This is a genomic window from Terrabacter sp. GCM10028922 (genome assembly GCF_042666095.1).
GTDB lineage: Bacteria > Actinomycetota > Actinomycetes > Actinomycetales > Dermatophilaceae > Terrabacter.
Genome location: NZ_JBHTFG010000008.1, coordinates 1 through 54,317, shown reverse-complemented (window position 1 = coordinate 54,317; position 54,317 = coordinate 1). Strand labels below are relative to the sequence as shown.

The window sequence follows — 54,317 nt, the reverse complement described above, 5'->3', positions numbered from 1 at the left end:
GACGCGAGGTTGACCGGGGCGACGGTGGAGTTCTGGACGAGCTCGCCGAGCCAGTCGTGGGCGCCGACGATGACGTCCGGGCCCTTGCCGACCTTGGTCGCGTCCTTGAACTGGGTCCGGGTGTCCGTGGCGATCTGGACCTTCACCGACACGCCGTTCTCGGAGGCGAACTGGTCGGCGTACTTCTGGACGGCCTTGGAACGGTCGGCATCGGTCCAGATGACGAGGTCGACGTTGGCGTCACGGACGGGAGCAGCGGTGCCGGTCGGGGTCTCGGGCTCACCGGTCGTGGTGGCAGCGGAGCTCGAGGAGCCGGCGCCGGTGTTGGACGGGGTGGTGGGGCTGGACCCACCGCAGGCGCTGAGGGCCAGGGCGGCAACACCCGTGACGGCAGCAGCGCCGAGCGCACGCTTGTGCATGGATTCTCCTTTGAAGCCAGGTGGCACACGCCGCCACCGGTCCGCGAAATCTAGCAAGAAGTTGCAACCCCGATCCACCCTCTTGCTGCAACTTTTTGCAACGTTCTGGACACGACCCAGATCAGCGCCCTCCCGCGACCCCAATGGACCTGGGGTGGCCAAGCCGCTCGGCATGGGCCATGATGACGATGCCTGCTCACCTGGGCAGGCAGCACCTTTACAACGGATCGTCCGGCACGTTCCTGCCGGTGAAGGAAGGCAAAGAAGCCATGGCAACAGTGACGTTCGACAACGCGACGAGGCAGTATCCGGGAAACCCGATCCCCTCCGTCGACAAGCTCAACATCGAGATCGCGGACGGAGAGTTCCTCGTCCTCGTCGGTCCCTCCGGATGTGGCAAGTCCACCTCCCTGCGCATGCTCGCCGGCCTCGAGGAGGTCAACGGCGGACGCATCCTCATCGGTGACCGCGACGTGACGAACCTGTCCCCCAAGGACCGCGACGTCGCGATGGTGTTCCAGAACTACGCGCTCTACCCGCACATGTCCGTCGCCGACAACATGGGCTTCGCGCTCAAGATCGCCGGCGTCGACAAGAGCGAGATCCGCAAGCGCGTCGAGGAGGCGGCCAAGATCCTCGACCTCGAGCCGTACCTCGACCGCAAGCCGAAGGCCCTCTCCGGTGGCCAGCGTCAGCGCGTGGCCATGGGACGCGCGATCGTCCGCTCGCCCCAGGTCTTCCTCATGGACGAGCCGCTGTCCAACCTCGACGCCAAGCTGCGCGTGCAGACGCGCACGCAGATCGCCTCGCTGCAGCGCCGCCTCGGCGTCACGACGGTCTACGTCACGCACGACCAGATCGAGGCCATGACGATGGGCGACCGCGTCGCGGTCCTCAAGGACGGTCTGCTCCAGCAGTGCGACACCCCGCGTCGCATGTACGACCACCCGTCCAACGTCTTCGTCGCCGGCTTCATCGGGTCTCCCGCCATGAACCTGCTCGACGTCCCTCTGACCGAGTCGGGTGCTGACTTCGGTGGCCACGCGGTGCCGATCGACCGGGGCCTGCTCGGCGGCGTCGGCAAGCACATCACGATGGGCGTCCGCCCGGAGGACCTCGAGGTCGCCGCGGACGGCACCGGCCTGGCTGTCACGGTCGACGTCGTCGAGGAGCTCGGCGCCGACGCGTACATCTACGGCTCGACCAAGGCGCACCAGATCGACATCGACGGCGACGAGGAGACGGGCAAGCCGTTCATCGCCCGCGTCGACGGTCGCCGTCCCCCGGAGAAGGGCCAGGTCCTGCACCTCAAGCCCAAGCAGGGTCACGTCCACCTGTTCAACCCGGAGTCGGGCGAGCGCATCGGCGACTGAGCGCGACGCGCCGACAGCACACGCAGCCGGGCCGGCATCCCTCGACGGGGCGCCGGCCCGGTGTCGTGCCAGGGGGGCGGCGGCTGCCGGCACCGGCGGGATGGGCCATGGGTCCGACCTATGGCTGCCCGCAGGCCCTAGGCTCCGACTCGTGACGCAGCCGAGGGTCGCTCGTTCCTGGCACGTCGCCACGTTCGTCGTGGCGGTGTTCGCCCTCGTGCTCCAGCTCTACCTCGTCATCAGTGGCGAGAACATCCTCGACTCGAGCGCCGTCACGACCGCACGGCCCGAGCAGGTTCGGCGCTACTTCTCCTACTTCACGATCCAGTCGAACGTCCTCGTCGCCGTGTCGATGTTCCTGATCATCCGCGGGCGCACCCACACCCAGCTCTTCCGGGTCGTGCGGCTCGCCTCGCTCGTCGGCATCACCGTGACAGGGGTCGTCGCGTTCATGGCGCTGCCACCGTCGCCGAGCTACACGACAGCCAACTTGGTCTGCGACCGGCTCCTGCACGTCGTCGTCCCGCTGCTGACCTTCCTCGGATGGCTCACCTTCGGCCCGCGCGCCACGGTGACCCGCGACGACCTGCTGCCCTCGCTCGTGTGGCCGGTCGCCTGGCTCGCCGCGACCTTGGCGCTCGGCCCGGTCACGAGCTGGTACCCGTACCCCTTCCTCAACGTCGGTGAGATCGGGTACGGCGCGACGCTGCTCAACTGCGCCGGCATCGCGGGGCTCTTCCTCGCGCTCGGGGCGCTCGCGCTGTGGGCCGATCGACGTCTGACGCGCGAGCGTGCCACGATGAGCGCGTGACCCTCGAGATCACCACCGCGAGACCCGAGTCCGCCCTGCTCGACCTGCCCTGGTCGACGCCCCTCGAGGAATGGCCCGAGTCGTACCTCGCCGCCCTCCCGCGGGGCATCTCCCGTCACGTCGTGCGCTTCGTCAAGCTCGGCCCGCGCGTCCTGGCCGTCAAGGAGATCAAGGACGACATCGCCGACCGTGAGTACGCCATGCTGCGCAACCTGCGCCGCCTCGACGTGCCCAGCGTCGAGCCGTTCGGAGTCGTGCACGGCCGCACGACGGCCGACGGCGAGCCGCTCGACGCGTGCCTCATCACCCGGCACCTGCAGTTCTCGTTGCCGTACCGCGCGCTCTACAGCCAGAACCTGCGGCCCGACACCGCCGTACGCCTGATGGACGCGCTCGCGCTGCTCCTCGTGCGCCTGCATCTCGACGGCTTCTGGTGGGGCGACGTGTCGCTGTCCAACACGCTGTTCCGCCGCGACGCGGGCTCCTTCGCCGCCTACCTCGTCGACGCGGAGACCGGGGAGCTGCACCCCCGCCTGTCCAACGGGCAACGCGAGCACGATCTCGACATCGCCCGGGTCAACATCGCCGGCGAGCTGATGGACCTCTCGGCCGGCGGCTTCCTCGAGGAGCACGCAGACCCGTTCGAGGTGTCCGCGTCGATCATCGAGCGCTACCACGCCCTCTGGGACGCGCTCACCGGCACCGAGCGCTTCGAGCTCGGCGACCGGTGGCGGGTCGACGAGCGCATCCGCCGCCTCAACGAGCTCGGTTTCGACGTCGACGAGCTGTCGATCGCGACCGACATCGGCGGCACCGAGATCGTCATCACCCCGAAGGTCGTCGACGCCGGGCACCACTCGCGTCGACTGCTGCGCCTCACCGGTCTCGACGTCGGCGAGAACCAGGCGCGTCGCCTCCTCAACGACCTCGACGCGTACACCGCCGCCACCGACCGTCAGGGCGAGGACGAGGAGATCGTGGCCCACGACTGGCTGGCGAAGATCTACGAGCCGGTCACGCGGGCCGTGCCGCGCGAGCTGACCGGACGCCTCGAGCCGGCCGAGATCTTCCACGAGGTCCTCGAGCACCGGTGGTACATGAGCGAGCGGGCCGGGCGGGACACCCCGATCGACGAGGCGCTGCGTGACTACGTCGCGACGGTGCTGCCGGCCAAGCCCGAGGAGAAGTCGGTGCTCGGGGTCGACACCGAGGAGATGCCCGTCATCAGCCGTCTCGACTGACCGGCACCGCCACGTATGCCGTCACTCCCCCTCGGCGCCGGCGGTGGCCCCACCGGCCGGGCCCGACAGGATCTGGCCGAAGAGGACGATGATCCAGAGCAGGAACGTGAGGACGTGGACTGCCGTGCACCACAGGCAGATCGCGTGGATCCGGTAGAGCTCGGCCCACACGAGGTACAGCGCCATGCCGAGGCCGATCGTGACCCAGCCCAGGCGAGCCGGGTCGAGCCAGCGCTCACGCCTGCGCCACGTGCTCGGCCAGCAGAGGCCGAGCAGCACGATGAAGAACAGGAGCCCGAGCAGCGCCACGGGCACCCCCATGAAGGTGCTCCACGCCGACGTCGTGACCTTCGCGCAGTCGACGACGCCGCCGATGCTGCACGCGAGGGTGGCGTTGGCCGTGAAGTGCTCGAACGTCAGGTAGGCCGAGACGAGCAAGCCGGCCACGACCAGAGCCAGCGAGACGGCTGGGAGCCATCGCGGCCGCTCGCGACCAGCGGGCTGCGGGTCGACGTCGGCGGTCGCGGTGCTGTCGCGCGGTGAGCTCACCGGACGGTCACCGCTTGAGCAGGACGGACGCCGACATGACGCCCTGGCTCGCGCACACGTTGGAGGGCTGGCCCTTCGTCTCCTCGCAGATCTGAGCCGTGATCAGGTTGATCGCCGGTGTGACGGTCTTGCCGATGTCGGAGCTCGGGTCCTTGATCCCGGCGATGATCTGGTCGTACGTCTTGCCCTCGAAGGCGTTGGCATCGACCGTCGCACCGCTCGTCGCGTGCGTGCCGCCGTACGAGATCCACGGGATGCCGCCGCCCGGGTTGAACTTCTGGAAGAGCGCGAGGTTCTCGCCGTCGAGGGTCTGGAGAGGCTTGCCCTCGCGGTCCTGGGTCTCGATGGCCTGGAAGGCGACCACGTCGCTCGTGTAGGTCGCGTCCTTGAAAGAGAACGTCGGGGTGTCGGGGTGGACGTCGGTGCTCGAGCTCGTCGTCTCGGTGATGCCGCTGAAGGTGCCGAAGCGCGACAGCGCCCCGATCAGGGCCCACCGTTCCATGGCGCAGAACGGGCAGTACTCGGCGCCGACGTAGAGGACCTTGGGCTTGCCGTCCTGGGTCAGGGGCGCGCCACCCTCGACCTTGGCGGGGGCCTGGGCGGGCGCCGGCGCCGCCGCGGCGTCGTACACCGTGGCGGGCAGCTTCTCGAGCGTCGCCAGCGCTGCTGCTCCGCCGCTCGCCGCCGGAGCGTCCTTGGGGCGGTTCGAGATGACGACGCCGAGGACCACGGCGATGACGACCACGACGACCGCGACCGCGGCCGCGATGACCTGGGTTCGCTGACGGTCCTTGCGCGCAGCCTCGGCGCGCAGCTGGGCCGCTCGGGCCGCGGTCTCGGCTCGGTTGCTCTTCGCCACGTATCCGTCCTTTGTCGGTCCCGCTGCACCACTCGCAGCGACTCTCGGGTACTACAGGTCGTAGTTGATCCCGGCAGAACTCTACCGATCACGCCCTGACCAGCGTCGCGGACCCGGTGGGAGTTCCCTGTGAGCCGCGCCTCCACCGATCCGTGCACAGATCGTGACGCAGCGGGTCCCACGTATGCCGTCGCCCCGGGACCGCGCCACAGCGGGCGACGCGCGTGCCGCGCACCCGCCGGGCGGCATACGTCAGCCGCGTCGCTGGCGCGCGATCTCGTAGAGGGTGACGCCCGTCGCGAGCCCGGCGTTGAGCGACTCGACCGCCGAGCTCATCGGGATCGAGACGATCTGGTCGCAGGTCTCGCGCACGAGACGCGAGAGACCCTTGCCCTCCGAGCCGGTCACGATGACGAGCGGCTCCGACGCGAGCGCCAGGTCCGGCAGCTCGACGTCGCCGTCCATGTCGAGGCCGAGGATGAAGAAGCCGGCCTTCTTGAACTCCTCGAGCGCGCGGGTCAGGTTGCTCGCCCGCGCGACGGGGATGCGGGCCGCGGCCCCGGCCGACGTCTTCCACGCCGACGCGGTCATGCCGACCGAGCGGCGCTCGGGCACGACGACGCCGTGGCCGCCGAACGCCGCGACGGAGCGCACGATCGCGCCGAGGTTGCGCGGGTCGGTGATGCCGTCGAGCGCGACGACGAGCGGGATGCCGGGCATCTCGGGGTCGACGAGGTCGTTCGGATGGGCGTAGTCGTAGGGCGGCACCTGCAGGGCCATGCCCTGGTGCACGCCGCCGTCGGTGAGCCGGTCGAGCTCGCCGCGCGGCGTCTCGAGGATGGCGAGCCCGCGCTCGGTCGCGAGCTTGAGCGCCTCCCTGACGCGGTCGTCGGTGTCGATGCGCGTGGCGATGTACATCGTCGCCACCGGGACGTCGGCGCGCAGGGCCTCGACGACCGAGTTGCGGCCGTAGACCATCTCGCTCGAGGCCTTGGACCGTCGGGCCGGACCACGGCCGGCGGTGGCTCCCGATCCTCCGAGTCCACCGGAGCGCTTGGCCACGGCTCTGGCCCGCTTGTGCGCCGGGTGGTACTCGCGGTCGGCGGCCTTGGGCGTCGGGCCCTTGCCCTCGAGCCCGCGGCGGCGCTGGCCACCCGAGCCAACGGTGGCGCCCTTGCCGCTCTTGCGGACCGCGCCGCGACGCTGGGAGTTGCCTGGCATGTCAGCCCTGTGCCTTCTCGGCCCCGAGGGCCGCGTTCGTGGAGTCGGGGTCGGCCGTGCCGCGCGACGGGCGCGCGAGCGACCACTGGGCCCCGGACGGGGTGTCGGTGATCTCGATGCCGACCGAGCTGAGGGTGTCGCGGATCTCGTCGGCCCGGGCGAAGTCGCGCTCCTGACGGGCCGCCTGGCGGGCGTCGAGCTGGGCGCGCACGAGCGCCTCGAGCGCCGCCGCAGCGGCGGCGTCCTCGCCGTTGCCGCCGGCGCCCCAGTGCGGGGCGAGCGGGTTGACGCCGAGCACGTCGGTCATGGCGACGACGGCGCCGGCAGCGGCGAGCGCCGCCTCGTCGTCGTCCTCGTCGAGCGCACTGTTGCCGGCGCGGACCGTGTCGTGGACGACGGCCAGCGCACCGCTGACCCCGAGGTCGTCGTCCATAGACTCGACGAACGCGGCCGGCAGGTCGGCCACGGCCACGGCCGCGATCGTGCCCCGACGACCGGCCCTCTCGAGGAAGCCCTCGATGCGCTCGACCGCCGCGGCCGCCTCATCGAGCGAGCCGGGGTGGTACTCGATCATCGAGCGGTAGTGCGCGGCCGTGAGGTAGTAGCGCAGCACGATCGGCCGCGTACCCTCGAGCAGGTGGCGCACCTCGAGGGAGTTGCCGAGCGACTTGCCCATCTTCTGGCCCTTCACCGTCACCCAGGCGTTGTGCAGCCAGTAGCGGGCGAAGCCGAGACCGGCCGCGCGCGACTGCGCCTGCTCGTTCTCGTGGTGCGGGAAGCGCAGGTCGATGCCGCCGCCGTGGATGTCGAACTCGTCACCGAGCCAGCGACGCGCCATCGCCGAGCACTCGAGGTGCCAGCCCGGGCGGCCCACACCGAACGGCGTCGGCCAGGAGGCGCTCTCGGGCTCCTCGGCCTTGCGGCCCTTCCAGAGGGCGAAGTCGCGCGGGTCGCGCTTGCCGCGCGGGTCGGCGTCCTCGGCCGCGACCATGTCGTCGAGCGACTGGTTGGACAGTGAGCCGTACTCCGGCCAGGAACGCACGTCGAAGTACACGTCGCCGCTGCCGTCGGGGGCGGCATACGCGTGGCCCTTCTCGATGAGCGTCTCCATGAGGGTGACCATGTCGGGCACGTGCCCGGTGGCGCGCGGCTCGTAGGTGGCCGGCTCGACCCCGAGCGCGTCGAGCGCCTCCGTCGTCAGGCGCTCGTTGCGGTAGGTCAGGGCGAACCAGTCCTCACCCGCCTCGGCCGCCTTGCGCAGCACCTTGTCGTCGATGTCGGTGACGTTGCGCACGAGGGTCACCTCGTAGCCGTGCCCGGTCTCGAGCCAGCGGCGGAGAACGTCGAACGCGACGGCGAAGCGGATGTGCCCGATGTGCGGGGCCCCCTGCGTCGTGAGCCCACAGATGTACATGCCGACCTTGCCCGCCTCGCGCGGCGTGAAGTCGCGCAGCTCTCGGGTCGCGGTGTCGAACAGTCGTAGGCTCACCCGCCGAAGTCTATCGGCGCGCCACACCACGCCCGACCAGACGAGCAGCCGGGCCGTTACGCTCGGCGGCATGGCGGAACCGCGGCTGACGAGCTACGAGCGGCTCGACGGTTCCGAGGTGCGCGCCGTCATCTCCTACCTCGGCGAGCGCATCGACACGTACCTGCCGCGACACCCCGGCCTGCGTGCCGCGACCGACCAGCTCGGCACGATCGCCGACAGCCTGCTCGACCGGCGCCGGCGCGCACCGGGGCAGCGAGCGGCCCTGGTCTGGACGTCTCGCGCTCTCATCATCGTGGTGCTGGCCGTGTCGCTCGTCGCCGTCGTCATCGCCGTTCGCGACGCCGTCGACAAGGTGGAGTCGATGGCGGCCTTCCAGTGGCTGCCCGTCGTGGAGAGCCTCATCAACGACCTCGTCTTCGCAGGCATCGCGATCTGGTTCCTGCTCTCCCTCGCCGACCGAGTCGTACGCAACGACCTGATCCGCCGGCTGCACCGGCTGCGGTCGCTCGCGCACATCATCGACATGCACCAGATGAGCAAGGACCCGGCTGCCCTGCTGCCCGACATCGGGCTCGGCAAGATCGCCGCAGGCGACGTCGTGAGCCCGCGCACGATGTCGGTGCGCGACTACGCCCTCTACCTCGACTACTGCTCCGAGCTGTTGTCGCTCACCTCCAAGGCCGCCGCCCTCTGCGCCGAGGAGTCGACCGATGCGCTCGTGCTCGACACGGTGAGCGAGATCGAGAACCTCACGACCGGCATGAGCCGGAAGATCTGGCAGAAGATCAGCCTGCTGCGCGACGAGCAGCCTCCTACACCGCGCGCCTGAGACCTGTCCGTCTTCGGACGACACCGTCATCAAGGTCGTCGAGAACTCGAGGTCGTCGAGACCGGACCGGCAGTCGCGGCACGGTCAAGGGGGTGACGCCGACGCGCCGAGGCCCTCGGCGCCGACGCGTCGAGGGCCTCGGCGGGGCATCACGCGTCGCGGTCACCACGACGCAGCGAGTCGCGGTCGCCGTGGTCCACTTCGTCGCGCTCGAGCACGTCGCGCCTGTCGGAGTCTCGGCGGTCCTCGCGTGCGTCGCGGTCCATGGGCTCCCGGGTGGTGCCGCGGCCCGAGTCCCGGCCGGACGCTCGCTCCGGCGACCCGTCGAAGCGCCGGCCGTCCTCGTCGAGGCGGTTGCCGTGCTCATCGAGGCGGTTGCCGTGCTCATCGAGGCGGTTGCCGTGCTCATCGACTCGGTAGCCCTCCTTGTCGGTGCGCACGTCGGGGTCGTGCAGGTCGGCCTCGCGCAGCTGCTCGTCTCGCTCACGGCGAACCGACGCGGCGCTGCCGGACCGCTCCCGCGCCTCGGCCGCCAGGCGCTCGGCCTCGAGCTGACGCTTCTGCGCCTCTGCGCGTGCCAGCTCCGACCGTGCCCGCGCCTCAGTTGCGCTCGCCTCCCGCTCGCGCAGGTCGTGGTCGTGCTCGGAGGCCTTCTCCCTGATCTCGGCCGCCTTCTCACGCTCGGCCTCCACCCGCCGCCCCCGGCTGCGGGACATCAGCAACGCGATGATGGCGATCACGACGATCACGGCCACGACGATCCAGATGATGGTGCTCGTTTGCATGCCGTCCTCCTCGTAGAACCCACGGGCGACGTCAAGCCGCTCCACCTCCCGGCGTACCCGTCTCGCTGGCAGCCCAAGCGCCGGGAGCCGGTCAGGCAGCTGCACCACCGACGACGAGCGCGGTGGCGACCGCAGCGACGCCCTCGCCGCGGCCGGTGAGGCCGAGACCGTCGGTGGTCGTGCCGCTCACCGACACGGGTGCACCCGCAGCCCCGGAGAGCGCGGCCTCGGCCTCGGCGCGGCGCGTGCCGACCTTGGGACGGTTGCCGACGACCTGCACGGCGATGTTGCCGATCTCGAAGCCGGCCTCCCGTACGAGCCGCGCCGCCTCCGCGAGCAGCGTGAGGCCGGAGGCGCCGGCGAGCTCGGGTCGCGACGTGCCGAAGTGGGCCCCGAGATCGCCGATGCCCGCCGCGGAGAAGATCGCGTCGCAGGCCGCGTGGGCGGCGACGTCGGCGTCGGAGTGGCCCTCGAGGCCTCGCTCACCCGGCCAATGGAGTCCGCCCACCCACAGCTCACGGCCCGAGCCCTCGCGCGCGAAGGCGTGGACGTCGACGCCGACCCCGACGCGTGGGAGCCCGGCCATCACGCGTCCTTCCAGTCGATCGGGCCGCGGTGCACCTTGTGCGGCGCGGCCTGGGCAACCGGCTTGATGACCATGGTGTCGAGATTGACGTGCTGCGGCAGTCCGACCGCGAAGCCGACGCACTCCGCGACGTCGTCGGCCGTGAGCGGCCGGTCGACGCCCTCGTAGACCTTGTCGGCGGCCGCCCGGTCGCCGTGCAGGCGTGTCAGCGAGAACTCCTCGGTGCGCACCATGCCGGGCCGGATGTCGATGACGCGGATGTTCTCGCCGTTGAGCTCGAGGCGCAGCGTCTCGGACACGACCGAGGTGCCGTGCTTGGCCGCGACATAGCCGCCCCCGCCCTCGTAGACGCGCTCCCCCGCGATGGAGCTGACGTCGACGATCGTGGCCCGTGCCGAACGGCGCAGCAGCGGCAGCACGGCCTGGGTGACGCGAAGCGTGCCGACGACGTTCGTGGCGTACATCTGTTCCCACTCGGCCGGGTCGGCGTCCTCGACGCGGGTCACGCCGAGCGCGCCGCCCGCGTTGTTGACGATGACGTCGCAGCGGTCGAGCGAGCCGACTCCGGCGGTCACCGACTCGGGGTCCGTGACGTCCATGACGAGCGCCCGCGCGGACCCAGCCTCGCCCTCGATGCCGGCCACGACCTCGTCGAGCTTCTCGCGGCGGCGTCCCGCGACGACGACGTCGAAGCCGTCACGCGACAGGCGCCTGGCGATGGCGGCGCCGATGCCGGTGCCACCCCCGGTGATGAGGGCGGTGGGTCGGGCCTGGCCGGTGCTCGGGTGCTCGCTCGTCACCCCGCCGAGGATAGGGGCTCCCCGTTCGATGTATCAGCGCGGCCCAGGGGCCGCGCTGATACATCGAACCGGCGTCAGGGGGTGCCGAGGAGGCGGGCGGCGGCGTCGAGGTCGGCGGGCGTCGTCACCTTGAGCGCGCGGGGGTCGCCTTCGACGACGAGGACCCGCTCGCCGAGGCGCTCGACGAGGCCGGCGTCGTCGGTGGCGTCGCTCGACACGGCGTGCGCCCGTTCGAGCACGTCGCGTCGGAAGCCCTGGGGCGTCTGCACCGCCCGAAGAGCCGAACGCTCGGGCGTCCCCACCACGAACCCGTGCTCGTCGACCTGCTTGATCGTGTCGACGACCGCGGTCCCCGGCACGACCGCGACGGCTCCGGCGGCCACTGCCGCGACCACCCGGTCGAAGACCTCGACCGGTGTCAGGCAGCGCGCGGCGTCGTGGACGAGCACGATGTCGACCTGCGCGCCGAGGGCCCGCAGACCGGCTGCCACGGAGTCGCCGCGCGCCGCCCCGCCCACGACTGCGGTCACGCGGCTCGTCGACGCGGCCTCACGGCATACCTGCTCGGCGATGGACCGCGCGTCCGCGCGGTGGGACTCGGGGGCGACCACGACGACCTCGACGACGGCCGCACACGACAGGACCCCCCGCAGGGCGTGCTCGAGGAGGGGCACGCCGGCGAGGGGCACGAACGCCTTGGGGACTCCCGCCCCCAGACGTGAACCGGAGCCGGCCGCGACGACGATGACGCCGACGCGACCGGCTCCGGTCTCGCTGTTCAGAATGCTGCTCGACTCAGGACGCGAGGACCTCGTCGAGGATGGTCTCGGCCTTCTCCTCGTCGGTCTTCTCTGCGAGCGCGAGCTCGGAGACGAGGATCTGGCGGGCCTTGGCGAGCATCCGCTTCTCGCCGGCCGACAGACCGCGGTCCTGGTCACGGCGCCAGAGGTCACGAACGACCTCCGCGACCTTGATGACGTCGCCCGACGCCAGCTTCTCGAGGTTTGCCTTGTAGCGACGCGACCAGTTGGTCGGCTCCTCGGTGTGCGGGGTGCGCAGCACCTCGAACACCCGATCCAGACCCTCCTGGCCGACGACGTCGCGGACGCCCACGAGGTCGCAGTTCTCGGCGGGCACTTCGATCGTCAGGTCACCCTGAGCGACCTTGAGCTTCAGGTAGAGCTTGTCCTCTCCCTTGATCGTGCGTGTGTTGATCTCTTCGATCAGTGCAGCCCCGTGGTGGGGGTACACGACCGTCTCGCCGACCTTGAAAACCATGTGCTGTTTTCCCCTTTCGCGACCTCCAGATTATCACGAAGCTGTGCACATCGCGATCTCAGGATCTGGCATCGCCGCAGGTCAGAGCCACTGTGGGGGTCCATCAGGTGGTTCGTGACGTCTTGACAGACCGCCATTCGGCGTGCATCGGGCCGGCCGTCCACGTCCTCGGGGCCTGCTCCGGGAGGACTTCGCGGCCGCGCCACGGGCCGGTCTCCCGGGCCGTTCCGGCGGGACTCGCCGCCGTGCGGAGGCGCACGGCTCGCGGCAACGGCTCGCCGGTAGGCTGTCGCCCGTGAACCGTCGACTCCCCGCCCTGACCGCCGCGCGTCGCCCGTCCACCCGCCGGGTGTCGACGATCCTCGCCGGCGTGGCCCTCGCCGCCGTGACGACCGGATGCCAGGTCAGCAACCCCGTCCAGACCGACAACGCCTACGTCCCGGCCGACGGCGTGCCGGCCACCGTCGGCCAGCTCGCCGTGCGTGACCTCGCCCTGGTCGGCGACGGCACCGGCACGGTGGTCGTCTCGGGCTCGGCGATCAACCTCGGCAACGACACCATGACGGTGCAGATCGCGCCGCAGGCCGGTGCCGACGCCGCGGCGCCGCCGTCGGGCTCGGAGCTCGAGCTCGCCCCGCGTGAGCAGGTCAACCTCACGACGAAGGGGCTGCAGCTCAGCGACGTCAAGACCAAGCCGGGCGGCCTCGTCCCCGTCGTCGTCACGTCGAGCTCCGGCGGCACGACGGTCGTCAAGGTGCCGGTCCTGCCCGCGAAGGGCTACTACGCCACGGTCACCCCGGCGCCCACCGGCAGCTGACACCCACCGACCTCCCGACGTTTCCGACGACCGGCCCGCCTCGCGGTGGGCCGGTCGTGGAGTGTGGGGCCGTATGCCGGGTGGTGCGGCGACGCCGCGGTGACGGCGGGGCGGCGTGACGGCACCCCACGGCATACGGTGGCGGCTCAGCTGGCCTCGAACTTGTAGCCGAGCCCCCGCACGGTGACGATGTGCACCGGGTTGGCGGGGTCGGGCTCGATCTTGGCGCGCAGGCGCTTGACGTGGACGTCGAGCGTCTTCGTGTCGCCGACGTAGTCGCTGCCCCAGACACGGTCGATGAGCTGCATGCGGGTCAGGACGCGCCCGGAGTTGCGCAGCAGCATCTCGAGCAGCTCGAACTCCTTGAGCGGCAGGGCCGCCGACCGGCCCTGGACGCTCACGGTGTGGCGTTCGACGTCCATCCGCACCGGTCCGGCCTCGAGCGTCGAGGGCAGCAGGTCCTCGGGCTCCGCGAGGCGGCGCAGGACCGCCTTGACGCGCGCAAGCAGCTCGCGGCTCGAGTAGGGCTTCGTGACGTAGTCGTCGGCGCCGATCTCGAGGCCCACGACCTTGTCGATCTCGCTGTCCTTGGCCGTCAGCATGATGACCGGGACCGAGGAGCGCTGACGCAGCGCGCGGCACACGTCGACGCCGGACAGGCCGGGCAGCATGAGGTCGAGCAGGACGAGGTCGGCGCCGTTCTTGTCGAACTCGGCCAGGCCGTCGGGCCCGGTCTCGGCGACCGCGACGTCGTAGCCCTCCTTCTTCAGCAGGTAGGACAGCGGGTCGGAGAACGACACCTCGTCCTCGACGATGAGAATGCGACTCAAGGCGGGCCTCTCGGGGTCAGGCAGCGTAGGGCTGGTGGTTGCTCAGGCTGGTGATCAAGGTGGAGCGCTCAGGCGTTGACGGAGGGGGCGGCGCCCGACCCGCGCGCCGACTCCGGCGGTCGGGCCGTGGGCGGCGGGTCGGAGGACGGCGGGTCGGAGGACGGCGGGTCGGAGGACGGCCGGTCGGGCGCCGCGGAGGCGGGCTCGATCGCGGCGGACGCGTTGGCCGCGGGCAGCTCGATCGTGAAGGTCGAGCCACGGCCCGGCTCGGACCACACCGAGACGTTGCCGCCGTGGTTGTCTGCGACGTGCTTGACGATCGCCAGGCCGAGCCCGGTCCCGCCGGTCGTGCGTGAGCGGGCCGTGTCGACGCGGTAGAAGCGCTCGAAGATGCGCTGCTGCTCCTCGGCGGGGATGCCGAGTCCCTGATCGGTGACCGAGACGTCGATGACGCCGGCCCGCCCGCGGCGCACCATGACGCTGACGCGGGTGTTGTCCTCGGAGTAGGCGATCGCGTTGCCGATGAGGTTGCTGACGGCGGTCGTCACGAGCTCCGCGTCGCCCCAGATCTCGCAGCCTTCGTCGATGGCCGTCACGAGGTCGATCTGGTGCTCCTCGGCGAGCAGGCGACTGCGCTCGGTCGCATCCTGCGCGCACGCGCCGACGTCGATGATCGTCGGGTCCTTGACGGTGTCGGCACCCTGGAGCCGGGAGAGCTCCACGATCTCCTTGACGAGCCGGGTCAGGCGTTCGGACTCGACACTGATCCGCTTGGCGAAGCGCGCGACGGCTTCGGGGTCGTCGTGCGCGTGCAGCACGGCCTCGGCGAGGAGCGAGATGCCGCCGACGGGGGTCTTGAGCTCGTGGCTGACGTTGGCGAGGAAGTCGCGGCGGATCTCCTCGACGCGCGCCGCCTTCGACCGGTCCTCGACCAGGAGGAGCACGTGGTGGGCGCCGAGCGGGGCGACCCGGGCGGCGACGACGAGCCGCCCTTCGCCGATGCCCTTCTGGAGGGTCAGCTCGGCTTCGCGGATCAGGCCGTCACGGCGCACGGCGCGGGCCAGGTGCAGCAGTTCGGGGTGGACGAGCTCCTGGCCCCGGACGAGACCCTGGGCCACAGCCGCCGGCGAGTTGTTGACGACGCGGTCGGAGGAGTCGACGAGGATGCCGCTCGAGCGCAGGACGGCGATGACCTCACCGACGCCGGGAGGCAGCGGCGGGTCGGGCGGCGTCTGCGCCTCGGTCGCGGTCGACCGGTCCGACAGGCGCACGGCGACCATCGCCAGGCCGCCGAGGGCGAGGCCGGCGATTCCACCGAGCGTTGCCGCGGTCGTCGGATCCACGACACTCAGCGTACGCATCCAGCGGCGAGGCTCGGACCACCTGCGGCCCGCCCGTGCGCAGCGTGAACCCACTGTTCACCTGACGGTCCCCACGCATTCACGATGCCCTGCGAGCCTCTGCACCAGCGGGGGCCGTGTCACCCCCTCACGTATGTCGCCCGCGCACCTCGCGGTGGCACGCTGTTCCGACACGACCGCGCCGTCACGGCCCCACGACGGCGCCCGACGGCACGACCGGCAACTGACAGGAAGACCATGCGCGACCAGTTCCACGAGGACCTCGACACGATCTCGGACCAGCTCGTCGAGCTCACCCGTCTCGCCGGGTCCGCCATCTCCCGCGCCACGACCGCGCTCCTCGACGCGGACGTCCACCTCGCCGAGTCGGTCATCGAGGCAGACCGCAAGCTCGACGACATCCGCATCGATCTCGACGAGCTGTCGATCGACCTGCTCGCCCGCCAGCAGCCCGTCGCCACCGACCTGCGCATCGTCGTCACCGCGATGCACATGAGCTCGGACCTCGAGCGGATGGGCGACCTCGCACGCCACGTCGCCAAGGTGGCCCGACTGCGCACGCCCGACTCGGCCGTGCCCCCCGAGCTGCGCTCGCACATCCTGCAGATGGGTCAGGTAGCGGAGTCGATCGTGGCCAAGTGCGGCTCGATCATCGCGAGCAAGGACGTCGCCGCGGCCATCGCCCTCGAGAAGGACGACGACCAGATGGACGAGCTGCACCGGCAGCTCTTCGCCGCCCTGCTCGACGAGAACACGTCGTGGCCGCGCAGCGCCATCCTCGACCTGACCCTCGTCGGCCGCTACTACGAGCGCTTCGCCGACCATGCCGTGTCGGTGGCCCGGCGCGTCATCTACCTCGTCACGGGTGAGTACGACCAGACGGTCGACCACGAGGACGAGGAGGACGAGCAGACGGTGGCCGACCTCGAGCGCGGCACCACCGTCTGACCTCGACCAGACCCCGTGGAGGGTTGACGTTGCCCTGGCAGCGTCAGCCCTCCATTGCTGTCCGGACAGGGTCCGGGGCTGGGGACGGCGCGAGCACGGGATGACCGCGGACCGGCAGCATCAGTGGATGCGTCGAGACCTTCCATCGGTGGCCGCCGCGCAGCTCGGCCTCGTCACCCGCGCCCAGGCGCTCGGGGCCGGGCTCACCGAGGCGGCCGTCCGGTGGAGCGTCGAGTCGGGCCGGTGGGTCTGCGTCCAGCGAGGGGTCTACTCCACGTCGCCGGGCCACGACGACTGGCAGTCCCAGGCCCTCGCGGCGTTGCTGAGGATCGGGCTGCCGTCCGCGCTGTGCGGCCCGAGCGCCGGCTTCCTCTGGGGCCTCGTGCCACACCCGGGAGTCGACATCCACGTGGTCGTCCCGGTGGGCCGCCGACCCGAGACCACACCCGGCGTCGTCGTGAGCCGCAGCCGGTATGCGTTCGAGCGCACCGACGAGCGCGCGTGGCCGCACCGCATCGGCGTGGACCACACGGTGTTCGACCTCGCCCAGGGGCAGCCGCTCGACCGCGCAGTCGCCCTCGTCGCCAAGGCGGTCCAGACGCGGCGCACCACCGTGCGCAACCTGCGGTCGGCCCTGGGCCAGCGACCGAACCAGGCGCACCATGCCCTCCTGCTCGAGGTTCTCGACGACGTCGCAGCCGGCACGGAGAGCGCGGCAGAGCGGCGCTACACCCGCGACGTCGAGCGGGCGCACGGCCTCCCGTCAGCCGTCCGCCAGGCGGCCGGTGCCGGCGACACCCGGTGCGACAACGACTACGAGTCCGTGCGGGTCAAGGTCGAGGTCGACGGCAGGCTGGGACACGCGGGCTGGGCGAACCAGCAGCGGGACGGCCGTCGTGACCGCCGCAACGCCGGCGCCTCGTGGCTGACGGTCCGCGTCTACTGGAGCGATGTCGCGGTGACACCGTGCGACACCGCACTCGAGCTCGAGGCGGTGTTCCGGGGGCGCGGGTGGTCCGGACGGGCACGCCGGTGCAGGCGACGGGACTGCGCAGTCCGCAGGCGCGTGGAGGGTTGACGCTGCCTGGGCAGCGTCAACCCTCCACGAGCTCCCGCAGGGGTGGACCAGCCGGGTTAGCGGCCTTGGTTGGCGACGGCCGCGGCCGCCTCGGCTGCGGCCTCGGGGTCGAGGTAACGCCCACCCCGGGTCACGGGACGGAACTGCTCGTCGAGCTCGTAGACGAGCGGCATACCCGTGGGGATGTTGAGGCCGGCGATGTCGTCGTCGGAGATCTCGTCGAGCGTCTTGACGAGGGCCCGCAGCGAGTTGCCGTGGGCGGCGATCATGACGGTCAGGCCGTCGGCGAGGTCGGTCTGGATCTCCGTCTCCCAGTAGGGCGTCATGCGCTTGACGACGTCCTTGAGGCACTCGGTGCGGGGCATCGCCTCGCCGAGGCCGGCGTAGCGAGGGTCATCGGTCTGCGCGAACTCGTCGTCGAGGTCGATCGGCGGCGGCGGCACGTCGTAGGAGCGGCGCCAGAGCATGAACTGCTCCTCGCCGAACTCCTCGAGGGTCTGCTTCTTGTTCTTGCCCTGCAGCGCGCCGTAGTGGCGCTCGTTGAGGCGCCAGTCGCGCTTGACCGGGATCCAGTGACGGTCAGCCGCGTCGAGCGAGAGGTTGGCCGTGTTGATGGCCCGGCGCTGCACCGACGTGTGCACGATGTCGGGCAGGATGCCGGCCTCCTTGAGCTGCTGCCCGGCCTTGACGGCCTCGGCGCGGCCCTTGTCGGTGAGGTCGACGTCGACCCAGCCGGTGAAGAGGTTCTTGGCGTTCCAGTCGCTTTCGCCGTGGCGGACGAGGACGAGCGTGTAGGTCATGGCGGTCAGCCTAGCGACGCCCGTTCAGCCGCCCGAGCCGTCGTCCAGCAGGTGACGGAACGCCTCGAGGTTGCGGGTCGACTCGCCGCGCGACACCCGCCACGCCCACTCCTTCCTCATCGACCCCAGGAAGCCGAGCGCGAGCAGCTCGTTGAAGACGTCGTCGCTCGCGGCGAGCACCATCCCGAAGAGCTGGTCGAGGTGCTCGGCGTCGAGCGCCGACGTCGGCACCTCACCGCGCAGGTAGACGTCGCCGTCGGTGTCGATGGCGTACGCGAGGCCCTGCAGGCGAAGGTTCTTGCGAAGCAGGGTCCGGTAGAACACCTCGTGGTTCTCGTCCGGGTTGCGGATGACGAAGGCGCTGAGGCTCGTCGTCCGGTCGCGCACGAGCAGGGACAGCACGGTCTTGAGCTTCTTCTCGCCAGGCAGCGTGACGACGAGCTCCCCGGGGCGGCCACCGAGCTCCCACTCGAGGTCGACGGAGCCGAGGTATGCCGTGAGGCGGGCCTTGGCGTCCGCCGCCGGGGATCCCGCACGGTCGGGTGGGGTCACGGGATGACCGCAGTCGGGACGCCGACGAGGTTCTGGCCCTCGTCGATAGGCGACTCGTTGGAACCGTTGGCCCGCTCGCGGATGGCCTGTCGGTAGACGTCGAGGAGACGGTCGGTGGTGGCGGACCACCCGAACTGGGCGGCGTGCTCGACCGCGGCGGCGCCGAGGGCGAGTCGGCGGGCGTCGTCGCGGAGCAACCCGTCGACCGCGTCGGTCCAGTCGGCCGTGGCGTGGCCGTCGACGAGGACGCCGGCCTCACCGACGGCGGTCGGCAGGCCGCCGACGTGGGCGGCGACGACGGGCGTGCCGCAGGCCTGGGCCTCGATGGCGACGAGGCCGAACGACTCGGAGTAGCTCGGCACGACGACGACGTCGGCGGCGCGGTACCACTGCGCGAGCACCGGGCGCGGCGCGGGCTTGACGAAGCGCACGACGTCCTCGATGCCGAGGCTGCGGGCGAGCTCCTCGAGCTCGTGCGGCCGGGTGAGTCCGCTGCCGCTCGGCCCGCCGACGACGGCGACGGTGAGCTGTCCGCGGCGGGCCGGGTCGCGCGCCACCAGCTCACCGGCGACGCGCAGCAGGACGTCCGGCGCCTTGAGCGGCTGGATGCGGCCGACGAAGAGGAGCAGCTGCCCCTCGACCGGCAGGCCGAGCTCGCGGCGGGCGGCCACCCGGTCACCCGGCGTGAAGATCTGGAGGTCGACGCCCGGCGGCACGACGGAAACCTTGGCCGGCGGCGCGGCATACAGCTCGATGAGCTCACGCGCCTCGTCGTCGGTGTTGGCGATGAGCCGGTCGGCCGCCTCGACGACCTGGACCTCGCCGATCTCGCGGCCGCGCGGCTCGGGGCGGTCGCCGTCGGCCAGGTGGAGGTTCTTGACCCGCGCCATGGTGTGCATGGTGTGGACGAGCGCGACGCGCCAGCGGTCGGCAGCGAGCCACCCGACCTGGCCCGACAGCCAGTAGTGCGAGTGGACGAGGTCGTAGTGGTCCTCGGGGACCGAGAGACCCGCCTGCATGATGCCTGCGGAGAAGGCGCAGAGCTGTCCCGGCAGGTCCTCCTTGGCGAGGCCCTCGTAGGGGCCGGCGGTCACGTGGCGCACCCGCACCCCGGGCACGAGGTCGGCCTCGACGGGCGTGTCGCCGGTCGTGCGGCGGGTGAAGATGTCGACCTCGACGCCCCGCGCTGCGAGCTCCTTCGCGGTCTCGGCGACGTAGACGTTCAGGCCGCCCGCGTCACCCGTGCCGGGCTGCTCGAGCGGTGAGGTGTGGACGCTGATCATCGCCACGCGTCTGGGATCCGCCGTCATCGACGTCCTCTCTTCATCTCGCCATGCTCCTGCCTGGGCACTCCACCGACAACCCGTCTCGCGCTCTGTCGATTCCCGGGGCAGGGGCGGCGCGACGTCGCCACGCGGTCACACCGAACCGCGGCACCCCGGTGCCGCCCGTCCGGGCGTTCGGCTCACGCCCGCAGGCCGACGCGTAGGCTGCCCACGTGGCCGGCCGAGGACGCCCCGTCGGGACCATCACGCGGGGCACGACGAACCCGAACCGGCTGCGTCGGTGCGACCGCTGGATCGCCGGCCCCCAGGCGTGGCGGCTCCGTCGCAGCCCGACCCCGCCGGTCGTCGTCGACCTCGGCTACGGCGCGTCGCCCATCACCGCGGTCGAGCTGCACGACCGGCTCCGTCGCGTGCGCCCGGACGTGCAGGTCGTCGGCGTCGAGATCGACCCCGAGCGGGTCGCCGCCGGACGCCCGCTCGAGCGCGACGGGCTGACCTTCCGGCTCGGCGGCTTCGAGGTGCCGCTGGACGGTGGCGCCCGACCGACCGTCGTGCGCGCCTTCAACGTGCTGCGGCAGTACCCCGAGGACGAGGTGCCCGCCGCATGGGCGCTGGTGCAGCAACGCCTCGCACCGGGCGGCCTCCTCGTCGACGGCACCTGCGACGAGATCGGGCGCCGCGCCGCGTGGGTCGCCGTCGACGCCAGTGGCCCCGTGAGTCTGACGATCTCCCTGCGCATGGGTGGGCTCGATCGCCCGTCCGACGTCGCCGAGCGCCTGCCGAAGTCGCTGATCCACCGGAACGTGCCGGGCGAGCCCGTCCACGACTTCCTCATGGACCTCGACCGCGCCTGGGCGCGTAGCTCCCCCCAGTCCTCCTGGGGCGCCCGCCAGCGGTTCATCGCCATGGTGAGCGACGTCCGGGAACGGTGGCCGCTGCTCGACGGACCACCGCGCTGGCGACTCGGCGAGCTCACCGTGGACTGGTCTGCCGTCGCACCGCTCCTGCGCTGAGACTGCCCCTTGCGTCAGGGTTCGACCCGGTTCGGACGGGTTCTGGACGTGGTGCGGGTCGCTGTTTCACAGGTTGTGTCGCGGTCGTGGGCGATGGCGTCGGCGTACCATGAGGGCCATGTCGCACGGCGGCATGGCCGCGTCGGGGTCGGGTCATGCAGTGGGTTTCTACGCACTGGACAGTGAGGGTATCGACGCCGTCGCGCGTTTCGTCGCGTCCGGGTGGGACCTCGATGAGTGCGTCGTCCTCGTGTGCACGCGGGCGCACCGCACCGCTGTCGGCGACCTGCTCGTGAGCCGCGGATATGACCCGGTCGCTCGCGCCGGCGCGGGACGCTACCTGGTCCTCGACGCGCACGAGACCCTGCGTCAGCTGATCGTCGAGGGCCGCATCGACTCCGAGCACTTCATGAGGAGGGTCGGCGAGGTGCTGACCAAGGCGTCCGCAGCGGGCCGGCCCGTTCGCGCCTTCGGCGAGATGGTCGCGCTCCTCTGGGCGGACGATCAGGTCGACGCCGCCATCGACCTCGAGCTGCTGTGGAACGAGATCCTCAGCGAGCACGACTTCTCGCTCCTCTGTGCCTATCCCACGGGCGCACTGGACCACGCCGAGCTCGTCGACGTGCGTCGCGTCTGCGAGCTGCACACCGACCTGGCGTCCACGGGCTCCCCCGAGACGACCGGCAACGCCGCGTCAGCGGGTGGCCACGCCTGCTCGCGCGTCTACCTGCCGACGCCGGAGTCGGTCCCGGCGGCCCGGCACTTCGTCGTCGACGTGCTCCGGTCGTGGGGCCACGACGAGGTCTCTGCCGACGCGGCCCTCATCGTGTCCGAGCTCGCGACCAACGCCCTGCACCATGCCGCCTCGCCGTTCCGGGCCGTGGTGGACCGGCGCCGGGGTCGCCTGCGCATCGGTGTCGAGGACGCGACCCGCATACCCCTCGAGCGGCGCCAAGCCAGCGGCGACGACATCAGCGGACGCGGCGTCACGATCGTCGAGGCACTCTCCCGGCGCTGGGGCTACAGCCCGGTGCCCGGCGGCAAGGTCGTCTGGGCCGAGCTCTCGCTGGGGCCGAACCAGTCACGCGCCTGCTGAGGCGCGACGCCGGCGCCCCTCACCCCGGGCAGACACATGCCGCCGGGCGCGGGCCCGGCGGCACAGGTCGAGCACGACGCGCTGGCGTCAGCGGACGTAGTCGTCCTCGAGGCGCTGGATGTCGGACTCGTCGAAGTGACCGAAGCCGACCTCGAGAAGGCGACCGGGCTGGTCACCCGAGTTGCCCATGCGGTGGATGGCCCCGCGGGGCACCCACACGGTCTCACCGGGCTGCGCACTCCACGTGTCGTCGTTGACCGTGACGTCGATCGGCACGTCGAGGACCTGCCACATCTCCCCGCGGTGGTCGTGACGCTGGAGGGAGAGCCGGTGTCCGGGCTGCACCGTGATGATCTTGACGGTGACCTGCTCGTTGGAGACGAACTGCTGGAACTCACCCCACGGACGCTCCGCGACGAAGATGTCGTCGGTCGGGTTGCGGTCGCCCAGGTCGTAGTCGTCCGGCGTGTGGCTCGGGGTCGACTCGTGACGGTGGCCGTGGGCGTCGAGCTCGTGTTCGACGACGGCAGCAGCGGGCTGCTGGTCGGACATGGTTCTCCTATCGGTTGTGAATGCACCAGTGTGCCGTACGCGGCAGACCCGGTGCCCCCAGCGGTGGCGCTGGGGTCACCACCCGGTGTTGGAACGACCCCCGAGGCCACGCACCTGGCGCAGCGCGGGACGCACGTCGGCGAGGTACACCGCGGCGCCGACGAACGCGATCAGCCCGAAGAGGTTGAGCGGGTTGAAGAGCGTCACGAAGCCGATCGCCAGCGCGACGCCGAGCAGCACGAGCCAGAAGGTCCGCGTGCGCTTGCCGGCGGCGACGTAGGCGTTCTCGGGATGACGCAGGGAGTCCACGAACGCGAACACCTCGCAGCCCAGCGCGACAGCGCCGAGGAGGGTGAGGACGACGTTCTGGAACCCCAGGTACAGCTGCATGGGGGAAGCGTAACCCGGCCGTATGCCGTGGGGCCCCACTCTGCGCACCCCCGGCCGGGCAGTGGGTCACGGTTCAGGCGTCGACGACGAGCGTGACGGGCCCGTCGTTGACGAGCGAGACCTCCATCATCGCCCCGAACCGGCCCTGCTCGACCTCGAGCCCGCGGGCCCGCAGGGCGGCGACGAGGTCGGCGATGACGGGCTCGGCGACCGGGCCGGGTGCGGCTGCGCTCCACGACGGCCGGCGCCCCTTGCGGGTGTCGGCGTACAGCGTGAACTGGCTGACGACGAGGACGGGCGCCCCGGCATCGGCCAGGCTCTGCTCGTCGCGCAGGATGCGCAGCTCTGCGATCTTGCGGGCCATCCGGTCGACCTGCTCCGGGCCGTCGTCGTGCGTCACCCCGACGAGCGCGAGCAGGCCCGGCCGGTCGATCGCGCCGACGACCTCGCCGTCGACCTCGACCCGGGCGTTCGTGACCCGCTGGAGCACCGCCCGCACGGTGGCCTCAGACGCCCACGGCGACGACGGCGCCCACCGGCTGGCCGTGGCCGAGCACCGGCTGCCGCTCGAGCACCGCGAGCACCTCGTCGCCGCCGACGCCGATGCGGCGCAGGACGGCCGCGAGCAGGACGCTCCGCGCGCGTGACGAGCCGTCGGCGACCTTGACGGCGATGCCCCGGCCGTCGCGCAGGCCCACGGCGTAGACGGCTTCCGCGCCGTCCTTGGCGACGAGCCCGTCGATGCCACGGATCAGCGCGGTCACGTCGCGGTGGGTGCCTCCCAGGTACTCGGGGAAGTCGCGGATCGCGGTGGCCACCTTTACCTCGGGCCCTTCGGTCGCGGCGGCGAGGCGCCCGAACGAGTGGGCAAGGGCGCGCAGCGGCACGGCGTGGATCGGGGCCCCGCAGCCGTCGACGGCCACCGCACTCGGCTCGACCCCGGTGAGCTCGCGCACGGTCTCGGCCACTGCGAGCTGCAGTGGGTGCGCAGGGTCGCGGTACGTCGCGAGGTCCCAGCCGTTGGCGACGCAGGTGGCGAGCATCGACGCGTGCTTGCCCGAGCAGTTCTGCACGATGGACTGCTTCGGCCGGCCGTCTGCGATCCACGCGATGCGCGCGGCGTCGTCGTACGGGTAGTCGGGCGTGTTCTGCAGGTCGGCCTCGGTCAGACCGGCACCGGCGAGGATCTCTCGGGCCGCCTCGACGTGGAAGGGCTCACCCGAGTGGCTGGCGCACGCGAGCGAGAGCAGCCGGCCGTCGGTCTGCAGGCCGTGGCGCACCATGGCGAGCGCCTGGAGCGGCTTGCTCGAGCTGCGCGGGAAGACCGGCCCGCTCGCGTCGCCGACCTGCAGCTCGACCGATCCGTCGGGCGCCGTGACGACTGCCGTGCCGTGGTGGACCGACTCGACGAACCCGCCGCGAACGACGTGGGCGACGATCGGGGCAGCCGCGACGGCGGCGCTGGCGGGGTTGGTGGACACGGACGCGAGATCATCGGGCACGTCCCGCAGTATGCCGGAGCGGCCGCGACCTGCCCCGGCCGGCCGCACCGTGCCGGGTGACGGCGACACGACGAGGCCGCCACCCTCATGGGTGGCGGCCTCGTCCCTGCCGGTCGATCAGGCCTTCTTGGCGGCCTTCTTGGCGGGGGCCTTCTTCGCGACGGTCGTCGTCGCCTTCTTGGCCGGCGCCTTCTTCGCGGACGAGGTGCGGGCGGCGACCTTGCGGGTCGTCGTGGCCTCGGTCTCGTTGGCCTTGCGCGTCGCAGCGGCCTTCTTCGCAGACGACGAGCGGACCGCCTTCTCGTGCTCGGCGGTGCGCTGCGGCGCGACCGGCGCGGCGGCGGACTCGATGGCCTCGGCCGACGTCGAGACCTGCGCGCCGACCTTCGAGGCGTCCTTCACGACGACGTCGAGCAGGCTCTGCGCGACCTTCTCGCCCTCGTTGACAGCGGTCTCGGCCACGTGACGGCCACGGGTCACGGTCGCCGTGCCGCGCTCGGCGAGGTCGAACGCCGTGCGCTCGCCCTGGGCGCGGAGGTCGGTGACGACCTTCTCACCGCGGGCCGCGGCGGCGTCGTACTGGTCCTTGGCGTTGCTCGCGATGACGAGACCCTCGTTGAGGACGCGGGCCGGGAGGTCCTGGGCCTGCGTGACGAAGCGGTCGGCATACTTCGTCGCGAGCTTCTGGAGCTCGAGCGTGCGGCCCTGCAGGTCGACGATGCGCTTCTGGAGCTCCTTCTGCAGCTGGTCGGCCTCCTTCTTGGCGCCTCCCCGGACGTCGACGCCCTTGGCCTGCCGGCGGGCGGCCTCGAGCTGCTCGCCGGCGGCGCGGACGGTGTCGATGGCGATGTTCGCGGCGCCGACTACGGCGTAGAACGGCGTCGGGTCGACCGTGACCTCGGGCAGCTTGCCGTCGAGGTGGCCGAGCTGGTCACGCACGTCGGCGACAACCGCCTCGGCCTGCTTCTGGGCATCCTTGACGGCCTGGGTGATCTTCTTGTTGAGAGCCATGCTCAGTTCTCCTTCTCGTTGAGCTCGGGGGTCGCGTCAGCGGTGGCGCTGCGCGACGGGCGCCGGCGGTCTGCTGCGGCCGGCGCGGGTCTGGTCTTGGGCGTGCTTCGGGACGTCGTCTCGTCCTCGCCGACGAACGACAGGTAGATGTCGACGAGCACCCCGCGCTGCCGGTCGGTGAGGACCGGGTCGGCGGCGATGGCGGAGAGGACGTCAGGCACGGCCACAGGGTCGTGGTCGGCGACCCTCTCGTCGAGGATGCCGGCCCGGACGTAGAGCGACTCGGCGGAGACCTGGAGTCCCTTGGCGATCTGCTGCAGGATCTCGGCGCTGGGGCGCTTGAGCCCGCGCTCGATCTGCGACAGGTAGGGGTTGGAGACGCCCGCCATCTCGGCAAGCTGGCGCAGCGACAGCTGGGCACTCTCGCGCTGCTCGCGCAAGTAGGCCCCGAGGTCGGGTAGCGGAAGCTTGCTCATGCCCCCATTGTGCTAACTGCAGCAAGCAAAATGCAAACTGTGGACAGCGTGAGCCGTCCCACACCTGTCGCCGGCGCAGCAAAGTGCCCACTCGACCTGTCGCGTCGAGTGGGCACTTTCACCCGGGTCGGAGGCGCGTCAGCGGGTGCGCCGGTCCTTGATGGCCAAGGCCGCGCGAGCCTCGGTCGTCGACATCGGCGGACGCTGCATGATCGTCGCGATCTCCGCGGCCCGCGCCACGAGCTCGCGGTTGTGCTCGACGGGCCGGCCCTTGGCGTACATCAGGTTGTCTTCCATGCCGACGCGCAGGTGGCCGCCCGCCGCGAGGGCCGCGGCGAGGATCGGCAGGTGCGCACGGCCGATGCCGGTCGCCGACCAGCTCGTCACCCCGGGCGGCAGCATCGCGACGCCGGCGAGCAGCGCCTGCGGCGTGCCCGGCATGGAACCCGGCACGCCGGTCACGAAGTCGACGTGCACCTTGCCGCCGAAGGGCAGGCCGCACTCGTCGATGAGCCGGCGCAGGGCGTGGACGTGGCCGAGCTCGAAGAGCTCGAACTCCGGCACGACCTCCCGTTCCTGGGCCTGCGTGTAGAGGTCGACCATGAAGCCCCACGGGTTGAGGAAGACGCCGTCGCCGAAGTTCGTCGTGCCGCACGTCAGCGAGCACGAGTCGGGGTCGGCGTCGAGGACCGTCAGGCGCTTCTCGAGCGGGTCGGTGATCGAGCCGCCCGTCGAGAGCTGGACGACGAGGTCAGTCGCCTCGCGCACCCCGGCCACGGCCTCCTTGAGGAACGCCGGGTCGAGCGTGGGCTCGTGCTCGCGGTCACGGACGTGGATGTGGATGAGCGCAGCGCCCGCCTGCTCGCACGCGACGGCGGTCTCGACGAGCTCTTCCGGCGTCGTGGGCAGCGCAGGGACGTCTGCCTTCGCGGTCTCGGCGCCCGTCGGGGCGACGGTGATCAGGGTGCTCGCGGCGGTGCGTGCGGTGCTCATGGCGCACATCCTGCCAGCGCCGGGGGCACCGTCTGTCAGGGGGCGACGATCGTCGTCTGCGCCGCCGAGAGGTCGTCGACCAGCAGCTCCAGCGTCGGGTCGGTGTTGCGCTTGATGACGGCGAGCGCGATCGGCCCGTCGACGTGGTGGCGGCCCACCGACGTGACGTGGCCGACGACGCGGTCACCCGCGCGGACCTCGCTCCCCCGGTCCGGCAGGATGTGTCCCGAGCCGTCGAGGTGGAGGAAGACGAGACGCCGCGGCGGTCGCCCGAGGTTGTGCACGCGCGCGACGGTCTCCTGCCCCCGGTAGCAGCCCTTGTGCAGGTGCACGGCGGTGCGCAGCCAATCGACCTCGTGCACGATCGTGCGGTGGTCGGTCTCGAGTCCGAGCCGCGGACGCCAGGCCGCGATACGCAACGCCTCGGCGGCCCACAGACCTGCGAGGGGCCGATCGGCCACTGCGGCAACGAGATCCGCGCGGGGCACGATGACCTCGCGCCAGGCGCGCTCGGTGCCGGGGTGCTCGTCGACCGGGCCGTATGCCGTCGTGTCGCCGACGAGGTCGGGCCAGGGGTCGCGCCACGCCAGGGGCTCGCCGGCGGCCGACTCGCTCGCGTGGGGCTCGCCGAGAACGGCCCACGCGTCGGTGACGATCGCGACCTCGACCCGGAGCATGAACTTCATGCGGTCGAGCCACTCGGCGAGCGCCGGGCCGGCGCCGGGCTCGGTCGTGACCCACGTCGTCCCGCCGTCGTCGACGAGGTGCAGTGAGTGTTCGACGTGGCCCTTCGGCGTCAGGATCAGGGCCTCTCGTGACTGACGCGGCTCGAGCCCGAGCAGGTGCTGCGTGGTCAGCGAGTGGAGCCAGGTGAGCCGGTCGGGGCCGGTCACCGTGACGACGTCGCGGTGCGACAGGTCCACGACGGCGAGGCCCTCCTCGAGGAGGCGCTGCTCGCGCATCGGGTCGCCGTAGTGGAGGGCGACGGCCGACTCGAGACCCTCGCCGGCCACGGCTCCGGGCCGCGACAGCAGTGGGCTCCTCGAGGCCGTCGGGGTCGGCCGGGTGGGCAGCTCCACGTCGCTCATGTCGGGTGGAACGCTCACGGCGTCCGCCTCATTCCACGCGCTTGAGGGTGGCGGACACGTGGCTCTGCAGCTCCTTGCCGACGGCCGCCATGTCCATGACCCACATCAGCTGGGACTCGACGAGGCCGTACATCCGCGTCGCCGCGTTGTACTCCTTGGCGCCGGGCGAGCGCAGCACGCCGTCGGTGCGGAGCTGGATCTTGGCCGGCTCGATCTGGCCGTAGTAGAGCTCGAGGATGCCAGTCGGGTGGGCGAGGAGCAGCTCGACCTCGCCGTTCTCGAGCGGGCGCCAGAAGCCGGACTCGACGGCGGCCGGCCGCACCTTGGACCCGTTCTCGGAGTCGAGGATCCAGGCCTTGCTCTCCCACTTGAGGAAGCCGCGCCCGTCGTGCGTCACCTCGACCTCCTGGCCGAAGTGCGCCGACTCGATCGTCGGGTAGCCGACGACCCCGGCTCCCTCCCAGCGTCCGATGAGCCACGCGAGGGGGCGCAACGGCTCCGGGATGTCCTGGTCGAGGTTGAACATGCGCCCGATCGTAGCCTGATCCCATGGACACCCCCGCACGCTCACTCGTCGTCAAGGTCACCGCCGGAACCGAGGCGCCAGAGCGCCTCTCGCAGGCCTTCACGGTCGCCGCCACAGCCGTCGCGAGCGGGGTCGACGTGTCCCTCTGGCTGACCGGCGAGTCCACCTGGATGGCCGTCCCCGGCCGTGCCGAGCAGTTCGAGCTGCCGTATGCCGCCCCGCTCGTCGAGCTGCGCGACGCGGTGCTCGCGGGTGGTCGGCTCACCGTCTGCACGCAGTGCGCGGCGCGCCGCGAGCTCACCGAGGACCAGCTCGTCGAGGGCGCCGTCATCAAGGGCGCGGCCGTCTTCGTCGAGGAGGCCATGGCCCCGGGCGTCCAGGCCCTCGTCTACTGATCCGCCGGGCCGCGAATGTTGGCCCCTCGAGGGTGAGGAGGCCGCGAAAGCTGGCCTCTCGACGGTTGAGAGAGGGGGCTCAGGTGAGAATGGAGAAGACGTGCACGACGGCGCCGACCGCGAGCACCGAGCCGGCGCCGGCACCGATCTGGCCGCGCAGCGTCAGCATCGCCGGCTGGAGCGCGAGGACCCGGCGAAAGGACCACGAGACGGTGCCGACGGCGGCGCCGATGCCGACCGCCTCGAGCGCACCGACCTCGGCGACCCGCGTGGTCGCGACGACGGCGGCGAGCACGGCCGCGACGAGCGCGACGATCCCGAGCAGCGGCGCTGCGGCCCGCACCCCGGCGAGCAGGTCGGTGACGACGGCGGCGCCGACGGCGGCCATAGCGACGACCGCCACCGCCTGGCCGCGGTCGCTGTTGGCGGCGACGACGGCGGTGGTGCCCGACGCGATGACGACGAGCCCGGCGAACGCCGAGAGGAGGGTCAGCACGAGACCCTCGCGCCCGGTGCGGCGCACGAGCTGCCCGAAGAAGGCGAGGACGACGCCGAACGCGGCGGCGGCCGGAACCCACAACAGGTCCTCGCGGAGCGCGCTCAGCACCATCGCGACGGCGGCGACGGCGAGCACGACGGTCGTCGCCATCGGCGTGAACGACCCCGTGAGGACGGGCCAGCCCCAGGCGACCGCGAGGGCCAGCACGAGCGTCACGGCCAACGTGGCGGCATACCCGGTGCCCTGGGCGAGCAGGAGTGCGACCGCGGCGACGAGCGTCGAGGCGACGCTGGCCCAGCGGACGCGGTCGGCGCCGACCGGCGTGAGCGGCAGCCGGAGCGACCCGCCGACGACGCCGCCCGGGACGTCGCGCGAGGCCCCGTCGTCGTCGGGGCCGGGCTCGCGGAGGGCCGCACTGTCCTCAGGCACGGGGGTCATTGTGCATCACCCGCCGGCGAACGGCGGCAGGACCTCGACCGTCGCGCCGTCGCCGACCGACGCCTCGCGCGTCACCTTGCGGCCGTCGAGCAGGAAGCTCGCGACCCGTGCCACGCGTGCCAGCTCCGGGTGCGCTGCCACGGCAGCGTCGACGACCGCACCCACGGTGTCGCCCGCGAGGACTTCGCCGTCGGTGCCCGCAGCAGCGCGGGCCGCGGCCCAGTAGCGCACCGTCACCGTCGTGGTCGCGGGCATCTCACTCCGTCTCATGGTTCACCAGGTCCCGTCCCTGCGTGACCAGTCTCGCCTATCCTGCAGGAGATGGCCCGACTGCTGCTGCTGACCAACGCGCTCGCCCCGAGCGCCGAGGTGCTGCCTGCCCTCGGCCTGCTGAGCCACACGGTCCGCATCCTGCCCGCCGAGGCCACCGCGCTCGTCGACTCGCCCGACTGCGACGTCGTCATCATCGATGCGCGCCGGGAGCTGGCGAGTGCACGCTCGCTCTGTCGGGTCCTGCGCACGACGGGGATCGGCACTCCCCTGCTGGCCGTCCTCACCGAGGGCGGCCTCGCTGGTCTCACGGCCGAGTGGGGCCTCGACGACGTGCTGCTCGACTCCGCAGGCCCGGCGGAGGTGGACGCCCGACTGCGCCTGGCCATGACGAAGGGTCAGGACGACGAGGCCGACCTGGACATGCCGATCACCTCGGGCGAGCTCGTCATCGACGAGGCCAGCTACTCCGCGAGGTTCCGGGGCCACCCGCTCGACCTGACCTACAAGGAGTTCGAGCTCATCAAGTACCTCGCGCAGCACCCCGGCCGTGTCTTCACGCGAGCCCAGCTGCTGCAGGAGGTCTGGGGCTACGACTACTACGGCGGCACGCGCACCGTCGACGTCCACGTGCGGCGCCTGCGCGCCAAGCTCGGCCCGGACCACGAGGCCCTCATCGGCACGGTCCGCAACGTCGGCTACCGCCTCGTGCCCGACCGCGCCGGTCAGGCCGTCCCCGTGACCAGCCCCCAGCAGGCGACCCACCCCGTCGAGTGAGCGGGCGGCCCGGCCCCCTGGTGGGGACCGGGCCGTCGCGCTCGGTGGGGTGTGCCGCTGGGCCGGCCCGGCGGCATACCCCTGCGGTCAGTGACCCCCGAGGCTCACGGGACGAACGTGACCCGGTCGAGCGGGCCGGGAACGTACGGCGAGTGCGCCTCGAGGTAGTCCGCGAACGCGTCGATGTCGAGTCCGCCGAAGTAGACGTGGGCGCCGCCCCGGAAGGCCGGGAAGCCGTCGCCGCCGTCGGCGAGGAAGTTGTTCGTCACGATCCGGTAGGTCGCGGCCGGGTCGAGCGCGACGCCGTTCAGCTTCACGTCCGAGACGGTCACCCGGTTGTGGGTGTACGTCAGGCCCGCGCTCGTGGCGAGCACGTAGGGACGCGCGGGCGCCCCGGCCGAGTTGATGAACTGCTGGTTGAGCACCTTGATGATCTGTTCACCAGTGAGGTCCATCGAGACGAGAAAGTTGTTGAACGGCTGCACCGTGAACGCGGCCTCGTAGGTCACGTCGCCAGCAGCGTTCTCCACGAGGTCTGCCCGGATCCCGCCCGGGTTCATGAACGACACGACCGGAGCAACGCCACCCGGCGCGATCGTCGACGTGTCCGCGAGCTGGGCGTCGGCGATGAGGTCCCCGAGCGGCGACTCGCCGGCCGCGTTGGCCGTGCGGCTGAGCACGGAGCCCTCGATCTGGCCGATGACCCGGTTCGCGATGGCCGAGACGAGCGTCTTGTACTTCGCGATGAGGGCCGTCTGCGCCGGGTCCTTGGCGACGGTGCGCTCGACGATGTGGTTGTCCGAGTCGGCCATCGTCGGGCGGACGATGTCAGAGGTGCGACGGTCGTACGTCACCGTCGTGTCGGTGTACAGACGACCGAACGACGAGGCGGAGGTGACGAGACGCGGCTTGCCGACCGGGTCGGGCAGCGTGCACACGTAGGGCTGGTGCGTGTGGCCCGACACGACCATGTCGATGGCCGGGTCGAGGTGGGCGTTGATGTCGACGAGCGCGCCGGAGATCGACCCGCCGGCCTGGCAGGCCCAGTCGTAGGACTTGCCGCTCTGCGTCGGTGCCGCGCCCTCGTGCAGCAGCACGACGATCGCGTTGACCCCCTGCTCCTTGAGCAGCGGCACCAGTGCGTTGGCGGTCTCGGCCTCGTCCTTGAACGTGAGGCCGGCGACCCCGGATGCCGTGACGATGCTCGGCGTGCCCTCGAGGGTCATGCCGATGAAGCCGATCTTGGCGCCGTTGAACGTCTTCACCGTGTACGCCGGCAGGATCGTCTTACCGGTCGAGGTCTCGACGACGTTTGCCGCGAGCATGTCGAAGTCCGCGCCACCGAACACACCGTCCGGGCAGGAGTTCTGGTTGTTCGCGCCGTCGCCATCGTCGATGCAACCGCCGGACGCAAGGCGCTGAAGCTCCTTGTAGCCCTCGTCGAACTCGTGGTTGCCCACCGACGTGACGTCGAGGCCGAGCTTGTTCATCGCCTCGACCGTCGGCTCGTCGTGGAACGCGGCGGACAGGAGCGGGGAAGCGCCGACGATGTCACCGGCGGCGACGGTCAGCGAGTACGGGTGGCCCTTGCGCGCCTGGGCGAGCTCGGTCGCGAGGTACTCGACGCCGCCGGCGTTGACGAAGTTGATCTGCTCCGTGCGGTTGCCGTCATTGTCGATGTCGTCGACGTCCGTATAGAAGTGGTCGATCGTGATGCGACCACTGGAGCCGCTCGGCGCCTCCAGGTTCCCGTGGAAGTCGTTGAACGACAGGATCTGAAGGTCCATCAGCGGGCCTTGGGAGTTGCCCTTGGAGTCCGCGGTGGCGGCGAGGGCAGGTGCCGCGAGGGCCGCCGCGCAGATTCCTGCGATGGCGACCCCGGCGATGCGGCGGGCGGAACGGGACATGTCTTCCCCTTGTTCATCGATGGTGAACGTGCCGTGGGCACGGGGGGAGGCTAACCCTCGCCGTGGCCGAAATGGGGCTTCGGCACGTGGCAGTCTGGTGAGGACAGGCCGGCGAGGGCCTGTGGTGGAATGCCGTATGCCGCGCCCGACGGTCGCCCTGCGCGACGCGACGACCCCGCTCACGCCGATCGAGGCCGAGGCGGTGCTCGCGCTGGCCCGCGACGCGGCGACTGCCGACGGGTCGCAACCGCTGTCCGAGCAGTTCCGGCTGTCCGTGCGGGCCCGTGACGTCGACGGCGTGGTGCACGTACTCGCCCTCTCCCCCGACGGCGCCCTCGTCGGCTACGCACAGTGCCGCACCGGTGACGGCCCGGCGTCCGCCGAGCTCGTCGTCGCGCCGTCGGCCCGCCGGGAGGGCGTGGGCACGGCCCTGCTCGCGGCGCTGCCGGACGGCATGCGCCTCTGGAGCCACGCGACGGGCAGCGCCGCGTCCGGGGCATCGTCCTTCGCAGCGGCGCGCGGCCTCGTGCCGGTGCGGTCGCTCCATGTCATGGGCCGCTCGCTGCGCAGTGGACCCGCGTGGCCGTCTCCGTCGCTCGACCCGAGGTATGCCGTGCGCTCCTTCGAGCCCGGGCGTGACGAGGACGCGTGGCTGGCGCTCAACGCCGCAGCGTTCGCGCACCACCCGGAGCAGGGGTCGCTGCGCCGCGCTGACCTCGAGCAGCGGATGGCCGAGCCGTGGTGGGACCCGGCCGGGCTCATCCTCGTCGTCGAGGCGGACGACCCGGACGTCCTCGCGGCGTCGCACTGGACGAAGGTCGACCCGCCAGGAGGTGAGGTCGGGGAGGTCTACGTGGTGGCCGTCTCGCCGGACCGTCAGGGCCAGGGTCTCGGCCGGGCCGTCACGGTGCTCGGCCTCGACCACCTACGTGGCCTCGGCCTCGACCGGGTCGTTCTCTACGTCGACGAGGACAACGTCGCGGCGGTGCGCACCTACGCGACCCTCGGCTTCGAGGACCTCGAGGTGCACCGCCAGTTCGCCCGGCCGGCGGCAGACGTCGCCGGGGCCGAGCCCACCGACCCCACCGAGCCCACCGACCACTGAGATGTGTTCACCCTCCCGTCGCCTTTCGGTGCCACGATGAACACATGAGCACCGGCAGCCTCACCACGACCGACCTCGACGAGCACGGCGCGTCGCCCGTCGACGAGCGCGACAGGTTCGCGGACGACGCGACGTCCGAGTCGGGACCAGAGACGGGCTCCGAGTCGGGCTCCGAGGCGGCCGAGGTCAGCTCGTTCACGAGCACCGTCCCGAACCGTCGCGTCACGGCCCGCGCACCCAACGGCCGCTTCGTCGGCCCGGGCGCCGCCACCGACCACGAGGGCGACCTGCCGGCCGACCGGTACCTCGAGCGGGAGCTGTCCTGGCTGCAGTTCAACGAACGGGTGCTCCAGCTCGCGATGGACCCGGCCGTGCCGCTCCTCGAGCGCACCCGCTTCCTCGCCATCTTCGCCGACAACCTCGACGAGTACTTCATGGTCCGGGTCGCGGGCCTCAAGCGACGCATCGCGACGGGCCTCGCGGTGCGCACCGCGGCCGGCCTCGAGCCACGCGAGCTCATCGAGCGGATCGCCCGGCTCGCGCACGAGCTGATGCATCAGCACGCCGGCGTCTTCCAGCACGACGTGCGCCCCGCGCTGGAGGACGAGGGCATCACCGTCGTGCGCTGGGACGACCTCGACGACGACGACCGGGAGCCACTGCACTACTTCTTCGCCGACCGCGTCTTCCCGGTGCTGACGCCGCTCGCCGTCGACCCCGCGCACCCGTTCCCCTACATCTCGGGGCTCTCGCTCAACCTCGCGGTGCTGCTGCAGAACCCGAAGACAGGCAGCGAGCACTTCGCCCGCGTCAAGGTGCCGCCGAGCCTGCCCCGCTTCATCCTCGTCGAGGAGGACGTCGACTCCGAGGTGGACCGCAAGCGCTTCGTGCCGCTCGAGGACGTCATTGCGAGCCACCTCGACCAGCTCTTCCCCGGGATGCTCGTGCAGGAGCACTTCTCGTTCCGCGTCACCCGCAACGAGGACCTCGAGGTCGAGGAGGACGACGCCGAGAACCTCCTCACCGCCCTCGAGAAGGAGCTGACCCGGCGTCGCTTCGGGCCCCCGATCCGTCTGGAGGTCGAGGAGGAGATCGACCCCAAGGTCCTCGACATGCTCGCGCGCGAGCTGCAGATCAGCGAGCGCGAGATCTACCGTCTTCCCACCCCGCTCGACCTGCGGGGCCTGTTCACCGTCGCCGACGTCGACCGCTCCGACCTCGAGTTCCCGAAGTTCTTCCCCCGCACCCACCCCGACTTCGCGCCGACCGAGAGCGCGAAGGCCATCGACCTGCTCACGGCGGTGCGCCACAAGGACGTCCTGGTCCAGCACCCCTACAACTCCTTCTCGACGTCGGTGCAGGCGTTCATCGAGCAGGCCGCGAACGACCCGAAGGTCCTCGCGATCAAGCAGACGCTCTACCGCACGTCGGGTGACTCGCCGATCATCGACGCCCTCATCGACGCCGCCGAGGCCGGCAAGCAGGTTCTCGCCGTCGTCGAGATCAAGGCCCGCTTCGACGAGGTCAACAACATCTCGTGGGCCCGCAAGCTGGAGGAGGCGGGTGTCCACGTCGTCTACGGCGTCGTCGGTCTCAAGACCCACGCGAAGCTGTGCCTCGTCGTGCGGCAGGAGTCCGACGGCCTCGTGCGCTACTGCCACATCGGCACGGGCAACTACAACCCGAAGACGGCGCGCGTCTACGAGGACTTCGGCCTCTTCACGACCGACCCGCAGGTCGGCGAGGACCTCTCGCGCCTGTTCAACCTGCTGTCGGGCTTCGCGCCGCGCAGCAAGTTCAAGCGCCTGCTCGTCGCGCCCCGGTCGGTGCGCTCGGGCCTCGTCGACCTCATCGAGGACGAGATCGGGATCCACCTGGCACGCGCCAAGGGCGCCCAGCCGGGACGCATCGTGCTCAAGGCGAACTCGATCGTCGACGAGGCGCTCATCGACGCCCTCTACCGAGCGAGCATGGCCGGGGTCCGCGTCGACATCTGGGTGCGGGGCATCTGCGCGTTGCGTCCGGGCGTCGAGGGCCTGTCCGAGAACGTTCGGGTGCGCTCGATCCTCGGCCGCTTCCTCGAACACTCGCGGGTCTTCTGGTTCGAGCACGGCGGAGACCCGCAGGTCTACATCGGCAGCGCCGACATGATGCACCGCAACCTCGACCGCCGCGTCGAGGCCCTCGTGCGCATCGCCGACCCGGGGCACATCGTCGAGCTCGCCGACCTCGTGGACCTCGCCTTCGCCGAGACGACCTCGCGCTGGGACCTCGGCTCTGACGGCCGGTGGGTGCGCCACCACCTCGCCGAGTCGGGCGAGCTCCTCGACGACCTCCAGGAGAAGCTCATCGAGCGCCACGACAAGCGCCGTCGCAAGGCCCGGCGCCGCTGACGGCGCCCCCACTGGGGTGCGGGTCGTGTCGCCCACGGTGAGGACGCGGCCACCTTCCCGCGGTGCGATGGACCCTGTGCATTGAGTCAACAAGTGACTCAACAGAGGCACGACGGCGCCCGAAGGCTCGCGGGGCGCCGCGTGAGTCACCCAGCGACCCAGTGCACAGCGTGCGCGACCACAGCGCTCGCCGTCCGAGGCGCGCAGCGAGCGCCGGCCCGGATCCGGCACGCCGGCCCATGGGCCGCCTTTCGGTCGCCGCGTCGGGCAGACTGGCGCGCGTGGCCTCAGTGATCCCAGCCGCCGGCACGCTGCCGTGGCGCCGTCGTGACGGACAGCTGCAGGTCGCGATCGTCCACCGGCCGAAGTACGACGACTGGTCGTGGGCCAAGGGCAAGCTCGACCCGGGCGAGCACCCGAGTGTGGCTGCCGCGCGCGAGACCCTCGAGGAGACCGGTCTCGTCGTCCGTCTCGGTCTGCCGCTGCCGTCGGCCGAGTACCCAGTGCTCGACGCGACCGGCGGGCCGGCCACGAAGCAGGTGCACTACTGGGCGGCCAAGGTCGTGGGGGGCGACGGCGTGCTCGAGCACGAGATCGACGAGGTGGCCTGGGTCGACGTGCGCACGGCGCACGACCGCCTCGACTACGCGCGCGACCGCGAGCAGCTCCTCGCGCTCGTCCGCGCCGACCGCGCGGACGAGCTGCGCACCTGGCCGATCGCGCTCGTGCGGCACGCCAAGGCGAGGCCGCGCGGCAAGTGGGACGGCGACGACCGCCGACGCCCCCTCGACGCCGTCGGCCACGAGCAGGCCCGCACCGTGGCCGCCGTCCTCGGGGCCTACGGCGTGACGCGCGTCGTGTCGTCCTCCTCGGAGCGTTGCGTCTCCACCGTCGAGCCGTATGCCGTGGGGCGCGGGCTGCGCCTGCGGACGCGGGACGCGCTCTCGGAGGAGCACTTCGCCGAGAGCCCCGTGGGGGCCCTCGCCCAGGTCGCACGGCTCCTCGAGAAGGGCGACCCGTCGGCCCTGTGCACCCACGGGCCCGTCCTGCCGAGCATCATCGAGAAGCTGCAGGCTCGTGTCGCCCACTCCCTCGAACGCGGCCCCGTCGTGGCGGAGCAGCTGCGAGCCGCCGCGGACGACTCGCTGCACAAGGGCGAGGTGCTCGTCTGCCACGTCGTCGGCAAGGGCGAGGACGCCCGCGTCGTCGACGTCGAGCACATCCACACCTGACCGCGAAACCTTCATGGTCTGCCTGTTCGCAGGGCCCCGCATCCCGAGCCGGCGCCGGACGCCAAGCCGTCGACCGCCGTTCACCCGCCGTTAACCGCACGTGGGCGGCTGGTCATCCGGCGGACCTATCTTCGCGATGGATCAACTGTCCAGCAGCGTCGCTCGGCACGTCCCGAACGACCACCCAGAACATCCCATCGAGAGGGAACACACTCGTGTCTGTTTCGCGTATCAGCGCTCTCGGCGCCATCGCCCTGTCCGGCGCTCTTGCGCTCTCGGCCTGCGCGTCCGAGAACAACGGTGCTGCCCCCGGCGCCGGCTCGACCGCCGCCGGCTCGACCGCCGCGGGCGACTGCTTCTCCGGCGACCTCAAGGCGGAGGGCTCCTCGGCCCAGAAGAACGCCATCGACGAGGCCATCTCGGCGTACCAGGAAGCCTGCAGCGACGCCAACATCGACTACCAGCCCACGGGCTCCGGCGCCGGCATCAAGCAGTTCATCGCCAAGCAGGTCGACTTCGCGGGCTCCGACTCGGCGCTCAAGACCGAGCCGAAGGACGGCAAGATCGAGGCCGACGACGCGAAGGCCGCCTGCGGCTCCGACGCGTGGAACCTGCCGATGGTCACCGGCCCCATCGCCATCGCGTACAACGTCAAGGGCGTCGACAAGCTCACGCTCGACGCCGAGGTCGCCGCGAAGATCTTCGACGGCAAGATCACGGCCTGGAACGACCCGGCCATCGCCGCGCTCAACTCGGGGGTCACGCTGCCCTCGACGCCGATCAAGGTGTACTTCCGCTCCGACGAGTCGGGCACGACGGAGAACTTCACGAAGTACCTCAAGGGCGCCGCGCCCGACGCCTGGTCCTACGAGACCGGCAAGAAGTGGACCGGCAAGGGTGAGGGCAAGGAGAAGTCGGCCGGCGTCGCCACGGCGACGAAGGGCCAGGACGGCGGCATCACCTACGTCGAGCTCTCCTACGCCCAGCAGAACCAGCTCAAGACGGCCGCCATCGACACCGGTGCCGGCCCGGTCGAGCTGACCGCTGAGTCGGCTGGCAAGACGGTCGCCACCGCCAAGCAGACCGGCACCGGCAACGACCTCGCGCTCAAGATCGACTACGCCACCAAGGAGGCCGGTGCCTACCCGATCGTCCTCGTGACCTACGAGATCGTCTGCTCGAAGTACGCCGACGCCGAGACGGGCAAGAAGGTCAAGAGCTTCCTCAAGACCTTCGCGTCCGACGACGTGCAGAAGAGCCTCGCCGAGCAGGGCTACGCGCCCCTGCCGACCGAGGTCGCGAGCAAGGTCAAGACCGCGGTCGACGCGATCTCCTGATCCATCCGTCCGGCTGGTCCGGAGCACACCGGACCAGCCCACAACGCAGGGGCGGGCGCCGCACTCGGCGTCCGCCCCGCGCCAGTCCCCCTCAACCAAGCGAAGGAAGAGGCCACCACGTGTCGACACTGACCGGTGCATCCGCCGCGGACGAGCTCCCGGGCCCCGACGGCAAGCGGCCCCTCCAGGGCGACCGTGCCTCCACAGGCCGCCTCGGCGACCGTCTCTTCGGCGGCGCCGCCACCGTCTCCGGCATCATCGTCATCGCCATCGTCAGTCTCATCGCCGTCTTCCTGGTCGTGCAGGCCGTGCCCGCGTTGATGGACAACCGGGCGAGCTTCTTCACCAGCCGCGTCTGGGCTCCCGGCGGCGAGCAGCCGGCCTTCGGCATCCTCGAGTTCCTCTGGACGACCATCGCCGCCTCGACGCTCGCGATGCTCATCGCCGTCCCGGTCGGCGTCGCGGTGGCGCTCTTCCTCACGCAGTACGCGCCGACGTGGATGCGCAAGCCGGCGGCGGGCCTCGTCGACCTGCTCGCCGCCGTCCCCTCGATCGTCTACGGCCTGTGGGGCCTCATCACGTTCGGGCCGGTCTTCAAGCCCTTCCAGGGCTGGCTCGAGGACACGCTGGGCTGGTTCCCACTCTTCTCCTCCACCGGGATCTCGGGCGGGACGATCTTCTTCATCGGCATCGTCCTGTCGATCATGGTCCTGCCGATCGTCACGGCGCTCTCGCGCGAGGTGTTCGACCAGACCCCGATCGCCCACAAGGAGGGCGCGATCGCGCTCGGTGCCACGCAGTGGGAGATGATCCGCACCGCCGTCCTTCCCTTCGGCCGGCCAGGCGTGATCTCGGCCGCGATGCTGGCCCTCGGCCGGGCCCTCGGCGAGACGATCGCCGTCACGTTCCTCGTGTCGGCCCTCTCCGACGGCACTGCCTGGACGTGGTCGCTCTTCAACGGCGGCGAGACGTTCGCCTCGAAGATCGCGAACAACGCCGCGGAGTTCAGCAACCCCGGCAAGACGGGCGCGTACATCGCGGCCGGTCTCGTGCTCTTCGTCCTGACGTTCGTCGTCAACAGCATCGCCCGAGTCGTCATCGAGCGCAGGAAGGCCTTCACCGAATGAGCACCGCGACCGACCGGCGTCCCGACGACGTGGTCGTCCCGGACGACACCGTCACGCCGCCCGGCGGGCGCGCCGGCGGCGACGCCCTGGCGCAGATGCGCAGCCCGCACCGCGCCCGCGCACTCAAGGACGTCCTTGCCCGCGTCGTCATGTGGGCGGCCTTCGCGCTGGCGATGGTCCCGCTCGTCTGGATCCTGTGGACCGTCATCGGCAAGGGCGCCCACATGCTGACGACGGCCACCTGGTGGACGGGCAACCAGCGAAACGTCAACTCCGACGACTTCGGCGGCGGTGCGCGGCATGCCATCGAGGGCACCCTCGAGATGGTCGGCCTCACGGCGCTCATCGCCGTGCCGATCGGCATCCTGACCGCCGTCTACCTCGTGGAGTACGGTCGCGGTCGCCTCGCCAAGGCGATCAGCTTCACCGTCGACATCCTCTCCGGGGTCCCGTCGATCGTCGCGGCCCTGTTCATCTACGCGGTGTGGGTCACGACCTTCGGCATCGGCCGCTCGGGCTTCGCGGCGTCGCTCGCGCTCGTGCTCCTCATGATCCCCGTGGTCGTGCGCTCCACCGAGGAGATGCTCAAGCTCGTCCCCAACGAGCTGCGCGAGGCGGCATACGCCCTCGGCGTCCCCAAGTGGGTCACCGTCGTCAAGGTCGTCCTGCGCACGGCGTTCTCGGGCATCGTCACCGGCGTGCTGCTCGGCATCGCCCGCGTCATGGGCGAGACGGCGCCGCTGCTGATCCTCGCGCCCTACACGAAGAACTTCCAGCGCGACCTCTTCAGCGGCAACTTCCCCACGCTCCCGATGATGATCAACCAGGACCGCGGCGACTTCGCGCTGGAGACCGCCGCCGAGCGCATGTGGGGCGCAGCGCTCACCCTCATCATCCTCGTCCTGCTGCTCAACCTCATCGGCCGGATCATCGCGCACTACGGCTCGGTCAAGAAGTAAGAGAAAGCGAATCTTCCAGATGGCAAAGCGAATCGACGTCACCGACCTCAACGTCTACTACGGCGCCTTCAAGGCGGTCGAGGGCGTCTCGATGACGGTCGAGCCCCGGTCCGTCACGGCCTTCATCGGTCCGTCCGGATGCGGCAAGTCGACCTTCCTGCGCACGCTCAACCGCATGCACGAGGTGATCCCCGGCGGCCGCGTCGAGGGCAAGGTCATGCTCGACGACCAGGACCTCTACGCCTCCGGCATGGACCCCGTGACGGTGCGCCGCACCGTCGGCATGGTCTTCCAGCGCCCCAACCCGTTCCCGACGATGTCGATCTACGACAACGTGGCCGCGGGCCTGCGTCTCAACGGCGTCAAGAACAAGAAGACCCTTGACGGCATCGTCGAGACCTCACTCAAGGGCGCCAACCTCTGGACCGAGGTCAAGGACCGCCTGAGCAAGCCCGGCGCGGGCCTCTCCGGCGGCCAGCAGCAGCGCCTCTGCATCGCCCGGGCCATCGCCGTGCAGCCGCAGGTGCTGCTGATGGACGAGCCGTGCTCCGCGCTCGACCCGATCTCGACGCTCGCCATCGAGGACCTCGTCAACGAGCTCAAGAGCGAGTACACGATCGTCATCGTCACGCACAACATGCAGCAGGCGGCCCGTGTCTCGGACCGCACCGCGTTCTTCAACCTCAAGGCGACGGGCGAACCCGGGCGCCTCATCGAGATCGACGACACGACCCGGATCTTCAACAACCCCACCCAGCAGGCCACGGAGGACTACATCTCCGGCCGCTTCGGCTGACCCCCAACGCCACCCCGGGTGAAACTGCCCACTCGACTCGCTTCCATGGTCGAGTGGGCAGTTCGCTACGGCTGGTGGGGAGGGCTCAGCGGAAGACGGCGGTGGCGTACCAGGCGATGACGGCAACGAGTCCGGCGCCCGGGAAGGTCAGGACCCACGCGCCGACGATGTTGCTGGCGACGCCCCAGCGGACGGCGGAGAACCGCTTCGTCGCACCGACGCCCATGATCGATGAGGTGATGGTGTGCGTCGTCGAGATCGGCGCACCGAACGCGAGACCGGCGACGTAGAGGATCGCCGCGGCGGTCGTCTCGGCCGCGAAGCCCTGCGGGGGCGTCATGTGGATGATGCGGCGGCCCAGCGTGCGCATGATGCGCCACCCACCGGCATACGTGCCGAGGGAGATGACGATGGCCGACAGAACGAGCACCCAGATCGGGATGCTGTCGCTGTCGTGGTGCCCCGAGATGTTGAGGGCCAGCACGACGACACCGGCGGTCTTGGCGGCGTCCTGGAGACCGTGGCCGAACGCCATCGCCGCGGCCGAGGCGGTCTGCGCGGTGCGGAAGCCGCGGGAGACCCGTCCGGGGTTGGCGTTGCGGAACATCCAGAGAATGGCCGACATGACGAGGTAGCCGAGACCGAGACCGATGATCGGCGAGGCGATCATCGGGATGACGACCTTCTCCCAGATGACGGTCCACTGGACGGCGACGCCGGCGACGAGGGCCGCACCGCCGAGACCGCCGATCAGCGCGTGCGACGAGGACGAGGGCAGTCCGAACCACCAGGTGAGCAGGTTCCACCCGATGGCGCCGACGAGGGCCGCTGCCACGAGCCACAGCCCGTTGACACCCATCGGCTGCTCGATGATGCCCGAGCCGATCGTCTTGGCCACCTTGGCGCCGAAGAAGGCCCCGAAGAGGTTGGCGATGGCTGCCATGCCGAGGGCCACGCGGGGCGTGAGCGCGCGCGTCGAGACCGAGGTCGCGATCGCGTTGGCCGCGTCATGGAAGCCGTTGGTGTAGTTGAAGCCCATGGCCAGCGCGATGACAGCACCGACTCCGAAGACCGAGATGGTCGTGTCCATCAGAGGGTCAGGACTCCTTGACCGCGATGCCCTCGACCACGTGCGCGACCTTCTCGAACGCGTCTGCCGCGTTCTCGAAGCCGTCGACGATGGCCTTGACCTTGATCAGCTCGACCGGGTCCGGCGAGTTGTTGAAGAGGCTGGCCACCATCTTGCGGTGGAGCGAGTCTGCCTGGTTCTCGAGGCGGTTGATCTCGATCCAGTAGCTCTTGAGGTCCTTGAGCGAGCGCAGGCGCGGCATCGCCTCGGCGGTCACCTCGGCCATGCGGGCCAGGATCTCGAACTGCTCGGCGAGACCGTCCGGGATCTCACCGACGCGGTAGAGGACGATGAGGTCGGCGGTCTCCTCGATGAAGTCCATGCAGTCGTCCAGCGAGGCCGCGAGGTTGTGGATGTCCTCGCGGTCGAAGGGCGTGATGAACGAGCTGTTCACCTTGTTGATGAGCTCGTGCGTGGCCTCGTCGGCCGCGTGCTCGAGCTCCTTGAGCCGGTCGGCCACCGCCGTGCGCTTCGAGGGCTCGACCTCGAGGAAGCGGGTCAGCTCCCGGGTGGCATCGACAAGCAGCTGTGCGGAGGACGTGAAGAGGGTGAAAAAGCTCGTGTCCTGGGGTGTGATGCGAAAACCCACGGGGTTGCTCCGGTCGATCGGGGTCTGGTCCGGGGAAGATGCTACGGCGTAGTCGTCGCTCCAGCGCAACCCAGCCGCCTTCCGGCGTTCACGTCCTTGCCCGCCGCGGGCACGTTGCGCTAGTCCGCGGGGTCGGCCACCGAGGGGCTCTCGGGCGGGGCGCCGGGGGCCGCCACGGCCGGATCGTCCGTGCCGCGATCGACGAGGCCGAGCAGCTCGTCGACCTCGTCGGGCGTGAAGTGGCGCGGGCTGGACGACGCAGCGACCACGAGGTCGCTCACGAGCTCGATCTCGTCGGCGAGGGCGACGTCGAGCAGGTCACCGGTCCGCTCGTCCTCGGGCGTCATGGGTTCAATCTAAGGGCCCGCGGGCGCCGCGTGTGCGTAAGTCCACGACGAGATGGGCGAGATCGGGACGGGCCCGGCGTCGCCTCTGGGCACACAGCCGCGCGTCGACGCCCAGGAGCGGGCGGTGGAGGTTGCGTCGGGCCGGGAGCGCCTCTCGGCACAGGGCCGCTCGTAGCGGCTGAATTTGGGACCCGGGGCTACCACGACCCGACGCGCAGCCAAGAATAAAGGCGGTCCGACGCGATCACCAAAGGCGACAGAAAGCAAGCCCCCGGGCAGATCGGACCGGGCAGGGCACCAGTCCCCGACGAGACGCACGTCAGGCGGCGGTCAGTCGAGCGCGCCTGCCCGCCAGAGCCGGGCGCACACCGTGAGGTCCTCGGCCATGACGAGGACGTTGGCGGCCTGCTCGGCACTCGCGTCACCCGACGAGATGTCGGCGCGACCTGCAGACACCACCCTGCAGAACGCGGCCGCCCGCTCGAGGGCCACAGCGAGGTCGCCCTCGAAGACACCACGGAGGACCTCGTCGATGACCCGGCCCATCTCCTGCGGGCCGGGCGGCTCTGCGGCTCCGGCGACGGCGTGGTTGGGGCCGGTGAAGCGGATGCCTGCGGCGTACTCACGGCTCGCCTCGTCTGGTGTGCGCTGCACCCACTCGCGCAACACGTAGAGGCGCCAGAGGGCGCCGGGCAGCGAGCGCGCAGGGCGCTGCGACCACAGCTCGGCGAGGGTCGACAGGCCGATGTCGTCGACGAGAGCGACGAGCTTCTGGGTCAGGGCCGGGTCGGCAGCGGCACGGCCGGCGTGCACGAGCGCCAGGGCCGTCTCGTGGGCGACGTGGATCTGCTCGGTGGGGTCGTAGGCGGGACCGTGCGCCTCGAGCGCGGACTCGCTGAAGAAGGCGGGCCGCCTGGGGGCGCGGTGGTCGCTCTCGCTCATCCCTGAAGGCTAGACCTCGACCCCGACGCGGCACCCGCGGCTCGCGTGCGACCCAAACGTGACCTCTCTGGCCTTGCGTTGTGTTCAGTCTTTGTCTAGCGTTTCGGATGTCGGTCAAGCAAGCGCCGCCACCCACTCTGGCTGGAGACGACATGACAGACCCTCGCCGTGGACCCCGCAAGGACGCCTGGACCCGAGAGCTGATCGCGACCTTCCGCACCGCACCCACCGAGACCCAGCGGTCACGCGCGCTCGAGGACGTGACGCGGCTGTACCTGCCCCTCGCCCGGTCCCTCGCCCACCGCTACACGGGCAAGGGACTCGACCGTGAGGACCTCGAGCAGGTCGCGTTCCTGGCCCTGCTCAAGGCGATCCACCGGTTCGACCTCGACCAGGAGACGGAGTTCGGCGCCTATGCGACGCCCACGATCACCGGCGAGCTGCGCCGCTACTTCCGCGACCACGGGTGGCTCGTGCGGCCCCCGCGAGGCCTGCAGGAGCGGCGTCAGCTCGTCACCGACGCCCGCACGAGACTCGAGCAGCAGCTCGGCCACGAACCGGACCAGACCGACCTCGCCGATGCCCTGGGGTTGACGGTCGACGAGGTCAAGGAGGCCCAGGTGGCCTCGGCGAACCTGCGGCCGACGTCTCTCGACGCGACGACGGCCGAGGGTGGCCGGCCGGTGCTCGACCTCGTCGACGCCCGCGCCGACCGCCACGTCGACCCGGGTCTCGACGACGGCATCGTCGTGCGTACGGCCCTGCGCCGGCTGCCGGCTCGTGACCAGAAGCTCGTCGAGCTGCGCTTCACCCACGACCTGACACAGTCGGAGATCGGTGAGGTCCTGGGGCTCAGCCCCATGCAGGTCAGCCGGCTGCTGCGCCGCGTGCTGGCCGAGCTGCGCGAGCAGCTCGAGTCCGCGGAGCTCCTCAGCGCCTGACGACCTGACGATCGCCGACGACCGCACGACCCGTTGCGGACGCGGATCGTCCGCAACGGGTCGTACGGTCGTTTCATGACGACGAACGCGACGACCAACGCGACCCCCTGGGAACCACCGCTCGCCGGGACCGAGGTCGAGCACCTCGTCGGCGCGCTCGAACGCCTCCGCACGACGTTCCGCTGGAAGGCCGACGGCCTCGACTCCGCCGGTTTGCAGCAGCGCGTCGGGGCGTCGACGCTCACGATCGGTGGCCTGCTCAAGCACCTCGCTTCCTGCGAGGACTACACGTTCACGCACAAGCTGCGGGGTGAGCCGATCGGGGCGCCGTGGGACGCGACCGGCTGGGACGGCACCAACGACTGGGAGTTCCAGTCCGCCTCCGACGACTCGCCCGAGCAGCTGTACGCCCTCTACGACGGGGCGGTCGACCGGTCCCGCGAGCGCCTGACGGCCGCGCTCGCCGACGGTGGCCTCGACCAGCTCATCCACGTGTCCATGCCGGACGGCACGCGCGCGAACCTGCGCCGGCTCGTCTTCGACTTCGTCGAGGAGTACGGCCGCCACACCGGCCACACCGACCTGCTGCGCGAGGCCATCGACGGGCGCGTCGGCGAGGACCCACCCGAGGGCTGGACCGCGACGTCCGGGAGCTTCCGCCTGCCCGCGTGACGGCATATGGCAGCGGTGCCACGACGCGCGACCGTGGGCCGGTGGTCGGGCAGCTCTCGCCGTCGTCGGCTCAGTGCTGGTAGGTGCCGTGGATGACGGCGCGCGCCAGCGTCTTGAACGCGAGGTTGAACGAGACCACGGCTGGGGAGGCCGACTCGTCGACGCCGAGGGTCGGCTCCGACACGGCGTGCACGACGAAGAAGTAGCGGTGCGGCATGTCCCCCTTGGGCGGAGCCGCGCCCATGAAGCCCGCGTCGCCGCCGTCGTTGCGCACGTGGAAAGCGTTGCCCGGCAAGGCTGCTGACGCAGCGCCCGTCTCCAGGGAGGTCACGTCGCCCGGCACGTCGACGAGCACCCAGTGCCAGAAGCCCGACGGTGTCGGCGCGTCGGGGTCGAAGCAGGTGACGACGTAGCTCTGGGTGCCCTCGGGTGCGCCGCTCCAGGACAGCTGGGGCGACGTGTTGCCCGCGGCGGCGACCTGGTCGTCCTTGAGGGGGGCACCCTCCGTCACGTCGTCACTCGTCAGCGTGAACGAGGGCACCCGCGGCAGCAGCTCGTAGGGGTTCGGGGCGACCGGTCGGTCGAGGCTCATGCGGTCCTCCTGCGAAGTCGTCGACGCCTGCACCATACCCAGCGAGGCCGTACGCCGTGTGGCGCGCGTGCGCCTGCACACGGCACCTGGATGTCCGCACGAATCCGGGCGGCCGCGGTTACCCTGAAACGAGAAACGGACAAATGCGACAGGGGTGTCCATGAACCAGGAGTCGGGCTCGGTCTCAACGGTTGGCTTCCCGGTCTTCGCCGCGCGTGAGTGGGCGGCCCGCCTCTACGAGCAGGAGCGGTTGGAGCGTGAGGCCGCCTGGTGGCGCCTCGCCTGGCCGTTCCTGCTCGCCCTGGCGCTCGGTGCCGCCGCGGTCGCCACCGCCTGGCGGTGGCCGATCCGGCAGTCCGACTACGCGTTCGGCGGCGTCGTGGTGCTCGCCGCCGCGGCTGTCGGTGTCGTCGTCGGCGGGCTGCTTCGCATCGCTGCGGTCAGGAGGCGCCGAGCCGCTGCAGCAGCCCAGCCGGCCACGGTCGACAGCCTGCCCGAGAGCGCCAGGGCCGCGGTGCTTGCATCACCGCGGCTCCGGTTCCGTTGGCCCACAGACGGACCCAGCTTCACCGCAGCCCGCGACAGCGTGGCGGCGCTCGCCCCGATGGGTGAGTTCGCCGCATCCGTGCTCGTGTGGGCCCTGACGATGCGCGGCCGGGTGGACGGCACGCTCGAGGACTGGGTCCGCGGCCGCCACCCCTGATCACTGTGGCGCATTGTCAGGGGGCTGGGCGTCCCGTGGTGGCGGGCGAGCCTCAGGCGGTGGCCGTCAGTCGGGGCGCGAGGCGCTCCACCCGAACCGCGAGGTCCGCGACGGCGCGGTCGAACGCCCGGTCGCTGCCGTCCGGGACCGGGTCGGGGATCGACCAGTGCGCCCAGGCGCGACCACGGAGCTCTTCGTGAGCACGGTCGCAGACGGTGATGACGAGGTCGCCGGGCCGGCTCGCGTCATCGAGTCGGCAGGGTGCAACCTGGGGCAGGTCGAGGTCATGACGTGCTGCGGTGGCCGCGGCTCGCGGGTTGATGGCCTCGCCCGGATGGGTGCCGGCCGAGCCGGCCTCGAGACCGCTCGCGCGGCGCCAGAGCGCGGCGGCCAGATGGGACCGGGCCGTGTTGGCCGTGCAGACGAAGAGGACGCGATCCGCAACGGCGGCCGGCGTCGGCCCCCCGACCGGGTCGGCAACGGAGTCCCAGCCGACGAGCGAGTAGTACCACCGTCGGGCATCGCCCTCGGACCGACGGCGGGTGACGAGCCCGGCCCGTTCGAGCACCTTCAGGTGGTGGGCGAGCAGGTTGGACGGGAGGCCGATCTCGACCCCGATCTCGGACGCTGACGCGTCGGTCACGGCGAGGTGGTCGACGACCTGCAGCCGGGACACGTCGGCGAGAGCGGCATGCACGTCGGCCCGCCGTTCCAGACGCGAAGTTTGCTCAGCATTCATTGAGTCAAGTTTGACTGAGGCAGTTGGGGCCGTCAACATTGGCGCGTGAGCACTCCCACCGCACCCGACCTTCGCCGTCGGCTCTTCGCGGAGCTCGTCGGCACCGGCATGCTCGTCGTGGTCGTCGTGGGCTCTGGTATCGCAGCGCAGCGACTCTCCCCCGACGACACCGGGCTCCAGCTGCTGGAGAACAGCACCGCAACGGCCTTCGGGCTCACGGCGCTGATCCTGCTGTTCGGTCCGGTGTCGGGGGCGCACTTCAACCCGGTCGTCTCGGTGGCCGACTGGGTGCTGGGACGGCGCACCGGGCACGGCCTCACGCTGCCCGAGGTGGGCGCCTACACCGCCGCACAGGTCGTGGGCGGCCTCGCGGGCGCCGTGCTGGCCAACGTGATGTTCGAGGTCGGCACCTCGGTCTCGACGAAGGGCCGGGTCACCACGGGCAGCCTCGTCGCCGAGGTCGTCGCGACGACGTTCCTCGTCGCGCTCATCTTCGCGCTGGCCAGGTCGGGGCGTGGCGCGGTCGCCGCCCCCGCGGTCGGGGCGTACATCGGCGCCGCCTACTGGTTCACCAGCTCGACGTCCTTCGCGAACCCCGCGGTGACCGTCGGCCGCATCTTCTCGGACACGTTCGCCGGCATCGCCCCCGGCTCGGCGGCCGCGTTCATCGCCATGCAGGCATTCGGGCTCGCCGCCGGTCTCGGCGTGACCCTCGTCCTGCACCCCGACGCGAGCACGCGTGCGGACGACGTCGTCGTCCCCCACCCCAGCGCGTCCCGAAACGACCCATCGACCTGAAAGGCCATCCATGACCTCCGACACCGCACGCCCCTCGGTGCTCTACGTCTGCGTCCACAACGCCGGCCGCTCGCAGATGGCAGCGGCCTACACGCACCACCTGTCCGGCGGCGCCGTCGAGGTGCGCTCAGCCGGGTCGACCCCGGCCGACGCAGTCAACCCCGCCGTCCGTGACGCGATGCTCGAGGAGGGCATCGACATCTCCGCCGAGACACCGAAGATCCTGACCACCGAGGCGGTCCAGGCCTCCGACGTCGTCATCACCATGGGTTGCGGCGACACCTGTGCGATCTTCCCCGGCAAGCGCTACGAGGACTGGGAGCTGGCCGACCCGGCCGGGCAGGGCGTGGATGCCGTCCGCCCGATCCGCGACGAGATCAAGGACCGCGTCCGCACGCTGCTCAGCGAGCTCGGGGTGCAGCCGGTCGAGCTCGGCCGCTGACCGGCTCCGCTGCGGACCCGCGCGGCTCAGGTCGAAACCGTCAGGCGTCGGGCGTGAGCAGCGCCGCCATGACAGCCAGGACCCCGGGCGCGACCCGGTAGTACACCCAGGTGCCGCGACGCTCCGACTCGAGCAGGCCGGCCTCGCGCAGCTTCTTCAGGTGGTGCGAGACCGTCGGCTGGGACACGCCGACGTCCTGGATGTCGCACACGCAAGCCTCGCCACCGTCGGCCGAGGCGATGTTCGAGAAGAGGCGCAGCCGAACAGGGTCGCCGAGCGCCTTGAACATGCCGGCGGCGCGCTCGGCGTCCTCGACGGCCAGGGGCGCCCGGGTCAGGGGTGCGCAGCAGGGCTCGGCCGCCCGGGTTGCTCTGGACGAGACATCGAGAACCGGCAGCAGATTCGACATACGTCTATGTTGACATCCGTCGATACCAGTCGCAAGATGGCGACTGTCAGCACATCGACAGTCGTCGAATCAGCACCGTTTGGGCCGCCCCGTGAGCGACCACGGTGCCCGGACCCGGAGGTTCCCATGAGCAGCACGCCCGCCGTCGCCCCGTCAGCGGGGTCGACCACCATCACCCCCGTCGTGGTCATCGGAGCCGGGCCCATCGGCCTGGCGGCCGCAGCGCACCTGCTCGAGCGTGGCCTCGAGCCACTCGTGCTCGAACGCGGGCCCGGCGCCGGGGCGGCCGTCGCCTCGTGGGGCCACGTGCGGCTGTTCTCCCGCTGGGCCGAGCTCGTCGACCCCGCGGCGCGGCGACTCCTCGCACAGCGCGGGTGGAGCGAGCCCGACCCCGGTCGCTACCCGACCGGCGCCGAGTGGGCCGGTCAGTACCTGCAGCCGCTCGCCGACGCCCTCGGCGAACGCGTCCGGTACGGCACCACGGTGACCGGAGTCGCGAGGCAGGGTCGTGACCGCGTCGTCGACTCGGGTCGCGACGGCCAGCCCTTCACGGTCCACATGCGCCACGCCGACGGGCCCGGCACCCGGCTCACCGCCAAGGCAGTCGTCGACGCCTCCGGCACGTGGACGCGCCCCAACCCACTGGGAAGTGACGGGTACCCGGCCGACCGCGAGCACGACCCCGCCGTCGCCGCGCGGGTCTCCTACCGGGTCCCGGACACGCACGACCCCCGCGACATCGCCCGCTTCGGCGGCAGGCGCACGGCCGTCGTCGGATCCGGCCACTCCGCCCTGACGGCCCTCGTCGCCCTCGCGACCCTCGCCGAGCAGGTCCCCGGCACGCGCGCGGTCTGGGTGCTGCGTCGGGGGGCGGTGGGCAACGCGTACGGAGGCGGCGACTCCGACCAGCTGCCCGCGCGTGGCGCCCTCGGGCTGCGGGCCCGCGACGCGGTCGCTGCCGGACACATCGAGGTCGTCAGCGGATTCCGCACCGAAGCCGTCGAGCCCAGCGGATCTGACGCAGAGGACGTGACGATCAGCCTCGTGAGCGAGGACGGGCGCCGCGTTGCCGGGCTCGACGAGGTCATCGGCCTGACCGGCTTCCGTCCCGACCACTCGATCATGTCCGAGCTGCGGCTGCGCCTCGACGACCGCCTCGAGGCGCCCGCCGGCCTTGCACCGCTCATCGACCCCAACGTGCACTCGTGCGGCACCGTGTACCCGCACGGAGCGGCGGAGCTCGCCCACGACGAGACGGGCGTCTACGTCGTCGGGATGAAGTCGTACGGCCGCGCGCCGACGTTCCTCGCCCTGACCGGCTACGAGCAGGTTCGCTCGGTCGCCGCCGCGCTCGCGGGCGACCATGAGGCTGCCGCGCGCGTCGAGCTGACCCTTCCCGAGACCGGTGTCTGTGGGGGCGCGGGCCTGTTCGACGAACCGGATTCCACGAAGGCCGGGGCGAACGGCGCGTCAGGCAGCTGCTGCTCCCCCGCGCCCCACCTGATCCAGATCGGCGCACCGTCGAGCGCAGGAGCCGGCGGACCCGGCGGATGCTGACCTCGGCCGCGCAGCGGTCACCGAGCCATACGGCGCGACCGCGGTGGGCGCTGCCCGCGCTGTGCGTGACCCAGGTCGTGGGCTGGGGCGTGCTCTACTACGCGTTCCCGGTCATGTTGCCCACGCTCACCCGCGACACCGGGTGGTCGCCCGCGGCCACGACGGCGGCCTTCTCCACCGCGCTGGTCGTCTCCGCCGTTGTCGGGATCCCCGTCGGGCACCTCATCGACCGCGCCGGCCCCCGCCGGGTGATGGCCCTCGGCTCGGTGCTCGGGGCGGTGGCGTTCGCCGTGATCGCCGCCGCCGGGAGCCTGCCCGTGTTCGCCGCGGGGTGGGTGCTGGCGGGGTTCGCCATGGCTGCGACGTTCTACCAGCCGGCCTTCGTGGCCCTCACCCGCTGGTACGGGCCCCAGCGCGTCCGCGCCCTGACGACGCTCACCCTCGCGGGCGGCCTGGCCAGCACCGTCTTCGCCCCGATCACGGCCGCGCTGACCGCCGCGCTCGGGTGGCGTCAGGCCGGCGTCATGCTGGCCGTCGTCGTCCTCGTCGTCGCAGCGCCGCTGCACGCGTTCGCCCTCCGCGGCCCCTGGCCTCCGCACCCACGTGTGCACCTCGGCTCCGAGGGGCTGGGGGCGGCGACGGTCTCCACGGGCATCGTCCGCAGCCGCGGTTTCCTGCTCCTGGCCGCGGCGCTGACGCTGTCCGGGTTCGCCATGTATGCCGTCGTCTTCGGGCTCATCCCGCTGCTCACCAACCGTGGTGCCACCACCACACAGGCAGCCTGGGCGCTCGGCCTCGGTGGCCTGGGGCAGACCCTCGGCCGCGTCCTCTACGCGCCCCTGGCAGCCCGAACGAGCGCGCGGACCCAGACGGCCGCACTCATCCTGGCCGGCGCAGCGACCACGGCGCTGCTGGCTGCGGTCTCCGGCCCTGTCTGGCTGCTGACCGTGGCGGCGATGGCGGCCGGCATGGTTCGCGGGAACCTGACCCTGTTGCAGGCGACGGCGGTTCCCGACCGGTGGGGCACCGTGGCCTATGGGCGGCTCACCGCCACTCTGGCCGCTCCGGTCACGATCGCCGGCGCCCTCGCACCGTGGGCCGGAGCAGCGCTGACCACCTCGTTGGGTGGCTCCCCGAACCTGTTCTGGCTGCTCGCAGCCGTCTCCACCGCTGCGGCGGTGCTCGCATGGCCGACGGGTGAGGCTCCCGCTCGCTCGTCCGGGCGTCACCGTCCGGGACACTCCCGCAGCTGACGCGGAGCCCGTTCGCCGGGTCGTTCAGAGACGAGCGGATGCTCGGGCATACTGGTCGGCACGACGGCGCACGACTGGAACTACCCGACGGATGTTCCTACCGTTGGTGGTGCGTACAGTGCGACGTCGCGGGCCTCTAGCTCAGTCGGTAGAGCGTCGGACTTTTAATCCGCTGGTCGTCGGTTCGAGCCCGACGGGGCCCACCACGCGTTTGGGCAGGTCAGGCACTGTCTGCCCCGTCCGACTCCCCCGCCCCTTCGCCTGCTGAGGCCTCGCGGGGGCGCATTTGGGGCACAAGACCATCCAGAGCGAGTGCGACGGCGTCCTGATCGTCGGCCAACAGACCGGCGTTCACGTCGAGCGTCATCGCCGCCGACGCGTGCCCCAACATCTGCTGCACCGCCTTAACGTTCGCGCCCGAGGCGATCGCCAAAGAAGCCGCCGTGTGTCGCAGATCGGGAGGCGTGACGTCCACCAGATCAGCCGCTCGACACGCAGGGTCGAAGACCCGGCGACGCCAGTGACCCAGCCGCAAGACCCCGCCCTCAGGTGCGGTGAAGAGCACGTCATCCGGACCCTTTCCTTGGCACTGTGCCTCGATCCCGGGAGCAAGCGACGGCGGGAACAGGACCGTTCGCGTGCGGTTCGTCTTCGGCGACGACCAGACGAGGCGACCGCCCACCTCAGTGACACTCTCGGCCACGACGAGGCGTCTCCGAAGCTGGTTCACACGCCGGACCCGCGGCGCCGCGAGCTCTCCAAACCTCAGCCGCAGAAGGCGAGCACAGCCACACTCAGGGCGTCGGGTTGCGCTGCCTCAATGAGCCGAGCCACCTCGTCCGCTGAGAGGAAGCGCGGCTCGGCCCGGACGACGCGAGGCAGCTGCACGCCTGATGCTGCAGCACGCGAGATCCGCCCGTCCGGGATGCCGGCCAAGGCGACGACCCAGGGCGACTGGTGCAGCCCGAGCCAAGGTGAAGGTCAGCACGTACAACGGGACCGTGCCCTCGGTATGCCCTTGGAAGGCCCAGGTGGAGACCCCGAACGGGGGCGCGCCTCCCGCCGTGTCCCGTCGGCCTCGCCTCCCCGACCGGTTACTGCGTCTTGTACGCCACGAGGTAGCTATCCATGGGCACCAGGAGCTTGCCCGGGAGGACGGCGATCTGCGGCGTGCTGACCCCGGACGTGACGGGGTTGCTGACGCGCAGGGTGGCCGGGTCGAAGGTGTAGACGCGGCTCATCGCCGCAACGTAGAAGACACCATCGGCCCACACGAGGTCGGCGTTGCGCAGCACGGGCTTGTTGGCGTCGGGCGGGGGGTAGAGCACGATGTGCCTGATCGTCGCGCCGGAGCGCGGGTCCAGCTCGACCAGGGCAGGTCCGTAGGCGGCCCAGAGCGAGCCGTTG

Annotated in this window: 61 protein-coding genes and 1 tRNA gene (1 of these 62 running past the window's edge); 26 read left to right on the top strand and 36 right to left on the bottom strand. The window is 71.2% G+C overall.

The features are described from left to right. Positions 1-419 carry the 5' end (the start) of an extracellular solute-binding protein gene (locus ACFQU3_RS08695; RefSeq protein ID WP_385908730.1) on the bottom strand. The gene continues 904 nt to the left of window position 1, outside the view, so the window shows 419 of its 1,323 coding nt (coding positions 1-419); its start codon is at positions 417-419; the stop codon falls past the left edge of the window. A 269-nt stretch (positions 420-688) separates the two neighbouring features. On the opposite strand from ACFQU3_RS08695, the gene ACFQU3_RS08690 reads away from it, so the two are divergent. The 3 genes from ACFQU3_RS08690 (at position 689) to ACFQU3_RS08680 (ending at position 3,844) form a co-directional block, all read left to right on the top strand. Beyond that, positions 689-1,792 (top strand): ABC transporter ATP-binding protein, encoded by a 1,104-nt coding sequence (locus ACFQU3_RS08690; protein ID WP_385908728.1) that lies wholly within the window; start codon positions 689-691, stop codon positions 1,790-1,792. Positions 1,793-1,943: 151 nt separating this feature from the next. Next, positions 1,944-2,603 (top strand): Pr6Pr family membrane protein, encoded by a 660-nt coding sequence (locus ACFQU3_RS08685; protein WP_385908726.1) that lies wholly within the window; start codon positions 1,944-1,946, stop codon positions 2,601-2,603. Then, positions 2,600-3,844, top strand: coding sequence for a DUF4032 domain-containing protein (locus ACFQU3_RS08680; protein WP_385908724.1), 1,245 nt, complete (start codon positions 2,600-2,602; stop codon positions 3,842-3,844). Before ACFQU3_RS08685 ends, ACFQU3_RS08680 begins: the two co-directional genes overlap by 4 nt. Before the next feature lie 21 nt (positions 3,845-3,865). Here the strand turns inward: ACFQU3_RS08680 and ACFQU3_RS08675 are convergent, their stop codons facing one another. The 4 genes from ACFQU3_RS08675 to cysS all read right to left on the bottom strand — a co-directional run bounded on the left by ACFQU3_RS08675 (position 3,866) and on the right by cysS (position 7,962). Continuing rightward, entirely contained in the window at positions 3,866-4,393 is a 528-nt protein-coding gene (locus ACFQU3_RS08675; protein ID WP_385908722.1) for a vitamin K epoxide reductase family protein, read from the bottom strand. A gap of 7 nt (positions 4,394-4,400) precedes the next feature. After that, positions 4,401-5,252, bottom strand: a complete 852-nt coding sequence (locus ACFQU3_RS08670) for a DUF929 family protein (RefSeq protein WP_385908720.1) — start codon at positions 5,250-5,252, stop codon at positions 4,401-4,403. Positions 5,253-5,504: 252 nt separating this feature from the next. Continuing rightward, positions 5,505-6,473 carry a 23S rRNA (guanosine(2251)-2'-O)-methyltransferase RlmB gene (gene rlmB, locus ACFQU3_RS08665; protein WP_385908719.1) on the bottom strand — a complete coding sequence of 323 codons (969 nt, stop codon included), beginning with the start codon at positions 6,471-6,473 and terminating at the stop codon, positions 5,505-5,507. Between the two features lies 1 nt (position 6,474). Continuing rightward, positions 6,475-7,962, bottom strand: a complete 1,488-nt coding sequence (gene cysS, locus ACFQU3_RS08660) for a cysteine--tRNA ligase (protein WP_385908717.1) — start codon at positions 7,960-7,962, stop codon at positions 6,475-6,477. Between the two features lie 70 nt (positions 7,963-8,032). On the opposite strand from cysS, the gene ACFQU3_RS08655 reads away from it, so the two are divergent. Further along, positions 8,033-8,794, top strand: a complete 762-nt coding sequence (locus ACFQU3_RS08655; protein ID WP_385908715.1) for a hypothetical protein — start codon at positions 8,033-8,035, stop codon at positions 8,792-8,794. A gap of 149 nt (positions 8,795-8,943) precedes the next feature. Here ACFQU3_RS08655 and ACFQU3_RS08650 read toward each other — a convergent pair whose 3' ends face one another. From ACFQU3_RS08650 to ACFQU3_RS08630, 5 genes are all read right to left on the bottom strand, one after another. Continuing rightward, the gene (locus ACFQU3_RS08650) at positions 8,944-9,579 is read right to left on the bottom strand and encodes a hypothetical protein (protein WP_385908713.1); all 636 of its coding nucleotides are present in this window, start codon (positions 9,577-9,579) and stop codon (positions 8,944-8,946) included. A gap of 91 nt (positions 9,580-9,670) precedes the next feature. Then, positions 9,671-10,165 carry a 2-C-methyl-D-erythritol 2,4-cyclodiphosphate synthase gene (gene ispF, locus ACFQU3_RS08645; RefSeq protein WP_385908711.1) on the bottom strand — a complete coding sequence of 165 codons (495 nt, stop codon included), beginning with the start codon at positions 10,163-10,165 and terminating at the stop codon, positions 9,671-9,673. Next, positions 10,165-10,965 carry an SDR family oxidoreductase gene (locus ACFQU3_RS08640; RefSeq protein WP_385908709.1) on the bottom strand — a complete coding sequence of 267 codons (801 nt, stop codon included), beginning with the start codon at positions 10,963-10,965 and terminating at the stop codon, positions 10,165-10,167. The genes ispF and ACFQU3_RS08640 overlap by 1 nt, the downstream gene beginning before the upstream one ends. Before the next feature lie 74 nt (positions 10,966-11,039). Continuing rightward, the gene (gene ispD, locus ACFQU3_RS08635; protein WP_385908802.1) at positions 11,040-11,681 is read right to left on the bottom strand and encodes a 2-C-methyl-D-erythritol 4-phosphate cytidylyltransferase; all 642 of its coding nucleotides are present in this window, start codon (positions 11,679-11,681) and stop codon (positions 11,040-11,042) included. A 79-nt stretch (positions 11,682-11,760) separates the two neighbouring features. Continuing rightward, positions 11,761-12,243, bottom strand: coding sequence for a CarD family transcriptional regulator (locus tag ACFQU3_RS08630; protein ID WP_030199704.1), 483 nt, complete (start codon positions 12,241-12,243; stop codon positions 11,761-11,763). Positions 12,244-12,538: 295 nt separating this feature from the next. On the opposite strand from ACFQU3_RS08630, the gene ACFQU3_RS08625 reads away from it, so the two are divergent. Continuing rightward, entirely contained in the window at positions 12,539-13,060 is a 522-nt protein-coding gene (locus ACFQU3_RS08625) for a hypothetical protein (protein WP_385908707.1), read from the top strand. A gap of 146 nt (positions 13,061-13,206) precedes the next feature. Here ACFQU3_RS08625 and ACFQU3_RS08620 read toward each other — a convergent pair whose 3' ends face one another. Both ACFQU3_RS08620 and ACFQU3_RS08615 read right to left on the bottom strand, forming a co-directional pair. Further along, complete coding sequence (locus tag ACFQU3_RS08620) at positions 13,207-13,890, bottom strand: response regulator (protein ID WP_385908705.1); 684 nt, start codon at positions 13,888-13,890, stop codon at positions 13,207-13,209. Between the two features lie 68 nt (positions 13,891-13,958). After that, a complete protein-coding gene (locus ACFQU3_RS08615; protein WP_385908703.1) occupies positions 13,959-15,233 on the bottom strand; it encodes a sensor histidine kinase in 1,275 nt (424 codons plus the stop codon). Between the two features lie 255 nt (positions 15,234-15,488). Between ACFQU3_RS08615 and phoU the strand changes: the two genes are divergently transcribed. Both phoU and ACFQU3_RS08605 read left to right on the top strand, forming a co-directional pair. Continuing rightward, positions 15,489-16,199, top strand: coding sequence for a phosphate signaling complex protein PhoU (gene phoU / locus ACFQU3_RS08610; RefSeq protein WP_385908701.1), 711 nt, complete (start codon positions 15,489-15,491; stop codon positions 16,197-16,199). 127 nt (positions 16,200-16,326) lie between these two features. Beyond that, complete coding sequence (locus ACFQU3_RS08605) at positions 16,327-17,277, top strand: type IV toxin-antitoxin system AbiEi family antitoxin domain-containing protein (protein ID WP_385908700.1); 951 nt, start codon at positions 16,327-16,329, stop codon at positions 17,275-17,277. A gap of 56 nt (positions 17,278-17,333) precedes the next feature. Here the strand turns inward: ACFQU3_RS08605 and ACFQU3_RS08600 are convergent, their stop codons facing one another. From ACFQU3_RS08600 to mshA, 3 genes are read right to left on the bottom strand one after another with little or no spacing between them, the layout of a single operon-like run. Next, positions 17,334-18,077 carry a phosphoglyceromutase gene (locus ACFQU3_RS08600; protein WP_188032481.1) on the bottom strand — a complete coding sequence of 248 codons (744 nt, stop codon included), beginning with the start codon at positions 18,075-18,077 and terminating at the stop codon, positions 17,334-17,336. Between the two features lie 24 nt (positions 18,078-18,101). Beyond that, positions 18,102-18,629: a YbjN domain-containing protein gene (locus tag ACFQU3_RS08595; RefSeq protein WP_385908698.1), complete on the bottom strand. Its 528-nt coding sequence runs from the start codon at positions 18,627-18,629 to the stop codon at positions 18,102-18,104. Further along, the gene (gene mshA, locus ACFQU3_RS08590) at positions 18,626-19,939 is read right to left on the bottom strand and encodes a D-inositol-3-phosphate glycosyltransferase (RefSeq protein WP_385908696.1); all 1,314 of its coding nucleotides are present in this window, start codon (positions 19,937-19,939) and stop codon (positions 18,626-18,628) included. Before mshA ends, ACFQU3_RS08595 begins: the two co-directional genes overlap by 4 nt. 188 nt (positions 19,940-20,127) lie before the next feature. On the opposite strand from mshA, the gene ACFQU3_RS08585 reads away from it, so the two are divergent. After that, positions 20,128-20,928 carry a class I SAM-dependent methyltransferase gene (locus tag ACFQU3_RS08585; protein WP_385908694.1) on the top strand — a complete coding sequence of 267 codons (801 nt, stop codon included), beginning with the start codon at positions 20,128-20,130 and terminating at the stop codon, positions 20,926-20,928. 118 nt (positions 20,929-21,046) lie between these two features. Continuing rightward, on the top strand, positions 21,047-22,024 hold the full coding sequence (locus tag ACFQU3_RS08580) for an MEDS domain-containing protein (protein WP_385908692.1): 978 nt from the start codon (positions 21,047-21,049) through the stop codon (positions 22,022-22,024). Positions 22,025-22,111: 87 nt separating this feature from the next. On the opposite strand, the gene ACFQU3_RS08575 is transcribed toward ACFQU3_RS08580, so the two are convergent. The 9 genes from ACFQU3_RS08575 to ACFQU3_RS08535 all read right to left on the bottom strand — a co-directional run bounded on the left by ACFQU3_RS08575 (position 22,112) and on the right by ACFQU3_RS08535 (position 28,562). Then, the gene (locus ACFQU3_RS08575) at positions 22,112-22,576 is read right to left on the bottom strand and encodes a phosphomannose isomerase type II C-terminal cupin domain (RefSeq protein ID WP_385908690.1); all 465 of its coding nucleotides are present in this window, start codon (positions 22,574-22,576) and stop codon (positions 22,112-22,114) included. 75 nt (positions 22,577-22,651) lie between these two features. Continuing rightward, positions 22,652-22,966: a DUF2516 family protein gene (locus ACFQU3_RS08570; protein ID WP_385908688.1), complete on the bottom strand. Its 315-nt coding sequence runs from the start codon at positions 22,964-22,966 to the stop codon at positions 22,652-22,654. A 73-nt stretch (positions 22,967-23,039) separates the two neighbouring features. Then, positions 23,040-23,465 (bottom strand): D-aminoacyl-tRNA deacylase, encoded by a 426-nt coding sequence (dtd, locus tag ACFQU3_RS08565; RefSeq protein ID WP_385908686.1) that lies wholly within the window; start codon positions 23,463-23,465, stop codon positions 23,040-23,042. Between the two features lie 7 nt (positions 23,466-23,472). Continuing rightward, positions 23,473-24,468, bottom strand: coding sequence for an asparaginase (locus tag ACFQU3_RS08560; RefSeq protein WP_385908684.1), 996 nt, complete (start codon positions 24,466-24,468; stop codon positions 23,473-23,475). A 117-nt stretch (positions 24,469-24,585) separates the two neighbouring features. Then, complete coding sequence (locus ACFQU3_RS08555) at positions 24,586-25,479, bottom strand: hypothetical protein (RefSeq protein ID WP_385908682.1); 894 nt, start codon at positions 25,477-25,479, stop codon at positions 24,586-24,588. A 2-nt stretch (positions 25,480-25,481) separates the two neighbouring features. Further along, positions 25,482-25,955: a helix-turn-helix domain-containing protein gene (locus ACFQU3_RS08550; RefSeq protein ID WP_385908680.1), complete on the bottom strand. Its 474-nt coding sequence runs from the start codon at positions 25,953-25,955 to the stop codon at positions 25,482-25,484. 138 nt (positions 25,956-26,093) lie between these two features. After that, positions 26,094-26,948 carry a 3-keto-5-aminohexanoate cleavage protein gene (locus ACFQU3_RS08545; protein WP_385908678.1) on the bottom strand — a complete coding sequence of 285 codons (855 nt, stop codon included), beginning with the start codon at positions 26,946-26,948 and terminating at the stop codon, positions 26,094-26,096. A 35-nt stretch (positions 26,949-26,983) separates the two neighbouring features. Continuing rightward, positions 26,984-28,036: a YgfZ/GcvT domain-containing protein gene (locus ACFQU3_RS08540; RefSeq protein WP_385908800.1), complete on the bottom strand. Its 1,053-nt coding sequence runs from the start codon at positions 28,034-28,036 to the stop codon at positions 26,984-26,986. A 28-nt stretch (positions 28,037-28,064) separates the two neighbouring features. Next, positions 28,065-28,562 carry an FABP family protein gene (locus ACFQU3_RS08535; protein WP_385908676.1) on the bottom strand — a complete coding sequence of 166 codons (498 nt, stop codon included), beginning with the start codon at positions 28,560-28,562 and terminating at the stop codon, positions 28,065-28,067. 23 nt (positions 28,563-28,585) lie between these two features. On the opposite strand from ACFQU3_RS08535, the gene ACFQU3_RS08530 reads away from it, so the two are divergent. Continuing rightward, entirely contained in the window at positions 28,586-28,957 is a 372-nt protein-coding gene (locus ACFQU3_RS08530; RefSeq protein WP_385908674.1) for a DsrE family protein, read from the top strand. Positions 28,958-29,036: 79 nt separating this feature from the next. On the opposite strand, the gene ACFQU3_RS08525 is transcribed toward ACFQU3_RS08530, so the two are convergent. Both ACFQU3_RS08525 and ACFQU3_RS08520 read right to left on the bottom strand, forming a co-directional pair. Further along, a complete protein-coding gene (locus tag ACFQU3_RS08525) occupies positions 29,037-29,894 on the bottom strand; it encodes a hypothetical protein (RefSeq protein WP_385908672.1) in 858 nt (285 codons plus the stop codon). Between the two features lie 6 nt (positions 29,895-29,900). Further along, on the bottom strand, positions 29,901-30,149 hold the full coding sequence (locus tag ACFQU3_RS08520) for a MoaD/ThiS family protein (protein ID WP_385908670.1): 249 nt from the start codon (positions 30,147-30,149) through the stop codon (positions 29,901-29,903). A gap of 66 nt (positions 30,150-30,215) precedes the next feature. Between ACFQU3_RS08520 and ACFQU3_RS08515 the strand changes: the two genes are divergently transcribed. After that, entirely contained in the window at positions 30,216-30,941 is a 726-nt protein-coding gene (locus ACFQU3_RS08515) for a DNA-binding response regulator (RefSeq protein ID WP_385908668.1), read from the top strand. Positions 30,942-31,045: 104 nt separating this feature from the next. Here the strand turns inward: ACFQU3_RS08515 and ACFQU3_RS08510 are convergent, their stop codons facing one another. Next, positions 31,046-32,848 (bottom strand): bifunctional metallophosphatase/5'-nucleotidase, encoded by a 1,803-nt coding sequence (locus ACFQU3_RS08510; RefSeq protein ID WP_385908666.1) that lies wholly within the window; start codon positions 32,846-32,848, stop codon positions 31,046-31,048. 136 nt (positions 32,849-32,984) lie between these two features. Between ACFQU3_RS08510 and mshD the strand changes: the two genes are divergently transcribed. From mshD to pstB, 7 genes are all read left to right on the top strand, one after another. Further along, on the top strand, positions 32,985-33,953 hold the full coding sequence (gene mshD, locus ACFQU3_RS08505; protein WP_385908664.1) for a mycothiol synthase: 969 nt from the start codon (positions 32,985-32,987) through the stop codon (positions 33,951-33,953). Between the two features lie 44 nt (positions 33,954-33,997). Then, positions 33,998-36,346, top strand: a complete 2,349-nt coding sequence (locus ACFQU3_RS08500; RefSeq protein WP_385908662.1) for an RNA degradosome polyphosphate kinase — start codon at positions 33,998-34,000, stop codon at positions 36,344-36,346. 281 nt (positions 36,347-36,627) lie between these two features. After that, positions 36,628-37,578, top strand: coding sequence for an NUDIX domain-containing protein (locus ACFQU3_RS08495; protein ID WP_385908660.1), 951 nt, complete (start codon positions 36,628-36,630; stop codon positions 37,576-37,578). A 215-nt stretch (positions 37,579-37,793) separates the two neighbouring features. Then, positions 37,794-38,915: a phosphate ABC transporter substrate-binding protein PstS gene (gene pstS / locus ACFQU3_RS08490; protein ID WP_385908658.1), complete on the top strand. Its 1,122-nt coding sequence runs from the start codon at positions 37,794-37,796 to the stop codon at positions 38,913-38,915. Positions 38,916-39,034: 119 nt separating this feature from the next. After that, on the top strand, positions 39,035-40,042 hold the full coding sequence (gene pstC, locus ACFQU3_RS08485; RefSeq protein WP_385908656.1) for a phosphate ABC transporter permease subunit PstC: 1,008 nt from the start codon (positions 39,035-39,037) through the stop codon (positions 40,040-40,042). Beyond that, on the top strand, positions 40,039-41,001 hold the full coding sequence (gene pstA, locus ACFQU3_RS08480; RefSeq protein ID WP_385908654.1) for a phosphate ABC transporter permease PstA: 963 nt from the start codon (positions 40,039-40,041) through the stop codon (positions 40,999-41,001). The genes pstC and pstA overlap by 4 nt, the downstream gene beginning before the upstream one ends. A gap of 19 nt (positions 41,002-41,020) precedes the next feature. Further along, the gene (pstB, locus tag ACFQU3_RS08475; RefSeq protein ID WP_385908652.1) at positions 41,021-41,797 is read left to right on the top strand and encodes a phosphate ABC transporter ATP-binding protein PstB; all 777 of its coding nucleotides are present in this window, start codon (positions 41,021-41,023) and stop codon (positions 41,795-41,797) included. An 85-nt stretch (positions 41,798-41,882) separates the two neighbouring features. On the opposite strand, the gene ACFQU3_RS08470 is transcribed toward pstB, so the two are convergent. From ACFQU3_RS08470 to ACFQU3_RS08455, 4 genes are all read right to left on the bottom strand, one after another. Beyond that, a complete protein-coding gene (locus ACFQU3_RS08470) occupies positions 41,883-42,887 on the bottom strand; it encodes an anion permease (RefSeq protein WP_385908650.1) in 1,005 nt (334 codons plus the stop codon). Between the two features lie 7 nt (positions 42,888-42,894). After that, positions 42,895-43,515: a DUF47 domain-containing protein gene (locus ACFQU3_RS08465; protein WP_385908648.1), complete on the bottom strand. Its 621-nt coding sequence runs from the start codon at positions 43,513-43,515 to the stop codon at positions 42,895-42,897. A gap of 119 nt (positions 43,516-43,634) precedes the next feature. Next, entirely contained in the window at positions 43,635-43,862 is a 228-nt protein-coding gene (locus tag ACFQU3_RS08460) for a hypothetical protein (protein ID WP_385908646.1), read from the bottom strand. Positions 43,863-44,192: 330 nt separating this feature from the next. Continuing rightward, positions 44,193-44,804, bottom strand: coding sequence for a hypothetical protein (locus tag ACFQU3_RS08455; RefSeq protein ID WP_385908644.1), 612 nt, complete (start codon positions 44,802-44,804; stop codon positions 44,193-44,195). Positions 44,805-44,956: 152 nt separating this feature from the next. Here ACFQU3_RS08455 and ACFQU3_RS08450 point away from each other — a divergent pair, with 152 nt between their 5' ends. Both ACFQU3_RS08450 and ACFQU3_RS08445 read left to right on the top strand, forming a co-directional pair. After that, on the top strand, positions 44,957-45,745 hold the full coding sequence (locus tag ACFQU3_RS08450; protein ID WP_385908643.1) for a sigma-70 family RNA polymerase sigma factor: 789 nt from the start codon (positions 44,957-44,959) through the stop codon (positions 45,743-45,745). A 75-nt stretch (positions 45,746-45,820) separates the two neighbouring features. Continuing rightward, entirely contained in the window at positions 45,821-46,417 is a 597-nt protein-coding gene (locus tag ACFQU3_RS08445) for a DUF664 domain-containing protein (RefSeq protein WP_385908641.1), read from the top strand. 70 nt (positions 46,418-46,487) lie between these two features. Here the strand turns inward: ACFQU3_RS08445 and ACFQU3_RS08440 are convergent, their stop codons facing one another. Further along, complete coding sequence (locus ACFQU3_RS08440) at positions 46,488-47,009, bottom strand: YbhB/YbcL family Raf kinase inhibitor-like protein (protein ID WP_385908639.1); 522 nt, start codon at positions 47,007-47,009, stop codon at positions 46,488-46,490. A gap of 160 nt (positions 47,010-47,169) precedes the next feature. On the opposite strand from ACFQU3_RS08440, the gene ACFQU3_RS08435 reads away from it, so the two are divergent. After that, complete coding sequence (locus ACFQU3_RS08435) at positions 47,170-47,712, top strand: hypothetical protein (protein WP_385908637.1); 543 nt, start codon at positions 47,170-47,172, stop codon at positions 47,710-47,712. A 52-nt stretch (positions 47,713-47,764) separates the two neighbouring features. Here ACFQU3_RS08435 and ACFQU3_RS08430 read toward each other — a convergent pair whose 3' ends face one another. Beyond that, positions 47,765-48,451: a MarR family transcriptional regulator gene (locus ACFQU3_RS08430; RefSeq protein WP_385908635.1), complete on the bottom strand. Its 687-nt coding sequence runs from the start codon at positions 48,449-48,451 to the stop codon at positions 47,765-47,767. A 108-nt stretch (positions 48,452-48,559) separates the two neighbouring features. Between ACFQU3_RS08430 and ACFQU3_RS08425 the strand changes: the two genes are divergently transcribed. Then, a complete protein-coding gene (locus ACFQU3_RS08425; protein ID WP_385908798.1) occupies positions 48,560-49,249 on the top strand; it encodes an aquaporin in 690 nt (229 codons plus the stop codon). Positions 49,250-49,259: 10 nt separating this feature from the next. Next, positions 49,260-49,691 (top strand): arsenate reductase ArsC, encoded by a 432-nt coding sequence (locus tag ACFQU3_RS08420; RefSeq protein ID WP_385908633.1) that lies wholly within the window; start codon positions 49,260-49,262, stop codon positions 49,689-49,691. Between the two features lie 40 nt (positions 49,692-49,731). On the opposite strand, the gene ACFQU3_RS08415 is transcribed toward ACFQU3_RS08420, so the two are convergent. Then, positions 49,732-50,100, bottom strand: coding sequence for an ArsR/SmtB family transcription factor (locus ACFQU3_RS08415; protein WP_385908631.1), 369 nt, complete (start codon positions 50,098-50,100; stop codon positions 49,732-49,734). Positions 50,101-50,226: 126 nt separating this feature from the next. Here ACFQU3_RS08415 and ACFQU3_RS08410 point away from each other — a divergent pair, with 126 nt between their 5' ends. The 3 genes from ACFQU3_RS08410 to ACFQU3_RS08400 all read left to right on the top strand — a co-directional run bounded on the left by ACFQU3_RS08410 (position 50,227) and on the right by ACFQU3_RS08400 (position 53,116). Then, on the top strand, positions 50,227-51,657 hold the full coding sequence (locus tag ACFQU3_RS08410) for an FAD-dependent oxidoreductase (protein WP_385908629.1): 1,431 nt from the start codon (positions 50,227-50,229) through the stop codon (positions 51,655-51,657). Then, the gene (locus ACFQU3_RS08405; RefSeq protein WP_385908627.1) at positions 51,651-52,910 is read left to right on the top strand and encodes an MFS transporter; all 1,260 of its coding nucleotides are present in this window, start codon (positions 51,651-51,653) and stop codon (positions 52,908-52,910) included. Before ACFQU3_RS08410 ends, ACFQU3_RS08405 begins: the two co-directional genes overlap by 7 nt. A 130-nt stretch (positions 52,911-53,040) precedes the next feature. Continuing rightward, positions 53,041-53,116: transfer RNA gene (locus ACFQU3_RS08400), tRNA-Lys, on the top strand. 14 nt (positions 53,117-53,130) lie between these two features. Here the strand turns inward: ACFQU3_RS08400 and ACFQU3_RS08395 are convergent. Together ACFQU3_RS08395 and ACFQU3_RS08390 are read right to left on the bottom strand one after the other, a co-directional pair. After that, positions 53,131-53,640: a tyrosine-type recombinase/integrase gene (locus ACFQU3_RS08395; protein WP_385908625.1), complete on the bottom strand. Its 510-nt coding sequence runs from the start codon at positions 53,638-53,640 to the stop codon at positions 53,131-53,133. Between the two features lie 364 nt (positions 53,641-54,004). Beyond that, positions 54,005-54,317: hypothetical protein (locus tag ACFQU3_RS08390; protein WP_385908623.1), on the bottom strand; the 313-nt coding region annotated here is incomplete at its 5' end.

Excerpts from the sequence above, each read along its gene's own strand:
- ACFQU3_RS08650 (WP_385908713.1), bottom strand. The coding sequence starts at position 9,579 with ATGCAAACGAGCACCATCATCTGGATCGTCGTGGCCGTGATCGTCGTG.
- ACFQU3_RS08600 (WP_188032481.1), bottom strand. The coding sequence starts at position 18,077 with ATGACCTACACGCTCGTCCTCGTCCGCCACGGCGAAAGCGACTGGAAC.
- ACFQU3_RS08435 (WP_385908637.1), top strand. The coding sequence starts at position 47,170 with ATGAACCAGGAGTCGGGCTCGGTCTCAACGGTTGGCTTCCCGGTCTTC.
- ACFQU3_RS08450 (WP_385908643.1), top strand. The coding sequence starts at position 44,957 with ATGACAGACCCTCGCCGTGGACCCCGCAAGGACGCCTGGACCCGAGAG.
- ACFQU3_RS08550 (WP_385908680.1), bottom strand. The coding sequence starts at position 25,955 with ATGAGCAAGCTTCCGCTACCCGACCTCGGGGCCTACTTGCGCGAGCAG.
- ACFQU3_RS08655 (WP_385908715.1), top strand. The coding sequence starts at position 8,033 with ATGGCGGAACCGCGGCTGACGAGCTACGAGCGGCTCGACGGTTCCGAG.
- ACFQU3_RS08470 (WP_385908650.1), bottom strand. The coding sequence starts at position 42,887 with ATGGACACGACCATCTCGGTCTTCGGAGTCGGTGCTGTCATCGCGCTG.
- ACFQU3_RS08455 (WP_385908644.1), bottom strand. The coding sequence starts at position 44,804 with ATGAGCGAGAGCGACCACCGCGCCCCCAGGCGGCCCGCCTTCTTCAGC.
- ACFQU3_RS08520 (WP_385908670.1), bottom strand. The coding sequence starts at position 30,149 with ATGCCCGCGACCACGACGGTGACGGTGCGCTACTGGGCCGCGGCCCGC.
- ACFQU3_RS08410 (WP_385908629.1), top strand. The coding sequence starts at position 50,227 with ATGAGCAGCACGCCCGCCGTCGCCCCGTCAGCGGGGTCGACCACCATC.
- pstA (WP_385908654.1), top strand. The coding sequence starts at position 40,039 with ATGAGCACCGCGACCGACCGGCGTCCCGACGACGTGGTCGTCCCGGAC.
- ACFQU3_RS08530 (WP_385908674.1), top strand. The coding sequence starts at position 28,586 with ATGGACACCCCCGCACGCTCACTCGTCGTCAAGGTCACCGCCGGAACC.
- ACFQU3_RS08690 (WP_385908728.1), top strand. The coding sequence starts at position 689 with ATGGCAACAGTGACGTTCGACAACGCGACGAGGCAGTATCCGGGAAAC.
- ACFQU3_RS08425 (WP_385908798.1), top strand. The coding sequence starts at position 48,560 with ATGCTCGTCGTGGTCGTCGTGGGCTCTGGTATCGCAGCGCAGCGACTC.
- ACFQU3_RS08525 (WP_385908672.1), bottom strand. The coding sequence starts at position 29,894 with ATGACCCCCGTGCCTGAGGACAGTGCGGCCCTCCGCGAGCCCGGCCCC.
- ACFQU3_RS08500 (WP_385908662.1), top strand. The coding sequence starts at position 33,998 with ATGAGCACCGGCAGCCTCACCACGACCGACCTCGACGAGCACGGCGCG.
- ACFQU3_RS08630 (WP_030199704.1), bottom strand. The coding sequence starts at position 12,243 with ATGGTTTTCAAGGTCGGCGAGACGGTCGTGTACCCCCACCACGGGGCT.
- ispF (WP_385908711.1), bottom strand. The coding sequence starts at position 10,165 with ATGGCCGGGCTCCCACGCGTCGGGGTCGGCGTCGACGTCCACGCCTTC.
- ACFQU3_RS08430 (WP_385908635.1), bottom strand. The coding sequence starts at position 48,451 with ATGAATGCTGAGCAAACTTCGCGTCTGGAACGGCGGGCCGACGTGCAT.
- ACFQU3_RS08540 (WP_385908800.1), bottom strand. The coding sequence starts at position 28,036 with ATGAGCGACGTGGAGCTGCCCACCCGGCCGACCCCGACGGCCTCGAGG.
- rlmB (WP_385908719.1), bottom strand. The coding sequence starts at position 6,473 with ATGCCAGGCAACTCCCAGCGTCGCGGCGCGGTCCGCAAGAGCGGCAAG.
- mshD (WP_385908664.1), top strand. The coding sequence starts at position 32,985 with ATGCCGCGCCCGACGGTCGCCCTGCGCGACGCGACGACCCCGCTCACG.
- ACFQU3_RS08575 (WP_385908690.1), bottom strand. The coding sequence starts at position 22,576 with ATGTCCGACCAGCAGCCCGCTGCTGCCGTCGTCGAACACGAGCTCGAC.
- ACFQU3_RS08445 (WP_385908641.1), top strand. The coding sequence starts at position 45,821 with ATGACGACGAACGCGACGACCAACGCGACCCCCTGGGAACCACCGCTC.
- mshA (WP_385908696.1), bottom strand. The coding sequence starts at position 19,939 with ATGACGGCGGATCCCAGACGCGTGGCGATGATCAGCGTCCACACCTCA.
- ACFQU3_RS08570 (WP_385908688.1), bottom strand. The coding sequence starts at position 22,966 with ATGCAGCTGTACCTGGGGTTCCAGAACGTCGTCCTCACCCTCCTCGGC.
- ACFQU3_RS08460 (WP_385908646.1), bottom strand. The coding sequence starts at position 43,862 with ATGACGCCCGAGGACGAGCGGACCGGTGACCTGCTCGACGTCGCCCTC.
- ACFQU3_RS08555 (WP_385908682.1), bottom strand. The coding sequence starts at position 25,479 with ATGGCTCTCAACAAGAAGATCACCCAGGCCGTCAAGGATGCCCAGAAG.
- ACFQU3_RS08440 (WP_385908639.1), bottom strand. The coding sequence starts at position 47,009 with ATGAGCCTCGACCGACCGGTCGCCCCGAACCCCTACGAGCTGCTGCCG.
- ACFQU3_RS08515 (WP_385908668.1), top strand. The coding sequence starts at position 30,216 with ATGGCCCGACTGCTGCTGCTGACCAACGCGCTCGCCCCGAGCGCCGAG.
- phoU (WP_385908701.1), top strand. The coding sequence starts at position 15,489 with ATGCGCGACCAGTTCCACGAGGACCTCGACACGATCTCGGACCAGCTC.
- ACFQU3_RS08605 (WP_385908700.1), top strand. The coding sequence starts at position 16,327 with ATGCGTCGAGACCTTCCATCGGTGGCCGCCGCGCAGCTCGGCCTCGTC.
- ACFQU3_RS08545 (WP_385908678.1), bottom strand. The coding sequence starts at position 26,948 with ATGAGCACCGCACGCACCGCCGCGAGCACCCTGATCACCGTCGCCCCG.
- pstB (WP_385908652.1), top strand. The coding sequence starts at position 41,021 with ATGGCAAAGCGAATCGACGTCACCGACCTCAACGTCTACTACGGCGCC.
- ACFQU3_RS08535 (WP_385908676.1), bottom strand. The coding sequence starts at position 28,562 with ATGTTCAACCTCGACCAGGACATCCCGGAGCCGTTGCGCCCCCTCGCG.
- ACFQU3_RS08510 (WP_385908666.1), bottom strand. The coding sequence starts at position 32,848 with ATGTCCCGTTCCGCCCGCCGCATCGCCGGGGTCGCCATCGCAGGAATC.
- ACFQU3_RS08420 (WP_385908633.1), top strand. The coding sequence starts at position 49,260 with ATGACCTCCGACACCGCACGCCCCTCGGTGCTCTACGTCTGCGTCCAC.
- ACFQU3_RS08580 (WP_385908692.1), top strand. The coding sequence starts at position 21,047 with ATGTCGCACGGCGGCATGGCCGCGTCGGGGTCGGGTCATGCAGTGGGT.
- ACFQU3_RS08415 (WP_385908631.1), bottom strand. The coding sequence starts at position 50,100 with ATGTCGAATCTGCTGCCGGTTCTCGATGTCTCGTCCAGAGCAACCCGG.
- ACFQU3_RS08405 (WP_385908627.1), top strand. The coding sequence starts at position 51,651 with ATGCTGACCTCGGCCGCGCAGCGGTCACCGAGCCATACGGCGCGACCG.